The following is a 54,146-nucleotide window of genomic DNA, read 5'->3' as shown; positions in this document are numbered from 1 at the left end:
CCAGGCGGGCAGGGCGACCGGGGCCGAGATCTGCGGCAATTGTTCCACGATGTCCGCCGCCGCCGAGCGCGCGTAGACGAAACACTCCAGCAACGAGTTGCTGGCCATGCGGTTGGCACCGTGCAGGCCGGTGAAGCTGGTTTCGCCGATCGCGTACAGCCCTGGCACGTCGGTGCGACCTTGCTGGTCGACCATCACGCCGCCACAGGTGTAGTGCGCCGCCGGCACCACCGGGATCGGCTGTTTGGTGATGTCGATGGAAAACTCGAGGCAGCGTTCGTATACCGTGGGGAAGTGCGTCTTGATGAAGTCTTCGGATTTGTGGCTGATGTCCAGATAGACACAGTCGATGCCAAGCCGCTTCATCTCATGGTCGATGGCCCGGGCGACGATGTCCCGTGGTGCCAGTTCGGCCCTGGGGTCGAAGCGCGGCATGAAGCGTTCGCCATTGGGCAGCTTGAGGTGCGCACCCTCGCCGCGCAGGGCTTCGGTGACCAGGAAGCTCTTGGCTTGCGGGTGGTACAGGCAGGTGGGGTGGAATTGGTTGAATTCCAGGTTCGCCACCCGACAGCCCGAGCGCCAGGCCATGGCGATGCCATCACCGCAGGCGCCGTCGGGGTTGCTGGTATAGAGGTAGACCTTGGCGGCACCGCCGGAGGCGAGGATCACGAAACGGGCGCCGTAGGTGTCGACTTCACCGGTGCCACGGTTGAGCACGTAGGCACCCAGGCAGCGATCGCCTTCAAGGCCCAGGCGCTTTTCGGTAATCAGGTCGACTGCGACCCGCTGTTCCAGCAATTCGATGTTCGGCCGTTGCTGGGCCTGGGTGAGCAGCGTCCGGAAAATCGCCGCGCCGGTGGCATCGGCGGCATGGATGATGCGCCGATGGCTGTGTCCGCCCTCACGGGTCAGGTGGAACTCGAATCCGCCATCTTCGGTGCCGGACTGTTCATCGCGGGTAAACGGCACGCCCTGGTCGATCAGCCATTGAATGGCCTCTCTGCTGTGCTCGACGGTAAAGCGCACGGCATCTTCGTGACATAGCCCGCCACCGGCGTTGAGGGTGTCATCGACGTGAGACTCGACAGTGTCGGTGTCATCCAGTACGGCGGCGACCCCTCCCTGGGCCCAGAACGTCGAGCCATTGGCGAGGTCGCCTTTGCTCAATACGGCGATGCGCAAATGACCGGGCAAGGTCAGCGCAAGGCTCAAGCCGGCAGCACCGCTGCCGATTACCAGGACATCGTGTTGAAACTGTTGGCTCATTTCAGGATTCCGCTCAAAGCGACCCGGGTCGGGGTAGGTGCCAGACATCTGGACAGGCATGCCCGGCAGCCGCACAGCCCACTAGTATATAGAGGGGGGGAGCGGCACAATAGCCGAGCCGATATGGCATTGTGAAACTACTGTGACCGAAAACGGCCGACGCTTCGTCGGATGTTTTTTCCACCGGTTCGGCGACAAGCGAACTGTATCGTGGATTTAACACTCTTTTTCGCTTCAGGGTTGCACAATGTCGATTTCGGGCAGCTATATTTTTTGGAACTTTTGCCAAAGGCCCAAGATCAATAGACGGTTGCCTGAATCAAGGGACAGTGTCGGTTTCATCGCAGGATGGCGGTTGGAATCCTTGCCGGCGAAACCGATGACAAGATTATTCGCGCAGCCGGGGAATCTCGCGCTGCGTTTTTCGTGCGTGCCGAATCAGAGCCCGCAGGAAACTTGCCTGGAGGGGGAGAACTTTTGCGAAAAGCCCGAGTCTATGTTTGCAAGCCCGGTCGTTTAGTAATGCAAGCCTCCTCCGAGCTTATCGAGGAGTGTTCATGCTAACCCAGGAAGAGGATCAGCAGCTGGTCGAACGCGTTCAGCGCGGCGACAAGCGTGCATTCGATCTGCTAGTGCTGAAATACCAGCACAAAATTCTCGGGTTGATCGTGCGTTTTGTGCACGACACCCATGAAGCCCAGGATGTAGCGCAGGAAGCCTTTATCAAGGCCTATCGTGCACTTGGTAATTTTCGCGGAGACAGCGCGTTTTATACGTGGCTTTACCGCATCGCCATCAACACGGCGAAGAACTATCTGGTTTCACGCGGCCGTCGGCCGCCGGATAGCGATGTCAGTTCCGAGGATGCAGAGTTCTACGATGGCGATCATGGCCTCAAGGATCTCGAGTCGCCAGAACGGGCTTTGCTGCGGGATGAGATCGAAGGCACCGTCCATCGAACCATTCAGCAACTGCCAGAAGATTTGCGTACGGCTTTAACTTTACGCGAATTCGATGGTCTGAGTTACGAGGACATTGCGAGCGTCATGCAATGTCCGGTGGGTACCGTGCGCTCCCGGATCTTCCGCGCCCGGGAGGCCATCGATAAAGCCCTGCAGCCGTTGTTGCAGGAAAACTAAAGACAGCGGCGACAGCCAAGAGAGGAACGCCATGAGTCGTGAAGCCCTGCAGGAATCGCTGTCCGCAGTGATGGATAACGAAGCGGACGAATTGGAATTGCGTCGGGTACTGAGTGCCTGTGACGATGTTGAAACCCGTGAAACCTGGGCTCGTTATCAGATCGCTCGGGCAGTGATGCACAAAGACCTGCTGCTTCCACGCCTGGATATTGCCGCGGCTGTTTCTGCTGCATTGGCTGACGAAGCCGTACCGGCAAAAGCCACCCGTGGTCCATGGCGCAGCCTGGGTCGCCTGGCCGTTGCCGCTTCGGTGACCCTGGCGGTATTGGCAGGTGTTCGCCTGTACAACCAGGACGAGATCGCTGGCGTCGAACTGGCGCAGCAATCCACCCAACCTGGCCTGGCAGTTCCACAAGTCAAGGGCCCGGCTGTTCTGGCAGGCTACAATGAGAGTTCGGAAGCCACTGGTCCGATGGCCAATGGTGTATTGCAAGGTCAACCAGGCTGGAATGATCAACGTCTGCCTGGCTACTTGCGCCAACACGCTCAACAGGCTGCACTGAAAGGTACCGAGAGCGCTCTGCCTTACGCTCGTGCAGCAAGCCTGGAAAACCGTTAAGGAGGATCATGCGCGCCATACCTCTACTTACGCTTTTGCTCGGTGGCTGGTTCATTGTTCCAGCCCACGCCGATCAGGCTCAAGACTGGTTGACCCGTCTGAGCCAGGCCGAGCAGCAGCAAAGCTTTCAAGGTACTTTTGTCTACGAGCGTAACGGTAGTTTTTCTACCCACAACATCTGGCACCGCGTCCAGGATGGCAAAGTCCGCGAGCGTTTGATCCAGCTCGACGGTTCCGCTCAGGAAGTCGTGCGCATTGATGGACGTACTCAATGCGTAAGCGGCAACCTGATGGCAGGGCTGGGGGATACCTCCAACTCGCCAGCTCGTTCACTTGATCCACAAAAGCTCAAGAATTGGTATGACCTTGCTGTCATTGGCAAGTCGCGCGTGGCCGGGCGTCCGGCAGTGATTGTCTCGCTGACACCCCGTGACCAGCACCGCTACGGTTTTGAACTGCATCTGGACCAGGAAACCGGCCTGCCCCTGAAGTCATTGCTGCTGGATGATAAAGGACGGCTGCTGGAGCGCTTCCAGTTCACCCGACTCGATCCCTCTACGGTTCCCACCGACAGCGACCTGCAGGCAGGCACCGAGTGCAAGCCGGTCAAGCTCGACAGCGACAAGGCGTCGGCGGTCAAGGAGGCGCGGGTCTGGCATTCCGACTGGGTGCCACCGGGTTTCGAATTGACCAGCAGTACAGTACGCAAGAACCCCGAGACCAAGGCCCAGGTCAGCAGCCTGATGTATGACGATGGCCTCGCGCGCTTCTCGGTATTCCTGGAGCCTTTGAGCGGTTCAGGTGTCACCGACACCCGTACGCAACTGGGCCCGACCGTTGCCGTCTCCCGGCGCTTGAGCACGCCGCAAGGCGAGATGGTGGTGACGGTAGTGGGTGAGATCCCGATCGGCACCGCTGAACGGATAGCCTTGTCCATGCGCACCGACGCCGCTGCAACCCAGCAGTGACGTTAAATCGAAATGTTTAGTGAGCATTTCAATTTGCAAATCCCTCCAATATTTTTTATAGGTCAGAGCCCCTCGGCTCTGGCCTTGTTTGTTGTTCCCGGAACAAAAATACCGGCGTATCGTTCCCGGTGTTCCTTGCTCCATATCGCTTAACCATGCTCGTCGTAACGGGAGCCGTATGTCGATACCACGCTTGAAGTCTTACCTCTCCATTTTTGCCACCGTGCTGGTGCTCGGTCAGGCGGTCGCTGTTCAGGCGGTCGAATTACCTGATTTCACGCAACTGGTTGAGCAGGCGTCGCCTGCGGTGGTAAACATCAGTACTACGCAAAAACTGCCTGAGCGCAGAGTGAACCAGCAGATGCCCGACCTCGAAGGCTTGCCGCCGATGCTGCGCGAGTTTTTCGAGCGCGGCATGCCGCCGGAGCCTCGGTCCCCCCGTGGTGATCGCCAGCGCGAAGCGCAATCGTTGGGTTCGGGCTTCATCATTTCGCCTGACGGCTACATCCTGACCAACAATCATGTGATTGCCGATGCCGACGAAATCCTCGTGCGTCTGTCCGACCGCAGTGAAATGAAGGCCAAGCTGATCGGCACCGATCCTCGCTCCGACGTGGCGCTGCTGAAAATCGAAGCCAAGGATCTTCCGGTCCTGAAACTGGGCAAGTCCCAGGATCTGAAGGCCGGGCAATGGGTCGTGGCAATCGGCTCGCCGTTCGGTTTCGACCATACCGTGACCCAGGGTATCGTCAGTGCCGTCGGACGTAGCCTGCCCAATGAAAACTACGTGCCGTTCATCCAGACTGACGTGCCTATCAACCCGGGTAACTCGGGTGGGCCGCTGTTCAACCTCAATGGTGAAGTGGTCGGGATCAACTCGCAGATCTACACCCGTTCCGGCGGCTTCATGGGTGTATCGTTCGCGATCCCTATCGATGTGGCCATGGACGTGTCCAATCAGCTGAAAAGCGGCGGCAAGGTAAGCCGTGGCTGGCTGGGTGTGGTGATTCAGGAAGTGAACAAGGACCTGGCGGAATCGTTCGGCCTGGATAAACCGGCCGGTGCACTGGTCGCTCAGATCCAGGATGACGGCCCGGCTGCCAAGGGCGGTTTGCAGGTAGGCGATGTGATCCTGACCATGAATGGCCAGCCGATCGTCATGTCCGCCGATCTGCCACATCTGGTGGGCGCATTGAAGGCGGGCTCCAAGGCCAATCTGGAAGTGATCCGTGAAGGCAAGCGCAAGAATGTCGAGCTGACTGTTGGCGCAATCCCGGAAGAAGGCAAGGAGCTGGACGACCTGCCGCAGTCGAGCATCGAGCGCAGCAGCAACCGCCTTGGCGTCGCTGTGGCCGAGCTGACGGACGAACAGAAGAAAACCTACGACCTCAAGGGTGGCGTGGTGATCAAGGAAGTCCAGGACGGTCCTGCGTCGATGATCGGCCTGCAGCCAGGCGATATCATCACTCACCTGAACAATCAGGCGATCGGTTCGGCCAAGGAGTTCACGGACATTGCCAAGGCGTTGCCGAAGAATCGTTCGGTGTCGATGCGCGTACTGCGCCAGAACCGTGCGAGCTTCATCACCTTCAAGCTGGCTGAATAATCTGCTGGTTGGCTGAATGAAAAAACCGCCTCGAAAGAGGCGGTTTTTTTTTGCGGGTGCGCAAACTTGTCAGCCCATCATGTCCTTGATCATGCGTTCCTGCTCCATCAGCTCGCGCTGGCGGGCATCGATGCGCGAGGACAGAGGGAAGTTCGTGCCGGCTTTGCGTTTGGCAAAGTCCAGCTGCTGGATGGCCTGGCGATAGTCGCCCACCAGCGCGAAATACTCGGCGCGCGCCTGGTGCAGGCCAATGATATTGCCTGACAGTCCGCGTGTTTCGGCGACCTGATACCACACATCCGGATCGTCCGGACGCGATTTGAGCAGGCCTTCGAGGGCCTTTTCGGCATCGGCGGCGCGGTTCTGTTTCAGCAACAGGTCGACGCGAACCTGGTTCAGCGGATAATTGCCTGGGTACTGCGCCAGCATCCGGTCCACCCGGGACTGTGCATTCGGCAGGCGATTGTTGGTGATGTCCAGATCGACCTGGGCGAGGTTGTAGATGATCTCGTTCGGCGCCTTGGCCAGCAGCAACTTGAGGTTTTCCCGTGCTTCGTTCAGCTGGCCACCCTTGATCTGGGCGATCGCAAGACCGTAGCGCGCCACATCGCTTTTCGGGTTTTCATCCAGCAGGGCGCGGAAACGCTTGGCGCCCAGGCCCGGGGTTTCTTCATAGATCAGCTGCACCCGTGCGCGAATCAACTGATAGCGCAGGGTGTCTTCGATGCCGCCTTGCGGGGCCTGCTCGGCACGGTTGCGGGTGTCAGCGATACGCGATTCGGTCACCGGGTGAGTCAGCAGGAATTCCGGTGGCTTGGCGTCGAAGCGGTACTGACGCCCCAGGCGTTCGAACATGGTGGGCATGGAGCGCGGGTCGTAGCCGGCCTTTTCCAGATTGACGATGCCGATGCGATCGGCTTCCTGTTCGTTTTGCCGAGAGAATCGCCGCTGCTCCTGGATAGCCGCCGCCTGCGTCCCTGCAATCGCCGCAATACCGGCATCGCCGCCACCGGCCGCCGCGATCACGATACCGGCCAGCAACGCGGCCATCATCGGTACTTGCATGCGTTGCTGGGCCTCGACGCCACGGGCAAAGTGGCGCTGCGACAAGTGAGCCAATTCGTGAGCCAGTACCGAGGCATATTCGCCTTCGGTCTGCGCATTGAGGAACAGGCCGCCGTTGACCCCGACAATTCCGCCGGGTGCCGCGAACGCGTTGAGTTGCGGGCTGTTGATCAGGATGAACTCCAGGCGCCGGTCATTGACCTGGCTGGTCTCCACCAGGCGGTAGACGCTGGACTCGACGTAGTCCTTGAGCTGCGGGTCGTTGAGCTGCGCCACCTGGCTGCGCAACAGGGCAAGCCAGGCGCGGCCCAATTGGTATTCCTGTTGCGGCGAGACAATGGCAGAACTGGCGTCGCCGAGTGACGGCAGGTCGTCGGCGAAGCCCGGTGAGGCGAGCAGGCAAGCGAGCGTCAGCAGGGTAGGGCGCAAAAAAGTCATGCACAGAGCCTTAGTCGACAAAGAGCTTACTGTAGCCGGACACCAGCCTTGCGACCAGATATTCTAGGTAACTCAACCACCTGACCCGGAGTGATGCAATGATCGACGCTGTAGCCCATGATGTTGAGCTCGACGCCAGTGGCCTCAATTGCCCCTTGCCGTTGCTCAAGGCCAAGATGGAACTCAACCGGATGGCCAGTGGCGCGGTGCTCAAGGTCATTGCCACCGATGCGGGTTCGCAGCGTGATTTCCGCACCTTTGCCCGATTGGCCGGTCATACGCTGCTTCGTGAAGAAGATGAAGCGGGCATTTACCGTTACTGGTTGAAAAAAGCCTGAAACCTGCTGCGTTCGTTCTTAAGGATTATTGATGTTCAAAGTGTTGCGCGACTGGATTCAGCGCTATTTCTCCGACGAAGAAGCCGTGGTTCTGGCGGTCCTGTTGTTCCTGGCATTCACCGCCGTGCTGACCTTGGGCGGAATGCTCGCGCCGGTGCTGGCGGGGATGGTACTGGCCTACCTGATGCAGGGCCTGGTGGTGAGCCTCGAGCGCTTGCGGGTGCCGGGTGGCGTCGCGGTGGGGCTGGTCTTCGCGCTATTCATGGGGCTGCTGCTGGTGTTCATGGTGGTCGTGGTGCCGTTGCTCTGGCATCAACTGATCACTCTTTTCAACGAATTGCCTGGCATGCTCGCCAAGTGGCAGACGCTGTTGCTGTTGCTGCCGGAGCGCTACCCGCACCTGGTGTCCGACGAGCAGGTGCTGCAGGCCATCGAAGTGGCGCGGGGCGAGATCGGCAAGTTTGGCCAGTGGGCGCTGACGTTTTCGCTGTCCAGCCTGCCCCTGCTGGTCAACATCATGATCTACCTGGTGCTGGTGCCGATCCTGGTGTTTTTCTTTCTCAAGGACCGGGAGATGATCGGCCAGTGGGTGCGCGGCTACCTGCCCCGCGAGCGGGCGCTGATCACCCGCGTCGCCCGTGAGATGAACCGACAGATCGCCAACTACATTCGTGGCAAAGTCATCGAGATCTTCATTTGTGGTGGGGTGACCTACGTCGCCTTTGTCGTCCTGGACCTCAACTACGCGGCGCTGCTGGCCTTGCTGGTGGGCATCTCGGTGGTCGTGCCCTACGTGGGGGCGGTGGTGGTCACCGTGCCAGTGTTCCTGATTGCGCTGTTCCAGTGGGGCTGGAGCGATCAGTTCATTTATCTGATGGCGGTGTACGGGATTATCCAGACGCTGGACGGTAACGTGCTGGTGCCGTTGCTGTTCTCGGAAGCGGTAAACCTGCATCCGGTGGCGATCATCTGCGCGGTGTTGTTGTTTGGCGGGCTATGGGGCTTCTGGGGGGTGTTCTTTGCGATTCCCCTGGCGACGCTGTTCAAGGCCGTGCTGGATGCGTGGCCGCGCAAGGAGCCGGTGGTGGCGCCGCTCCTTTGAATACTGGCTTTGAGGGCCTCTTCGCTGGCAAGCCAGCTCCTACAAGGTACGCGCGACCATTGTAGGAGCTGGCTTGCCAGCGAAGGCGTCAGAACAGACACCCAATTAATCAGGCTTGGTTAAGGGCCTGTGCCGCCGCCAACACCGCATCCACATGCCCCGGCACCTTCACACCACGCCATTCCTGACGCAGCACACCGTCCTTGTCGATCAGGAACGTGCTGCGATCCACGCCCATGTATTCCTTGCCATAGAGCTTTTTCAGCTTGATCACATCAAACAGCTGGCAGAGCGCTTCTTCCTTGTCACTGATCAGCTCGAAGGTAAAGGCCTGCTTGGCCTTGAAGTTCTCATGGGACTTGAGGCTGTCGCGGGACACACCGAACACTTCGGTGTTGGCCGCCTTGAAGGCGTCCAGCTGATCGCGAAAGCCCTGGCCCTGGGTGGTGCAGCCCGGCGTGCTGTCCTTGGGGTAGAAGTAGATGACTACCTGCTTGCCCTTGAGGTCGGCGAGGCGCACGGTTTGCCCGCTGGTGGCGGGTGCTTCGAAGTCGGCAACCGGTTGGTCGAGTGCAACGGCCATGAATGCTTCCTTACATTGGGTTCTGTGGACGCCATGGTTCGATCAGGGCGTCGAGGTTCAGTGCATCGGCGAAGTCGAGGAACTGGTCGCGCAACCAGCTGATTTGCACACCGGCCGGCAAGGTCACGGTAAACGTGGCGTTGAGCATGGTGCCGCCGGTCTGAGGCGCCTGATAGGTGTCACAGGTCAGGTTTTCCAGCTCGACGTTGTGATCCATGAAGAACTGGCACAGCTCGTTGATGATGTCCGAGCGGTAGGCCGAGCTGACATAGGCCACGTAGGGCAACGCCTGGGGACGGTTCTCCAGGGCCGCGCTGCGGACCACATTGACGGTGAAGGCGTGCCGCTTTGCCAGGGTCGGCAGGCTGCCTTCCAGGCGAGCCAGGGCGTCCCAGCTGCCAGAGATTTCGAGGACCAGCGCACTGCACTCGCCATGACGGGTCAGGCGGGAGGTGACCACGGCGCAGCGATTTTCATGGCTGGCGCGGCACAGGACGTTAGTCAGCTCCATGGGGTTGGCGCCGAGGGCACTGATGACAAGGAATTGTTCGCGAACTGTGGGGGTGGACATGCAGCATTCCTAAAGCGATGAGCGGTCGGTACTTCTATCGGCGGGTTTTGCCGGGAGCGAGCCTGCGCATGCGAATTCGCAAAGCCTCGGGCACAAGGTCGCAACGTGGCTCCAGAGCGGCAGGAGCGGGGGTGGCAACCCTGGATCGGGGGCTTGTGATGTCGAAAATGGAGGCGCAAACCCGAAATACGAGCTTAGCAGTATCGATCAAAGTCTGAAGGGTAGCGAAAAGCAGCGCCAAGGGGAATGGCGGCAGCGCAGTACTTCGCTTGTACAAGCATCTTGGCGCCAGTACCATTACGGCTCTCTTTTTCCGGCAGGAGCGGTTGCATGATTGCGGGCAGTATGGTGGCACTGGTCACACCCATGGATGCACAAGGTCGTCTCGACTGGGACAGCTTGAGCAAACTGGTGGACTTTCACCTGCAAAACGGCACCCACGCCATCGTGGCGGTCGGCACTACAGGTGAATCGGCCACCCTTGATGTGAGCGAACACATCGAAGTGATCCGTCGCGTAGTCAAGCAGGTCAACGGCCGCATTCCGGTCATCGCCGGTACCGGCGCCAACTCGACTCGCGAGGCGATCGAGCTGACCACCAATGCGAAGAACGCTGGCGCCGATGCTTGCCTGCTGGTCACGCCGTACTACAACAAGCCGACCCAGGAAGGCCTGTACCAGCACTTCAAGGCGATCGCCGAAGCCGTCGACATCCCGCAGATCCTCTACAACGTGCCAGGCCGCACCGCTTGCGACATGCTGGCCGAGACCGTGATCCGCCTGTCGACCGTCAAGAACATCATCGGTATCAAGGAAGCCACCGGCGACCTGCAGCGCGCCAAGGCCATCATCGACGGCGTCGACAGCAACTTCCTGGTGATCTCCGGTGACGACGCCACCGCTGTCGAACTGATCCTGCTGGGCGGTAAAGGCAACATTTCGGTGACGGCCAACGTCGCCCCGCGTGACATGGCCGACCTGTGCATTGCTGCACTGAACGGCGAAGCCGAGAAGGCCCGCGCCATTCACCAAAAACTGATGCCACTCAATAAAACCCTGTTTATCGAGTCCAATCCAATTCCCGTGAAATGGGCGCTGCATGAAATGGGCCTGATGCCTGACGGAATCCGTCTGCCGCTCACCTGGCTCAGCGCCGAATGTCACGAACCGCTGCGGCAGGCCATGCGCCAGTCCGGCGTCCTGGTTTAATTGAGGAAGTACAACGCATGAAGCGAATGGCCGGACTTTCCGCGCTTGCCTTGATCATCTCCAGCACCAGTGGCTGTGGATGGCTCTGGGGCCCGGATGGTTATTTCCGTGACCGTGGTAGCGACTACCTGGAAGCGCAACAGACTGCACCGATGCAATTGCCACCGGATATCACCACCGCCAAGCGCCTGGATCCGCTGTTGCCGATTCCGCGCAACGTCGCCGATGACACCGCCAAGGGCGAATACGTCGTACCGCGGCCTCAGCCATTGACGGCCGCCGCCGACGCCAGCGCCTACTCGCTGCAAAAGAGCGGCGATACGCGCTCGATCCTGGCGCAGAACCCGCCAGCGGAAGCCTGGCCCGTGGCCGTACAGTTCTTTCAGGACAACGGTTTCCGCCTGGACGAACAGCGTCCGCAAACCGGCGAGTTCACCACCACCTGGCAGCATTCCGACGAACTGTCCGCCGCAATGGCCAAGCGCCTGAGCGCAGCCGGCGTCGCTTCTGACAGCGAAATCCGTGCCCGGGTACGTATCGAGCCGGGTGTACAGCGCAATACCAGTGAAATCTACGTGGTTACCGCCGAGCGTCCTGCCGGCAGCACTGCCGATGTCGCCTTTACCAACCGTTCGGTCAACACTGGCCTGGATGCGGCACTGGTCGACGACATGCTGGCGAGCATGAGCCGTATCTCCGAGAAGGGCGGTTCGGTGTCCATGCTGGCGTCCCGTGACTTTGACGCGCCAAGCCGCATCAGCCTGAGCGAAGATGGTAGCGGCAACCCGGTGCTGAACGTCGGTACCGACCTGGATCGTGCCTGGTCGAGCGTCGGTCGTGCGCTGGAGCAAGGCGAATGGCGGGTTGAAGACATCAACCGCAGCCTTGGCCTGTACTACATCAACCTCGCTGAAAAAGCCGAGAAGAAAGACGACAAGCCCGGGTTCTTCAGCGGCCTGTTCGGCAGCGCACCGAGCAAGGAAGAAGTCGAGTCCCGTGCCGAGCGCTATCAGGTTCGCCTGAGCAAGGTCGGCGAGAACGTCCAGGTCACCGTCGAGAAAAACATCAACACCGTGGCGCCGGCTGACGTGGCGCGCAAAGTGTTGAGCGTGATTCAGGACAATTTGGGCTGATCACATGCGTTTTGCCGTTCTCGGCAGCGGTAGCCAAGGGAATGGCACGCTGATAGCCAGCGCTGATACGTATGTGCTGGTGGATTGTGGTTTCTCCCTGCGGGAAACCGAAAAACGCTTGCTGCGCCTGGGTGTAGACCCTGCGCAGTTGAGCGCGATACTCGTGACCCACGAACATGCCGACCACGTGCATGGCGTGGGTTTGCTGTCTCGGCGCTACAATCTGCCTGTCTACCTCAGTCGCGGCACCCTGCGCGGGATGCGCAAGCCGGTCGAGCCCGCGGGCTTCCTGGCCGGTGGCGAACAACTGCAGATCGGCAGCTTGAGCATTGGTGTCATTGCCGTGGCCCACGATGCGCAGGAGCCGACGCAATACGTGTTCAGTGACGGTGAGCGGCGCTTCGGCCTGTTGACCGACCTGGGCTCATATTGCGACAAGGTGCTGGAAGGCTACCGCGACCTCGATGCATTGATGATCGAGGCCAACCATTGCCGGGACATGCTGGCCCGCGGTCATTACCCGTACTTTCTCAAGCAACGGGTGGGCGGTGAGCTGGGACATTTGAACAACCATCAGGCGGCATTCCTGGTGTCCGAGTTGGGCTGGAAAGACCTGCAACACCTGGTCCTGGCCCATCTGAGCAGCAAGAACAACCTGCCGCGGCTGGCCCGGCAATGTTTTGTCGACACCCTTGGGTGCGACCCGGACTGGCTGCAACTGGCCGATCAAGATTCAGGGCTCGACTGGCGTCACATCGCCTAGCCCACCTACTTAGCAAGCGGAGCCCATCATGGAAAAACGTGAAGAACTCTACCGCGGCAAAGCCAAATCGGTTTACAAGACCGACGACGCTAACCGCTTGATCCTGCTGTTTCGCAACGACACTTCGGCGTTCGACGGCAAGCGCATCGAACAGCTGGACCGCAAAGGCATGGTGAACAACAAGTTCAACGCCTTCATCATGCAGAAACTCGAAGCCGCCGGCGTGCCGACCCAGTTCGACAAACTGCTGGGTGACAACGAGTGCCTGGTGAAGAAGCTCGACATGATCCCGGTCGAGTGCGTCGTGCGTAACTACGCCGCCGGCAGCCTGGTCAAGCGCCTGGGCGTCGAAGAAGGCATGAAGCTCAACCCTTACACCTTCGAACTGTTCCTGAAAGACGACGCCAAGGGCGACCCGTTCATCAACGAATCCCACGTCGTGGCGTTCGGTTGGGGCACTGCCGAGCAACTGGCGCGCATGAAGGAGCTGTCGCTCAAGGTCAACGAAGTCCTGAGCAAACTGTTCGACGACGCCGGCCTGCTGCTGGTCGACTTCAAACTGGAATTCGGCGTGTTCCACGACGGCTCCATCGTCCTGGGCGACGAATTCAGCCCGGACGGCTGCCGCCTGTGGGACAAGGCGACCAAGAAGAAAATGGACAAGGACCGCTTCCGCCAGGGCCTCGGTGACGTCATCGAAGCCTACGAAGAAGTCGCCAACCGTCTGGGCGTACCGCTTTAATCGACGCAAGCATCTGATAGCACAGAAAAAATTTGCGAAAGAGGGTTTGCTTTCGGCAAAAGTGTTGATATGATGCGCGCCGTTGGAGAGATGCCAGAGTGGCCGAATGGGACGGATTCGAAATCCGTTGTACCTTCACCGGTACCTAGGGTTCGAATCCCTATCTCTCCGCCATTACATAGAAAAAGCCCCGTAGCTGAAAAGTTACGGGGCTTTTTTGTTTGTGCAAAAAACTGTCAGGGATTTTAGCTGCGCGGGTACGCAGGGCGAATCAGTTACCCATGGTGGCGTGGGTGATGATTTCGTTCTCGACCAGCAGGTTGATCCGTGCGGGGTTGTAGTCCTTGGTCAAGATGAACCCGTTGCCCCTCGGTCGTACCGCCAGGCCGGTCTTGTTGGCGAGTTCTTCGCGAAGTTCCTCGGTGTATGGCCGGCCGATGTACTGATTGGCGGTGTCCAAGTGTTGTTTCAAGTCCATGGTCATTTATTGCTTCCTTGCGATAATTGAAATAAGTACGTGTGCTTCTATCATCCGGGTTGGATGACGCAGGGATATTCTGGAATAACCGAGCTTCTTTATCATCCGCTGGATTGTGTCGGGATGTTTGACTTCGTTGCTTGCAATGTGCGCATGTTTGTTGTTCTTGCGAAAGACCTTGTTTCAAAACTCTCAAGTAATCTGTGAGCGTGATATTCATAATTGATGGCTAGTGAGCAATCAGGTAATTGTTGCACGCTAATCTGAAGAATATTCCTACAGAATATCTGATACTAATTCCTGCAAGTCCAAGAGAGGTCAATATGCTCCGGAGCATTACCGCTGCCATGGTTTTCATTTCCGCGCCAGCCTGGGCTGCCCAGGCGTCGGCGTCCTTTACCGGTACGGATTATAGCGGGCGCTATGAATGTGTCGGCAAGGACAGTCATGCGGGTGATTATAAAGGTGTCGTCGAAATGAAGCTCAATGCAGAGCAAAGTGTCGGGAAGTTCGGGGCCTATGCCTTTGCACTGACGATGGAGGACAACTCCAGGTATGTCGGGTTCGCTGCCGCTACGTCCGATTCGCTGGCGGTGTCTTTTGCGCATACTGATCCGGCGTTGAAGGATTATGGGGTCGGTGTTGCGCAACTTGTTACAACGCCCGAGGGCAAAGTGTCTTTCACTAAATATTATTACGGTCCTGAATACAATGGTGGCGGGCACGGTATGGAATACTGCGTCAGAAGTTGAATTGCCCGAAGGCGCCAACGATAAAGCGTCTGTCCAGGAAATCCTCGATGTCAGCACAGAAGCTGCCTTGAGAGGCTGGACCAAATCGGAGGCGAAATAAAAATCCGCGTGTGAACCTGTTGGCATTAAACCAGGACCTCTCGCGGCATTCGCTAAGTCGCGTAGACACCGCTTGTTACACCTCCCTAAACTGTCGATAGTTTTTGAGCGCGGGGTCAATGGATGAATCGCAACGAACTACGCAAGGCCGACATCAACCTGATGGTGGTGTTTGAAACGCTGATGCTCGAACGCAACGTCACCAAGGTGGCGAAGAAGCTGTTTCTTGGTCAGCCGACCATCAGTTCGGCACTCAACCGCTTGCGTACCATGTTCAACGATCCGTTGTTCATCCGCGTCGGGCATCGCATGGAGCCGACGGCGCGGGCTGAAGAGATCTTTCGGCATTTGTCGCCGGCGCTGGATTCGTTGTCGGTGGCGTTGAGCCTGACCCATGATTTCGACCCGAGCAGCAGCACCATGACCTTTCGCATCGGGATGTCCGACGATGTCGAGTACGGCCTGTTGCCACCGTTGCTGCGGGCGTTGCGCCAGGAAGCGCCGAAGGTGGTATTCGTGGTGCAGAATGTCGATTACTGGCGCATTCCCGACTTGCTGGCGTCAGGAGACATCACGGTCGGAGTCAGCCAGACCCGCGGTCTGCCGGCCAACGCCAAACGCAAGTTGTTGCGGCACATCCAGCCCAGCGTTCTACGCGCCGATGCCAGTGATACACCGTTGACGCTCGATGAGTACTGCTCGCGCCCTCATGTGCTGGTATCCCATATTGCCAACGTCAGTGGCTTCGCGGACGAGTGGCTGTCGGCAATCGGCCGCACGCGCCAGGTGGTGCTCTCGGTGCCGCAATACAGTTCGTTGCCGGCCTTGCTCGCCGGGACCGATCTGCTGGCCAGCCTGCCGGATTACACGGCAGAGGCCATGGCGGCGTCCGGCCAGTTGTTCAAGGAGCCGTTTCCGTTCAAGACACCGACCCTGGAGCTGTCCATGGTCTGGCTCAGCCACGTCGACAGCGACCCCGCCGAGCGCTGGCTGCGCTCACGGCTCGAAGCCTTCATGGGCGAGCGCAATCTGTTGTCGCTGCCCCAGTGAGCAAGGCAGCGCCGTGTTATACCTATGAACTTTTCCACCGACCTAAGGGAGTTACGCCATGCCTCACCTGCACCTGGAATATACCGCCAACCTGCCTGAGCTGAACGCCGATGTGGCGTTGATGCGCCTGAACAACACGCTGGTGGGCTCCGGCCAGTTCGGTGCCGAACTCGACATCAAGAGTCGCGCGGTGAAGGTCCAGACGTTCAAGGTCGGCACGGCATTGGCCGAGCGGGCGTTCGTGCATGTGAAACTGGCAGTGCTGAGCGGTCGCTCTGCGGAGATCAAGAAGCAGCTGTCCGACAGCCTGCTGGCCGTGCTCAAGGATCTGTGTGAATGGCCGACGGGGGTGGAGGTGCAGTTGTGCGTGGAGATTCTCGACATCGATCGCGAGTCCTATGCCAAGACTACCGTCGGCGTCTGAGTTTCAGGCCGTGTCCAGTTCCGCGCAGGCCACGATCACCTGCTCGCGTAACCAGATGTTGGCGCTGTCCTGATCGGCGCCCTGGCTCCATTGCATGTCGAGGGTGAAACCCGGCAAGCCATTGGGTGCTTCGCAACGCTCGAAGGCGGTCTCGTCGGCCAGCAATTGCTGGATGCGCCGGGGCAGGGTGAGGAGGAAGTCGGTGCCGCCGATCATCTTCAGGGCCGCGCCGTAGCTGTTGGCCCGCGCGACGATCTGCCGTTGGCGGTTTTGCTGGGCCAACCAGCCGTCGACCATGTTGCTGGTGGAGGTCCAGGGGGTCGGGAACACGTGTCGGCGCTCGATGAAGGTTTGCAGGCTCAGGCGTGGTTGCGACGAAGCGCTGCGTTTGTCGAGGACGCAGACGAAATCGTCTTCCAGCAGCGTGCGTACATGGCAGTCAGCGTGGCTTCGATGAAAGTCGGGGCCAAAACCAATCGCCAGATCCAGGCTGCCCTCACGCAGCGCCTGGGCCGGGATGTCAGTCTCGAGTTTATGCACATTGACCACCACAGCAAGCTCGGCGAGCGCGAAGCGCTTGAGCAGGCGCGGTAGAACCAGCTGCTCGAAGTATTCCGGTGCGCAGAGGTTGAAAACCGTGGGTTGCAGGGTGGGATCGAATGCCGACGCACTGGCGTGACACAGGTTGATGCTGTCGAGGATCTTCAGCACGTGGGGGTACATGCTGTCGGCCTTGTAAGTGGGGCGCATCCCGGTGCGGGTGTTGATGAACAATTCGTCCTCAAACCCTGTACGCAGTTTTTTCAGGCAGTAACTCACGGTGGACTGGCTGACGCACAGCGTCTCGGAAACGCCGGAGACGCTGTTTTGCTCATACACGGCGACGAACACCATCAAGTCCTCCATGTCGAGCTTTCGTAGCACGTTGCTGTTCAGCATCCTTTCTGGCTCATGTGCAAACTTGAGCGACTGATCCTAGCTCAATGACGGCAACAGGAGAATGTCTGGTAGGCGTTCGGAGTCACCGCATGTGCCTGGCGTAATGGCGTGGATCGAAGCGCAAGGCCATCAGGATCATCAGGGCTACGACCCCCGTGAGCGACCACCAGGCCCATTCGAAACTGCCGAGTTGATCGCGGATCATCCCGGCCACCAGCGGCGAGACGCCCGCAATCAGATAGCCGATGCCTTGCACAAACGCCGTGAGCCCACCCGCTTGCCGGGGCTCGTCCAGATGATCCAGCGACACGATCAGGCTCATTGGGAACAGCCCGCCGATTCCAAGTCCCAGGAGGCATGGCCACAGGAGGCCGAAGTTATCCGGGCTGAGAATCAACCCGCAAAAACCAACCATGATCAGCGCCAGCAACACCACCAGCACCAGGCGCCGATCGCGGCTGCCGTTGGCGATGGCTGGAACCAGCAGGCCGGACAACACCTCCATCGCGGTGAGGAAGCCCAGCAACAACCCGGCGTCCTGTTCGCTCCAGCCCTTTTCCACGTAGTACGGCGCCAGCCAGGCCAGCACGCAGGTATAGGACGCCGTGCCAAGGCCGAAAAACACCGCGAGCAGCCAGGCGCGGGGGTGACTGAAGAACGAGCGGTGGCTGGTTGATCCCGGTGTCGGTGCCCCCACCCGTTGACCGCACCAGAACAGCAGCGCGAGCGCGGCCAGCACCGCCCAGATGGCCAGACCCAGGCACCAACTGCCTGTATGGACCATCACCAGTGGGGCGAAAGAGGCGGCAATGGCGGCGCCACCCATGATCGACGTGACGTAGAGCCCCATGCACAGGGCCACGTTGTCGCTGAAGCGGGCTTTGATCAGCGTCGGCATCAGTGCCTGGATCAGTGCGATACCGATGCCGGCCAGCATGGCACTAAGGATCAGTTCCAGCGCCGAATCGAGGAGCAACCGCGATGCAGTCGCCAGGCCGATGACCAGCAGCGACAGCACGACCGTGCGGCGCTCGCCGAGGCGTTGACTGATCGCCAGCCCAAAGAACATTGCCAGCCCCATGGTCATGACCGGCAGCAGGGTCAGCAGCGAGGCGAGGCTGAAACTCAGCGGGATATCGCCACGAATCGCCGACAGCAAGGGACCGACCGCAGCCATGGAAGGCCGCAGGTTAAGGGCGACCAGCATGATGCTGAACATCAGCCACAGGGCAGGGCGGGAGGTAACGCGAATGTTTTCCATGATCGGACCTTGATAAGTCAGGGGCCGATTAGGCGCGATGGGTTCGCAGCCGGCAAATCAGAAAGTCACGGGCACTATCGGGAAATTAATTAATGCTGCGGTGAGTGATCTTGCTGAACCAGGGCTGAACCATTCTCAAATAACCTAAAAGTTTCATCAAGTGCCGGTGGGGCCACTAATCGTTGGCTTCTTTTTCACGAAAAATTGATGGTTGGCTGCCTAGAGTTAGTGCTGTCTTGATAAATGAAATTTTCACACTTGTCCAAGGCACTTCTATTCAGGAATAGCCGATCACCATGTTGAAGATTAAAGCCGTGCGCCCGGAGTGGGTGACACTGATTGCCAGCGCCTTTTTATTGACTGCCTGCAATTTCGTCTTGTGGCAACACCTCTTCGATATTACCTCGTCTGACGGTAAAGGCATCGTCATGCGCGTGGCATTTGGGGTGATGATTCTCGCGGCGTTCAACATTATCCTGACCTTGCTGGCGTTCCGCCCGGTGCTGAAGCCGGTGCTGACCCTGCTGTTCATGATCAGCGCGGGTGTCGCTTATTTCATGAGCCAATATGGCGTCCTGATTGACGTTGGCATGTTGCGAAACTTCGCGCAAACCAATGCCACGGAAGTACGGGACTTACTGTCGTTAAAGTTGCTTGCTTATATTGTTTTCCTCGGTGTACTTCCGTCCTGGTTGTTGTGGAAAACGCCGGTTGAATATCGCCGCTGGCATCGAGCGTTATTAAGCAAGGCTCTCGTGACGTTTGCCTCGGCGGCGGTCATCGGTGGTGTCGCGCTGATCAACTATCAGGGACTTTCTTCGCTGTTTCGCAATCACCACGAACTGCGCTTGATGGTGGTGCCGAGCAACTACATAGGTGCCTCCGCCGGTTACTTGCGTGAGCAAATCGCGTCAGCGCGCCAGCCCTTTGTCAAAGTTGGTGAAGATGCCCAGCGCGATTCCGCCTGGCAAACCCATGGTCGCAAGTCCCTGACGGTTCTGGTGGTGGGTGAAAGTGCCCGGGCAGAGAACTTCGGCGTTCTGGGCTACAACCGCGACACCACGCCGAAACTGGAAAAGGAAGCCGGGTTGATCGCGTTCACCGACGTGAAATCTTGCGGCACTGAAACAGCCGTGTCGGTGCCCTGCATGTTCTCCAACATGGGGCGCAAGGATTACAACGCGAGCAAGGCCAAGAACGAAGAAGGCCTGCTGGATGTGCTCAAGCGTGCGGGCCTCGATGTGATCTGGCGTGACAACCAGTCTGGCTGCAAGGGGACCTGCGATCGCGTCACTCTTGACGACCTCAGCAACCTAAAAGACCCGGTGCTGTGCGCCAACAGTGAATGTCGCGATGAAATCCTGCTGCAAGGCCTGCAACACTTCATCGATACCCTGGATAAAGACACGGTACTGGTATTGCATCAGATGGGCAGTCACGGTCCGGAGTACTACAAGCGCTACCCGAAGGAATTCGAGCGCTTTACCCCGGTCTGCAAGAGCAATGCACTGAACAACTGCAGCCGCGAAAGCATCATCAACGGCTACGACAATACGCTGGTGTACACCGACCATGTGCTGTCGACCTTGATCGATCTGTTGCGCAGCAACCAGGACAAGGTTGATACCGCGATGCTTTATCTGTCGGACCACGGCGAATCCCTGGGCGAATACAACCTGTTCCTCCATGGCACGCCTTACATGCTGGCACCGGATCAACAGAAACACGTGGCGATGCTGGCCTGGTTCTCCGACAGCTATCAGAAGTCGTTCTCGGTAGACACCCATTGCCTGCAACTGAGTCGTGAAAAACCCTTGAGCCAGGACAACCTGTTCCATTCGATGCTGGGGCTGCTGGAGGTCGACAGCAAGGTTTATAACCAGGACCTGGATATGTTTGCCGGGTGCCGTAGAGCGGCGATCGATGGCGTATTGGCCAAAGATTGAGTGCTGCGACGTTCATTCACGCAACGGCCTGCGGTCGGCCAGTCTTCGCCAAGAGCCATAGCCCATGTCAGCCCAATCCCCCTCCGCCATCGAGCTCGAGTTCGCCCGGCAGTATGACCAGGAGCACGCCCGCGTCTGCCTGCAGCCGCAAGCGCAGGACCTGGGCGAGCGGCTGGCGTTCTGGCGTGACGAGCAACTGGTGCGCCGGGCGCTCAAGGTCGCTGGCGAGCCGGGCTTGATTCTCGATGTGGCTTGCGGCGTCGGGCGCTTCTGGTCGGTGCTGGGCGAGCGGGCGAACCGGATGATCCTGGCGATGGATCCGTCCCAGGGGATCCTTGAACATGCCCCAAGCCACCATTCGCATTGCCTGATGCAGCGAGTCAGGACCTTTCAAAGCTCAGCCTTCAACATTGGCTTGTCGGAAAATGCGGTTGACTGCATTTTTTGCATGCAGCTGTTTCAGTACATTGCCAGCCCCGAGCTTCGTTTAGCGATGTTGGGCGAGTTTTGCCGGGTCAGCCGAGATACGGTGATTGTGGCGGTGCGCATCGGTGGTCGTTTCAAGCGAAGGCGCACCGACGGGCAGGGGTCTGCCACTCAACCGCTGATCAGCAAGGTCCAGGTAGAAGCTGAATTCAAACAGGCAGGATTGCGCGTGATCGGCCATCAGGATTTTCTGCCCGGCTGCGCACCGAGGCGGGTTTACGTGCTGGGTAAGGTCGATTAGATCGTGTTTGTCGGACTTTTCTTGCCATCAGGCAGGCATTTTCGCTAAAGCTCTTGTTCAGTGGATGCGCGGAAATCGTCGAGGGCGATATATACTGCGCGCCATTCTTCAAGGGAGAGCCGTGTGGCCATCGATATTCACTGGATTCGCGACAACGATAGCCTCGGTCGGTTTTGCACCGAGTGGCAGCAACTGCCGTTCGTTGCCCTCGACACCGAATTCATGCGGGTCGACACCTTCTACCCGATCGCGGGCCTGCTGCAGGTCGGCGATGGCGAACGTGCCTACCTGATCGATCCTCTGACCATCGACAACTGGCAGCCCCTGGCCGCGTTGCTGGAAAATCCGGCCGTGATCAAGGTTGTCCATGCGTGCAGCGAAGACCTCGAAGTCCTGCTGCGCCTGACCGGTAGCCTGCCGGCACCGCTGTTCGACACGCAACTGGCCGCCGCTTACCTCAACCTGGGCTTCTCCATGGGCTATTCGCGGCTGGTGCAGGAAGTGCTGGGCATCGACCTGCCCAAGGGCGAAACCCGTTCCGACTGGCTGCAACGTCCGCTTTCCGAAACCCAGATCAGCTACGCCGCCGAAGACGCCGTGCACCTGGCGGAAGTCTTCGTCAAGTTGCGCCCGCAACTCTCGGACGAAAAATACGCCTGGGTCCTGGAAGACGGAGCGGAGTTGGTGGCCAACCTGCGCCGTGAAATCGACCCGTACGAGGTCTATCGCGACGCCAAGCTGGCCTGGAAGCTGTCCCGCGCGCAACTCGCCGTATTGCGTGAACTCTGCGCCTGGCGCGAGCAAGAGGCGCGAGCCCGTGACCTGCCGCGCAACCGCATCATCCGCGAGCATTCGCTGTGGCCGCTGGCGCGCACGCAGCCGGACAACCTCGGCGCATTGGCGAAAATCGAAGACATGCACCCGCGCACCGTGCGTCAGGACGGTGAGTTTCTGCTTGATCTGATCAAGCGCTCTGGCAGTGTGTCGCCCGAGCAATGGCCGCCCGCCGTGCCTGAGCCGTTGCCGGTGGACGCCGCCGCGCTGCTCAAGCGGCTCAAGGCCATCGGCCAGGCCGAGGCCGAGCGCCTGAACATCGCGCCGGAGGTGATGCTGCGCAAGAAAACCCTGGAAGCCTTGCTCAAGAGCGGCTTCCCCAATGGTCCCTACCAATTGCCTGATTCATTGCGTGGCTGGCGCCGCGAATTGATGGGCCAGGCGCTGCTCGACAGCCTGGCCACCGCCGGAGAACAGCCTTGAAACGTATTTGCTCCATCTACCGCAGTTCGAAGAAAAACGAGATGTACCTCTATGTGCTCAAGAGCGATGCCCTGGAGCGTGTACCGGAACCCTTGATGGCCGCCTTCGGCAAAGCTATCCACGCGTTCGACCTGGTATTGAGCCCCGAGCGCAAGCTGTCGCGCGAGGACATTACCGTGGTTCTTGAAAACCTCGAAAAGCAGGGTTATCACCTGCAAATGCCGCCAGCGGAAGAGGAATACATCGAACACTTGCCGGAAGAATTGTTGCGACGCAACGATCCCATGTGATCGACAGACAGGCTTTGTTCGAAGCCTCGATGGACACTTGAATGATTTTGGCGATGGCCGCAGCGACGGAGCAGGGCTCTGTCGGCGGCCGTCCGCACTGTTTTTCGAAAGGTTTGAAGCATGCGCGTCCTGATTGCTGAACACGATCACCCGGTGTACGCCCGACTGTTGCAAGAGGCGGCGCCTGAGGTGGAAGTCCTGACCAGCGGCGATTCCGCCGAACTGGCTCGTCTGGCCGCCGATTGCCCGGTCTGGCTTGGCCAACCCGACTTGCTGGCGACCCTGCTGCGTCAGGGCCATCAGCCGCAATGGCTGCAGTCCACCTGGGCGGGGATCACGCCGCTGCTGGCCGATGGCTTGCCCAGGCACTATCGCCTGACCCGCGCGGTGGGCATTTTCGGTCAGGTCATGGCTGAATACGTGCTTACCTACATGCTCGGCCACGAACGTGAAGTGCTGGCGCGGCTGGTCAGCCAGGTCGAGCGCAAATGGGACAGTCGTCACGGCCAGAGCCTGGCGGGGCGCAAGGTCTTGATCGTCGGCACCGGTGATATCGGGCAGACGGTGGCGCAGTTCCTCGTGCCTTTTGGTGTCCAGTTGTATGGCATCGCCAGTGAGGCCCGTGAGCAGTCACCCTTCATCGAAGTCGGTTCGCTGGCGGATCTGCCGCGCTTGGTCGGTGAAGCGGATTACGTGGTCAATCTGCTGCCAAATACCCCGAACACCCACGATATTTACGACGCGGCGTTGTTCAAGCAGTTCAAGCCGACCGGGTTGTTCATCAACGTCGGGCGCGGTGTTGCGGTGGTGGATGCGGATCTGGTGGAAGCCTTGAAGGAAGGGCATCTGGTGGGCGCCGTGATCGACGTCTGTCGCCAGGAGCCGCTGCCACAACGTCATCCATTCTGGACGGCTTTTGGCCTGCTGCTGACGGGCCACAGCTCGGCACCGACCTCGCCTTCGCTGATGGTGGATCTGTTTATCGAGAACCTGCGGGCGTATCAGGCGGGAGAGGCATTGCGCGGGGAAGTGGATTTCAATCGCGGATACTGAGTTGACGCTAAACCTGTAGGAGCCGAGCTTGCTCGCGAAGAGGCCATCACATTCAACATCATCGTTGACTGTGACACCGCTATCGCGAGCAAGCTCGGCTCCTACAGTAGATATGCGTTGTGGTTTAGAGGGTGAAGTCGCCTTCAGCCGCCAATTCGTTCAACGGACGCCGCGGGCTCGGCTCCTCACGGGCTTGCAGGTAGTCCGCCAGCGTTGCTTTATCCCCCAATTTACCCACTGCCACGGCCGCATGCAGGGCATAGCCCTCAGGGATGTTCAGCTCCTTGCGGGTCAGCTCCTGATCGAAACCGGCCATGCCGTGGGTGTGCCAGCCGCTGATGCTGGCTTGCAGCGCCAGGTGGCCCCAGGCGGAACCGGTGTCGAAGGTGTGCCACAGCGCCGGGGTTTCTTCGCTGGCGCCAGGCGCGGTGAAGGTGGTTTTCGAGATCACGATCACCAGTGCCGAGGCGTGTTGCGCCCAGCTGCGATTGAATTCGTTCAGCAGGCCCAGGTAACGCTCCCAGTTCGGCGTATCGCGACGCGCATAGAGAAATCGCCAAGGCTGCGAGTTGTAGGCCGACGGCGCCCAACGCGCGGCTTCGAAGAAGCTCAGCAGGGTCTCTTCAGGAATGCTTTCGCCGGTGAAGGCACGGGGCGACCAGCGATCGGTGAACTGAGGGTGAATGGCGTATTCGGCAATACGGGGATTTGCACTCATCAAGAGATTCCTTGCTACGTTTGAAAGTGGGAGCGACGCAAAACCCTACTTGGCGACGCAATAACTGACAAGCCCGTTCTACCGGCAGTCGCCAATGCTTGGCCCGCGGGGCTGCGGGCACTAGACTGGCGGCCTTTTCACCACCTGATGTCGATGCTCGAACCATGGCCGCCAAAGTAGAACCGTTCTGGATACGAAAAACCCTCGATCAACTCGATCAGCAGGAATGGGAATCGCTGTGCGACGGCTGTGGCCTGTGTTGCCTGCAAAAGCTCGAGGACGAAGACGACAACAGCGTCTATTACACACGCATTGCCTGCAAACTGCTGGACCTGAAAACCTGCCAGTGCAGCGACTACCCCAACCGTCGCGCCTCGGTGCCGGACTGCATCCAGCTCACACCGGGCAAGGCCGACGAGTTCAAATGGTTGCCACCGACCTGCGGCTATCGCCTGGTCAGCGAGGGCAAGGACCTGCCGCTGTGGCATCACCTGGTGTGCGGTGATCGCGATGCGGTGCACCACGAACGTATTTCCCAGTCCGGGCGCATGCTCGCCGAAGGCAGCGTGGCGGAAGAGGACTGGGAAGACCATCTGATTTTCCGCGCAGGTTAAAGCGCAGCGCAGGTCAAGGTTCCACCAAGGAGTGTGTATGGCTGTGGGATGGCGGCAGGCGCTGGTCATTGGGTTGTGCGCCCTGAGCTTGCCCGTGTGGGCGGCGAAGAAAGTCGATCTGGATTACCACGTGCGCCTGTTGCCGCAAAGCGACCAGGCTGAGGTGCGCCTGACCCTGGCCCAGGGCGCGGCGGTGCGCAGCCTGGATTTCGACCTCGGCGACGGCAGCCAATACAGCGATTTCAAGGCCGACGGCCAATGGCAGCTGACCGCAGGCAAGGCGGCCCGCGGGGTATGGCGCCCGACGGCCGAGAAGGCCAGCCTGACCTATCGGGTGAAGATCAGTCACGGGCGCAAGAACGGCAGCTTCGACACGCGCATGACTCCGACCTGGGCGTTGATGCGCGGTGACGATCTGGTGCCGCCGGCCAGGCTCGATCAGCAGGACGGCACCGAGTTGGTTTCACGCCTTGAATTCGAGTTGCCCAATGGTTGGCAAAGCGTCGAAACCGCCTGGCCGCGCATCGGCAAGCATAAATTTCGTATCGACAGCGTTTCCCGGCTGTTCGACCGACCCACGGGCTGGATGCTCGCCGGGCACCTGGGCAGTCGACGAACGCGCTTGGGCGAAACCGAAGTCACCGTCGCCTCGCCGCGCGGGCAAGGCATGCGGCGCATGGATGTGCTGACGCTGCTGACGTTTGTCTGGCCCCAGGTGCAGGCCGTGTTTCCTCGTCACCCGACCAAGTTGCTGATTGTCGGCGCCAACGATCCCATGTGGCGTGGCAGCCTGTCGGCGCACGAATCGATTTATCTGAATAGCCGCCTGCCGCTGGTCGGTGAAAATGGCAGGAGCCCGTTGGTTCGAGAGTTGGCCCAGGTGTTCGGGCGGATCAACGATCAGCAGCGCAGCGACTGGATCAGTGAAGGTTTCGCCGAGTACTACGCCATCGAACTGGTGCGCCGGGCCGGCGGCATGAGCGATGAGCGTTATGAGGATCTGCACGGGAAGCTGGTCAAGGACAGCCAGAAAGTCACCAGTTTGCGGGGCGAGCAGATCAACCCTGCGCAGGTCGCGAAGGCGGTGGTGTTGCTACAGGAACTGGATCGCGAGATTCGCCTGAAGACACGCAACAAGCGCTCGCTGGATGATGTGCTGCGCGGGGCGATGCACCTGGGGAGCATTGATACCAAGCAATTCGTACAGCTCAGTGAGAGCGTGCTTGGCGAGTCTTCCAAGGTATTGGATAGCGGGTTGCTTCGGTAATACCGCCCTCGCCAGCAGGCTAGCTCCCACAGGGGGCTTCTTTGTCGTGTGATAGCGAAGATCACTGTGGGAGCCAGCCTGCTGGCGATGAGGCCATAAGCCCTGGCGCAAACTCCGGATCAAACCCCGGTTTTAGGCGACTTCAGGGAATCATTGCCGGTAACGGTCGCGGTTTTGGTCGCCGCCTCGGCATTGGCTTTCAACCGATTCAACTCTTCACCTGCGCGCTGAATTTTCGCCCGCACGTTATTCATGTCCTGTCGGCTTTTTTCCAGCAGGCTTTTAGCCGAGCTGTGGCCGGTGATGCCACGGGCCAGGGCCACGCCGCCGATCGCCACTTGAATCAAGCCGAACAGGCCGCCGCGACGCAAACCTTTGCCGACCATGACCACGCCGCCAGCCAGTGAGCCGATGCGTTCCCAGCCATGCACATTCTGTTCGGAGGGGGTCTGGAATGGGGTGGATTCGATGCGCTCTACGCGTTTGAGTTCGCTCATGATCTGACTCCAGGCTTGAGTAATGGATAGATAAGCTGACTGCGGGTGCAGGCCACTTGTTCCATCGGATGTGCGCCGCTTCAGCGGAATTTTGGCCCCGAACGGGTGTTGAGGCCCTTGGCCATGCGGTCGTAGAGCACGACGTTGACCGTGGCGGCCAGGTTCATGCAGCCGGTGGTCGGGATGTAGACCACGTCTTCGCACCAGTCACGGATCTCTTTATCCAGCGAGCCGTCCTCCGGGCCGAAGATGTACAGCGCACGGTCCGGGTGAGTGTACTCCGGCAACGGGCGGGCGCCATCGACCAGTTCCACGGCAACGGGAACACAGTTGAGGGGCAGGATTTTCTTCAGGTCGTCGATGCCGATCAGCGGAATATCGTAGTGGACGCGCTTGGTATCGGTGACGAAGTCGGCGGCGCGTTCATAACGCTTGCCGGTGTAGAACACCGATGCCACGCCATAACAGCCAGCGGCGCGCATCACCGAACCGACATTCTCCGGTGATTTGGGGTTATACAAACCTATGCAGCTGTACCGTTTATCTGCCACGAGCGGGGTGCCTTTGGGAAAAAAGCGCGATTATACGGGGATTGGGTGGCAGCGGTCAGGTCACAGATTGGCGGTGCCTGGGCAATCGGTTTCGCGAGCAGGCTCGCTCCCACAGGGGATTTCCAGTGCAACAGAGATCCAATGTGGGAGCGAGCCTGCTCGCGAAGGGGCCAGTCTAGGCGCTGAAGATTCAGTCGTCCTTCTTCATCAACCCTGCCAACGCCGCAAACGGGTTGTGCGTCGCCTTGGCGATCTTCGGCGTGCTCAGCGAGCCTTCGCCGAAATACTGCTGGTCGGTATAACGCGAGTGTTCGTTATCGTGGCAGTACAGGCACAGCAATTCCCAGTTCGAACCGTCCTGGGGGTTGTTGTCGTGGTTGTGGTCGCGGTGGTGCACGGTCAGCTCGCTCAGGCGCTTGCCGGAGAATTCACGGGCGCAGCGGCCGCACACGTGCGGGTACATCTTCAGGGCCTTGTCGCGGTAGCCCATTTCCTTGTCGCGCTGGTTGTCGGCCAGGATGCGGTCCAGCTTCGAGGTGTTGGTCGGGGTGGACGAACTCATGGGTTCACCTTTGTTGAATGACTAATGACGGTATAAGCGCAGTTTAGCTCAGCCCTTGAGCTTCTCGGCAATCCAGATGGTGTGGCGGGTGCCCTTGTTGCCGTGGGCGAAGACCTGCACTTCCTCGGCCTTGAAACCGGCTTTTTTCAGTTTGTCGGAAAACTGCCGGTCTGCGCTGGCCGACCAGACCGCCAGCACGCCGTTTGGTCGCAGGGCCTTGGCGCAGGCGCTCAGGCCGCCGGCGGAGTAGAGCCAGCTGTTGGCCCGCTGGGTCAGGCCTTCGGGGCCGTTGTCGACATCGAGCATGATTGCGTCGAAACCTTGCGGCTCTGCCTGCAGGACCTTGGCCACGTCTTCCAGGCGGATCACGGTGCGCGGGTCTTGCAGGGGGTTGCCGGCTTTTTCGCCCAGCGGCCCACGGTTCCACTCTACGACGCCGGGCACCAGTTCGGCGACCACCACTTCAGCGGACTTGCCCAGGTGCTTGAGCGCGGAGGCGAGGGTGAAGCCCATGCCCAGGCCACCGATCAATACCCGCGAGTTCGGCCGTCCCGCGACCTTGCGGCAGGGGATCTCGGCCAAGGCATCCTCGGAGCCGTGCATGCGCGTATTCATCAGTTGTCCGCCGTCACCGCCCTGGATCTTGATGACGAAATCCTCGCCATACTCGAACAGGCACAGGGCCCCACCGTTCTCGGGAATAGGGGCGGTATCGAGTAGAACAAAACGTTTCATGAGGCTCACTTGAGGAAAATGGCAGCACAGGGGAAGGCAAAAGGGCGCAGTTGGGAGTAGCCTGCAAAAGACCACAAGGCCAACGGAGCCATTGATGAAGCGCACCATTCTAACGGCCATTGCCCTGACCGCGCTCTCGATAACTGCAGTGCAGGCCCAGCAACTGCAGACAACGCCGATCAGTCCCGCGCCAATGCCCGGTTCGCCAGGCACCGCAACGCCCACGCCGTATCCGCAGATCAGCCCTGCACCCCAGCCTAAAGTGGGTCCAGGCAGTAGCGGCCCACCCTTGGTGCCGATCGAGATGCCGAGCCCCCCGACCAAGGACCAGCCAGTGCCGGGGATCGAGCAGAACCCGCCGAAGGTCAAGCCGCCCGGCGGTTAAACCTGTTGCGCCAGCAGTTGCCCGTCGGCCATGCGCAAGCGTTTGGAGAGTGAGACGGCGAGGGCGCGGATGATTTTGGCAGCGATTTTCGGAGCCTCATTGAGCATCTTTTCCAGCGAATCCTTGCCCAGGTTGAGCAACTGGCAGTTGCTCGCGGCCACGCAACTGGCCGAACGGCGTTCGCCGTCGAGTACGGCCATTTCGCCGAACGAGCGACCGCTGCGCAGCGTCGCGATGGTCACCTGCTGGCCGTCGCTGGTGGTCTTCTGCACCGCCACCTGGCCGGTATGGATGATGCACATGAAGCTGCCGGCATCGCCCTCGTGGAAGATTTCTTCGCCTTGGGCAATGGTGCTGAGGCTGAAATAACCCGAGGCCGCGGCGAACTCCGCCGGCAGCAGCTGATTGAACAGGCCGCAGTCCATCAGCCAGTTGCGAATTTCGTTGTTCAGTAAGGTGGGTTCTGACATGTCGTGCGGTCCGGTAACCCTGTGGAAGCGGGCTTGCTGGCGAAGAGGCCAAAATACTCAACACAGAGGTTGACTGAAAAATCGCCTTCGCGAGCAAGCCCGCTCCCACAGGTGGGTCAGTGTTGTATCGGCTTGCGTTGTGCGCGATTAAGACCCGCGCACCCAGCCAAGTTCCTCAGGCAACCCCCAACACCTTGAACAAAAATGCATATTCGAGCGCTACGTCACGCAATCCCTGGTATCGACCGCTCATCCCGCCATGGCCGGCGCCCAGTTCGGTCTTGAGCAGCAATGGATTGTTATCGGTCTTGGTGGCGCGCAATTTCGCCACCCATTTGGCCGCTTCCCAATACTGCACGCGACTGTCGTTGTAGCCAGCGATCACCAGAGTCGGCGGATAGGCTTGCGCGGTGACGTTTTCGTAAGGCGCATAAGCCTTGATCCGATCATGCACGTGCGGCTCTTCAGGATTGCCCCACTCGTCGTATTCGGTAACGGTCAAGGGCAGCTCCGGGTCGAGCATGGTGTTGAGTACATCGACGAACGGCACTTCGGCGATCGCCGCGCCAAACAGCTGCGGCCGCTGATTAAGCACTGCCCCGATCAGCAGGCCGCCGGCGCTGCCCCCGCTGATCGCCAGTTGCGGCGCGGTGGTCAGGCCATTGGCGATCAGGTGTTCGGCGCAGGCAATGAAGTCGCTGAAGGTATTCTGCTTGTGCTCCTGCTTGCCGGCGCGATACCAGGCTTCGCCCAGTTCACCGCCGCCGCGAACGTGAGCGATGGCGAACGCCATGCCGCGATCGAGCAGGCTCAGGCGCGCGTGGGAGAACCACGGGTCGAGGCTTTCGCCATAGGCGCCGTAGCCGTACAGGTAAAGCGGAACCGGCTTGCCGAGTGCTTCGCGCTTGACCACCAGGCTGATCGGCACTTGCGTGCCATCGGGCGCCGTTGCCCACAAGCGCTGGCTGACGTAGGCGTCGGCGTCGAACGGGCCCAGCACCGGGGTTTGCTTGAGCACTTTCTGCTCGCCGCTGACCAGTTCCAGCTGGCGGATTTGCGCCGGACGGTTCAACGCTTCGTAGCGCAGGCGTATCCGCTCGCTGACGAATTCCAGGCTGTTCTGCACGTGCAGGCTGTAGGCTGCGTCCGGCAGTTGCACCCGATAGCTCGGCAGGTCCTGCGGGTGAACCTCGATCACCGGCAAACCGCCGACCCGCAGGCTCAGGGTCATGGCGCCCGCGTTCAGGCTCATGCCATCGATCATCACCGTGTCGCTATGGGGAATCAGGTTCTGCCAATCGGCTTCGGTCGGCGCCACGCCGGTATCGACGGCGGTGTACAAGGCAAAGTTGATGCCGTCGCGATTGGTCCGGATGAACCAGGTCCATTGGCCGTCGAGCGCGCCGTGGTCAACATCGTACTCATGGTTTTCCTGGCGGGGCGCCACGCAGGTAAAGGGCAGGTGCGGGAGGTTGGCGTCGAGCACCCAGGCTTCGCTGGTGGTCTTGCTGCCCACGGACAGCAGCAATTGCTGTTCGGAGCTCGAACGGTAGCAATGCATGAAGAAGCGGCCGTCCGTTTCATGGAACACTTCTTCGGCCGCCGTGCCATCCAGGCGGTACCGCAACAGCTTGTGCGGGCGGTGAGTGTCGTCCAGTTCGCCGAAAAACAGGGTCAGGCTGTCGTTGGCCCAGGTCATGCTGCCGTCGCAGTCCTGGAATTCCAGTTCACTGACGCGCCCGTCGGACAATTCCTTGACGAACAGCGTGTAGATCTCATCGCCAGTGGAATCGACGCTGTAGGCCAGGCGTTGATGATCGGGGCTGATGCTGAACGCGCCGAGGGAAAAGAAACCGCCTTTGGCCAGTTCGTTAGGGTCCAGCAGCAGTTGCTCCCGGCTTTCGTCGAGGACCAGGCTGTCGTCGACCGGGCGCGGGCAGCGGTAGTGACGGGCATACTCGTCGCCGGCCGTGGTGCGCGTGTAATACAGGTACGGTCCCCACGGCGAGGGCAGGGACAGGTCGGTTTCGAGAATCCGGCCCTTGATCTCCTCGAACAGGGTTTCACGCAACCCGGCCTGATCGGCGGTTTGCGCTTCCTGATAGCGGTTTTCAGCCTTGAGATAGTCGAGCACCGCTGCGCTGTCGCGCTCCTGCAGCCAGGCGTACGGGTCGGGTCCTTCGGCCTTGCGGGCGATCGGGGCGTCGGAAACGTTGGCGGATAGGGGCATGAAAGTCTCTCGAACAGTTTACTGAATAGGGGTTCACAACCTGTGGGAGCGGGCTTGCTCCGGGCGGCGCTCCGACGAAGGGGTCAGCAAATTCAACATCTCTGTTGACTGACACACCGCTTTCGCGAACAAGCCCGCTCCCACGGGGGTCGTGAGTTGCTGGCTGGATTTGGGCAGCCTGATGGACGAAAAGCCGTTATCATAAGCGCCTCTTTGCCTGCCTTGCCATGGACACCATGACCGAGAACGACTATCTGATCGCTTGGGGCCTCTACGCCTTTGCCGCCTTGGGCTGCCTGCTGGTGTGGATGCGCATCACCCGCTGGATGTGGCGCTGGCTGCGCGAACCCCTGCGTTTACTGGTGGCGGTGCTGCTGTTCAGCCCGACCATCATCGACCCGGTGAAGGAAAAAGTGGCCCCGGCCCTTGCCATCACCGCCCTTGACCTGTTGTTCAAGGTCGGCAACAACGCATGGCGGGCGATTTCCGACCTGTTGATGTACGCCATGATCGCTTTTGGTATCTACCTGGTGTTCGCGGGGGCGCGTTTCATGCTCGAACGCGGCGCCAAGGCCCGCCGGGAACAGGCCGCCGCGGCCCAGGCTGCTGCCCGCGCCGACGAGCCGGAAGAGGACCACCCTTTTGGCGGTGCCGGCGATGATCGCTACGGTCGTCCGCCTGTGCCGGGCAATCCCCAGCGGATGCGCGTCGAACCCCGTCTGTGACCGTGTCCCTGCCATGAAGCGAGAGTCCGAGCATGTGTGAGCTATTGGGCATGAGCGCCAATGTCCCGACCGATATCGTGTTCAGCTTCACCGGGCTGATGCAGCGCGGTGGGCGTACCGGTCCGCACCGTGACGGCTGGGGCATCGCTTTCTACGAAGGCCGGGGCTTGCGCCTGTTCCAGGACCCGGCGGCGAGCTGCGAGTCGGAAGTGGCTAACCTGGTGCAACGCTACCCGATCAAGAGCGAAGTGGTGATCGGGCATATCCGCCAGGCCAACGTCGGCAAGGTCTGCCTGTCCAATACCCATCCCTTCGTGCGCGAGTTGTGGGGCCGTAACTGGTGTTTTGCCCATAATGGCCAACTGGCGGATTTTCAGCCCACGGCCAGCTTCTACCGCCCCGTTGGCGATACCGACAGCGAAGCGGCGTTCTGTGACTTGCTCAACCGCGTGCGGGCGGCCTTTCCCGAGCCGGTGGAGGTTGAAGAACTGCTGCCGGACCTGGTCGCCGCCTGCGCCGAATACCGCAGCAGGGGCGTGTTCAATTGCCTGCTCAGCGATGGCGACTGGCTGTTCTGCTATTGCTCGACCAAGCTGGCGCAGATCACCCGTCGAGCCCCGTTCGGCCCGGCGCGCCTGAAGGACGTCGATGTGATCGTCGACTTCCAGGCCGAAACCACGCCCAATGACGTGGTCACGGTGATCGCCACCGAACCCTTGACCGAAAATGAAACCTGGACCCGCTACGAGCCAGGCCAATGGAGCCTGTGGCGACGCGGCGAATGCGTCAGCCAGGGCAGGACCGCATAAGGATCATCCCCATGTTGCTCAGTTATCTACGGCTGGTGTTGTTTGCGGCGGGCCTGTTGATCGGTGTCCAGGTGCCGGGGTTCATCAACGATTATGCCAAGCGGGTCGAAGCGCACCTGATTGAAGCGCAGTCCGGGTTGAGCGGGTTCCAGAACACGGCCAATCAGTTCTTCAAGGGCGACATGCAGGCCTTGGTCGCCCACTACCGCGCCAGTGAAGACCCGATCTTTCGCAGCGACGCCGACAGCCTGGGCAACCTGCTGACCCGCCAGGTGGCGCTGGACAAGCAGTTCCAGGCGATGCAGGGGCCGTGGTACATCCGCTTCCTGCAAGTGGTGCTGGCTGCGGACGCGGACATTCGCAAGGAAACCTGGAATGGCTACAGCTACCAGATCCTGCTGACCCCGGAGGCGATGATCTGGGGCATGAGCGGCGCGTTGCTGCTGTCGTTCGGGATCGAGTGCCTGTTCCGCCTGATCGACTGGGTGGTGTTGGGCGGCAAGCGTTTGCGTCAGAGCCGGCCGATCGAAGAGCGGGATTTGCGCGGTTTGTAGGAGCTGGCTTGCTAGCGAATCAAGCGATGCGGTGTGTCAGGCATTGCGCCTTCGCTGGCAAGCCAGCTCCTACAGGATCTTCAGCGATTCAAAACGATGTAGTCTTCACCCACCCGGCGCGCATACCCCTCCAGCACCTGCTGACACAACGCCACAATTTCCTCGACCCATTCCACGCCGACCCGCCACGACACCACCACTTGCAGGTCCGGTGGTCGCTGGTCGATGTCCAGCAAGGTCAATTCACCCCGCGCCAGTTCCTCGGCCACCAGTACCGGGGGCAATGCACCGATGCCGAAGCCGTCGCGCAGCAGGCGAGTGATCGCCGAGACCGAATTCACGCAGTTCAGCCGAGGCGCAATCACGCCATTGGCCTGCATCAGCGCGAGCACTTCCTGATGGGGATGGGAGTTTTTCGAGTAGGTAATGATCCGCTCATTGGCCAGGTCGGCGATGCCTGAGTAATCGCGGTTGTAGAGCGAGTTGCTGGCGACGATCCAGCCCATGGGGTGGCTGGCCAGTTCCAGGCTGCGCACGCTTTCCTGGCGCAGCAGGTCGGTTTGCAGGATCACATCGAGAAAGCCTTTTTGCAGCTGATCGCAGAGGTTCAGCGAGGTATCGGCCACCAGTTCGATTTCCACCAGCGGATAGTGATCGGTCATCTGCGCCACCAACGGGCTCAGCCAGGTGTGGATCACCGTGTCCATCACACCGATGCGCACGCGCCCGGCCTTGCAGGAACGGGTTTCGATCGACTGCTTGAGCGCTTGCATGGTGTCCATCATCTGCTCGGCGTATTCGAGCACTTTCAAGCCTTCGGGCGTCAGGCTCACACCCCGTGAATCGCGCAGGAACAGCTTTACCCCAAGCTCGCCTTCGAGCACGGCGATGCGGCTGGAAATCGACGCCTGGGTGGTGAAGAGCTTGTCGGCGGTGAGGCGGAAACTCTTGAGCCGGGCGACCCAGACGAAGGTCTCGAGAAACTTCAGGTTCATGTGATCAAGTTTTTCTTATGGCTAGGGCGGGTTTTTATTAGTTGGACGCAGAGCGCTGGCGCGTCCAAAAATCGGCACATCCGGTTCCCACGATAGGCGTCGTCGGGGCTCAGAACAATACCAATAAAATCAGCGCGGAGATTTGCCATGAGTGCGCCCGACACCACCGTCATTCCGAAAGCCACGGCTCGCCCGGGACCTTTCGACTGGTACCGCAACATCAATCAGCAGGAACGCCGCACCTTCTGGAGCTGCAAGATCGGCTATGGCCTGGATGGCATGGACACCCAGATGCTCAGCTTCGTGGTGCCGACCCTGATTGCCATGTGGGGCATCACCACTGGCCAGGCCGGGCTGATTCACACCAGCACGCTGATCGCTTCGGCCATCGGTGGCTGGGTGGCGGGAATTCTCTCCGACCGCATCGGTCGCGTGCGCACCTTGCAACTGACGGTGCTGTGGTTTGCCTTCTTCACCTTCCTTTGCGGTTTCGCCCAAAGCTACGAACAACTGCTGATTGCGCGGACCCTGATGGGCTTTGGTTTCGGCGGCGAGTGGACCGCCGGCGCTGTGCTGATCGGCGAAGTCATCCGCGCCCAGGACCGCGGCAAGGCCGTCGGCATGGTGCAATCGGGCTGGGCGCTGGGCTGGGGCCTGACCGCGATCCTGTATGCGCTGCTGTTCTCGATCATGCCGCCGGAAGACGCCTGGCGTGCGCTGTTCATTCTCGGCATCGTGCCGGCGATTTTCGTGATCTTCGTTCGCCGCCTGGTCAAGGACCCGGAAATCTACCGCGAAGCCAAGGCCAAACAGGAACCCAGCAACCCGTCGAAGTTCTACGAGATCTTCGCGCCCGGCATGCTCTTCACCACGATTCGCGCTTCGCTGCTGACCACCGGTGCGCTGGGTGGTTACTACGCCATCACCTCCTGGCTGCCGACCTTCCTGAAGAACGAACGCGGCTTGAGCGTACTCGGTACCGGCGGTTATCTGGCGATGGTGATCGTCGGTTCCTACGTTGGTTATGTCATCAGCGCTTATCTGACCGACATTCTCGGTCGCAAAAAGAACTTCATCCTGTTCGCTGTCGGTTCGTTCACCATTGTGCTGCTGTACACGCAAATGCCGGTCAGCAACGGTGTGATGCTGTGGCTGGGCTTTCCGCTGGGCTTCTTTGCCTCGGGCATCTTCAGTGGCATGGGTGCGTTCCTGACCGAGCTGTTCCCTACGCGCATTCGTGGTTCGGGCCAAGGCTTCTGCTACAACATCGGCCGGGCGCTGGCGGCGTTGTTCCCGCTGCTGATCGGCCTGCTCAGCCAGACGGTACCGCTGAGTGTCGGCATCGGTGCCTTTGCGGCGGTGTCCTACGGCGTGGTGATCCTCGCAGCCCTGAGCCTCCCGGAAACCCGTGGCAAGCAACTCGACGCCCAGTAACTGGTAACCTGCGGGGCGTGTCATACGGATATGTCCCACAGCTAAAAAGAATAATGCCTACAGGAGTGTTCAGCGTGAGCCGCCTGCTATTGAACTGCGACATTGGCGAAAGCTTTGGCAACTGGACCATGGGTCTGGACGCGGAAGTCATGCCCTTCATCGATTGCGCCAACATCGCCTGCGGCTTCCATGCCGGCGACCCGAGCATCATGCGTAAGACCGTCAGCCTGGCCCTCAGCCACGGTGTGCAGATCGGCGCCCACCCGGCCTATCAGGATCTGGTCGGTTTCGGCCGCCGTTCCATGGCCTATGCCACCCAGGAACTGCAGGACATCCTGCATTACCAGATCGGCGCCCTCGACGGCATCTGCCGGGCCCAGGGTGGGCGGGTCAGCTACGTCAAGCCCCATGGCGCGATGTACAACGACATGATGGCCAACCCGGCGCAACTACGCGCGGTGCTGCAGGCCGTGGCGTCCTATGACCGCAGCCTGCCGTTGATGCTGATGGCCACCCGTGATAACAGCGCCGCGCAGCAGTTGGGCGAGGAGTACGGTGTGACCCTGTGGTTCGAAGCCTTCGCCGACCGCGCCTACGATAGCGCCGGCAGGCTGGTGTCGCGGCAACTGCCAGGGGCAGTGCATCATGATCCGGAAACAATCATCGAGCAGGCGTTGATCATTGCCCGTGGCGACGACCTCACTGCCAGTGACGGCAGCGCCTTGCACCTGCAGGCCAATACCCTGTGCGTGCACGGCGACAACGCCAGTTCGGTGGCCGCCGTGCGACGCATTCGTGAAGCCCTGAATCAGCAGGGCGCGTCATGAAACTGCGGGTAGAAGTGGTCGCGCTCGATTGCCTGATGGTGCGTCTGTTCGATGAGATCGCCGAAGCCAACATGCCGTGGATGCTCGCAGCCAGCGAAAGTCTGCGAGCAGCGTTCGGTGAACAGCTGATCGACCTGGTGCCGTCCTACACGACCTTGATGGTGCATTACGACTTGACCCGCCTGAGCCCGGGCCAGGCCCGGGAATTGATTGCCGAAGCGTTGATCGACTTGTCGCCCAATGCGCGCACTCCCGGCAAGTGTCATGTGCTGCCGGTGTGGTATGACTTGAGTGTCGGGCCGGAATTGAGCTTGTTGTCGCAACGCAGTGGGTTGGCGGTCAAAGAGGTGATCCGCTGTCACAGCGCCCGCGAGTACCAGGTGTTCGCCCTGGGCTTCGCACCGGGGTTCGCGTTCATGGGCCTGGTGGAAGAAGTCCTCGCCGCCCCGCGCCTGGGCACGCCGCGCAAAAAAGTCGCCGCTGGCAGTGTCGGCATTGCTGAACGGCAGACGGCTGCCTATCCGGTGGTATCGCCAGGCGGCTGGAACCTGATCGGTCGCACCCCGGCCAAATTGTTCGACCGCAACCGCGATGGCTACAGCCTGATGCAACCGGGCGACACCGTGCGCTTCGAAGCGATCGGTCATGCCGAATTCATCAACCTGGGCGGTGACGACACGCCACTGGAGGCCCAGGCATGAGCCGACTGACGATTGAAGCAAGTACACCGCTGTGCCTGTTGCAAGACGCCGGTCGTTTTGGCGTGCGGCACCTGGGCGTGACCCAGGGGGGCGCGGCTGATTGGCGTTCGATGTCCTGGGCCAACTGGCTGCTGGGTAACGGGCTGGATGCGCCAGTGATCGAAATCACCCTCGGCGGGTTTACCGTAGTGGCCGAGGAAGAATGCGTGCTGGCCTTGGCCGGGGCGGATCTTGGCGCGCAGGTGGACGGCGAACCGCTGGCACCGTGGCGCAGCTTCAGGCTGCAAAAGGGGCAGCGTTTGCATTTCACCCAGCCATTGCTCGGTGCCCGTGCCTACCTGGCCGCGCCGGGAGGCTTCGATGCGCCGAAGGTGTTGGGCAGCAGCGCAACAGTGGTTCGTGAGGAGCTCGGCGGACTGGATGGCATGGGGCATGCGCTGGGCAAAGGGGCGAGCTTGAGCTATTCGGGCAACTCAGTGATGTTGTTGCGGGAGTTGACCGCAGACCAGCGGCCAAATCTGAATCTTGAGGCGCCGTTGGATCTGGTGCTCGGTGCGCAAATCGGTGAGTTCAGCGGGCAGAGTCTGTTCGATGCATTCAACAGCGCATGGAGCCTCGACAGTCGTGCTGATCGCATGGGCATTCGTCTGCTGGGCACGGCGTTGCAGTACCAGGGCAAGCCGATGATTTCCGAGGGCATTCCGTTGGGGGCGGTGCAGGTGCCGCCGGATGGACAGCCGATTGTGTTGCTCAATGATCGGCAGACCATTGGCGGTTATCCGCGATTGGGGGCGTTGACGCCGTTGGCGTTGGCGCGGTTGGCGCAGTGTCTGCCGGGGGCGCAGGTGCGGTTGCGGCCGGTGGTGCAGGAGGTGGCGCATCGCGAGCAGGTCGAGTATTTGCGCCGATTTACCCCACAATGATCGTTCCCACGCTCTGCGTGGGAATGCCGCCCGGGACGCTCCGCGTCCCTGTGACGCGGAGCGTCACTTGATGCATTCCCACGCAGAGCGTGGGAACGATCGGCGTCCTACTTGGACAAAAACCGCATCCCTTCCTCCAACCCCCGAAGAGTCAGCGGATACATCTGGTCCTCGATCAAATCCCGCACGATGTTGGTCGATGAGGTATAGCCCCAGGTGTCCTTTGGATACGGGTTGATCCAGATGAGTTTCTTGTACTTCTCCCTGAAACGCTGCATCCAGACATAACCGGCTTCTTCGTTCCAGTGCTCGACGCTGCCACCCGGCTGGGTGATTTCGTAAGGCGCCATGGCGGCGTCGCCGATGAAGATCACTTTGTAGTCGGCGCCGTACTTGTGCAGCAGGTCCATGGTCGAGGTGCGCTCTGAGGTGCGACGCATGTTGTTCTTCCACACCGATTCATAAATGAAGTTGTGGAAGTAGAAATACTCCAGATGCTTGAACTCGGTCTTGCAGGCCGAGAACAGCTCTTCGCAGATCTTCACGTGGGCGTCCATCGAGCCGCCGATATCGAACAGCAGCAACAATTTGACGGTGTTACGACGCTCCGGCCGCATCTGGATGTTCAGCAGTCCGGCATCCTTGGCGGTGTGGTCGATGGTGCCATCGATGTCCAGCTCCTCCGCCGCACCCTGGCGAGCAAACTTGCGCAAGCGGCGCAGGGCGACCTTGATGTTGCGCGTGCCCAGTTCGACTGAATCGTCGAGATTCTTGTACTCGCGCTGGTCCCAGACTTTCACCGCCTTGCCCTGGCGCTTGCCGGCATCGCCGACCCGAATGCCTTCCGGGTTGAAACCGCCGGAACCGAACGGGCTGGTACCACCGGTGCCGATCCACTTGTTGCCGCCGGCATGGCGTTCCTTCTGTTCTTCCAGGCGTTTCTTGAATTCTTCGATCAGCTTGTCGAGGCCGCCGAGGGACTGGATCGCCGCGCGCTCTTCATCGGTCAGCGAGCGCTCGAACTCCTTGCGCAGCCAGTCTTCCGGAATCAACGCCTGCAGGTGATCGTCGAGCTTTTCCAGGCCATTGAAGTAGGCCCCGAAGGCCCGGTCGAACTTGTCGAAATGCTTTTCGTCCTTCACCAGGATCGCCCGGGACAGGTAATAGAACTCATCCATGTCGGCGAAGGTCACGCGCTGTTTCAGTGCGTTGATCAGGTCCAGCAGCTCGCGCACCGAGACCGGTACCTTGGCTGCGCGCATTTCATTGAACAGGTTGAGCAGCATGGCATCAGCCTCTTAGCGGGTGCCGCGACGGCTCATGAACGCCAGACGCTCCAGCAGTTGCACGTCCTGTTCGTTCTTCACCAAAGCGCCGGCCAGCGGCGGGATGGCCTTGGTCGGATCGCGTTCGCGCAGCACCGCTTCGCCGATATTGTCGGCCATCAGCAGCTTCAGCCAGTCCACCAGTTCGGAAGTCGAGGGTTTTTTCTTCAGGCCTGGCACCTTGCGCACGTCGAAGAACACATCCAGCGCTTCGCTGACCAGGTCTTTCTTGATGTCCGGGTAATGCACGTCGACGATCCGCTGCATCGTCGTGCGATCCGGGAAAGCGATGTAGTGGAAGAAGCAGCGGCGCAGGAAGGCATCCGGCAGCTCTTTCTCGTTGTTGGAGGTGATGATGATGATCGGGCGCTTCTTGGCCTTGATGGTCTCGTCGATCTCGTAGACGTAGAACTCCATCTTGTCGAGTTCTTGCAGCAGGTCGTTGGGGAACTCGATGTCGGCCTTGTCGATTTCGTCGATCAGCAGGATGACCCGCTCTTCCGATTCGAAGGCTTCCCAGAGCTTGCCCTTTTTCAGGTAGTTGCGAACGTCGTGGACCTTCTCTGTGCCGAGTTGCGAATCGCGCAGGCGGCTGACGGCGTCGTACTCATAGAGGCCCTGGTGCGCCTTGGTGGTGGACTTGATGTGCCAGGTGATCAGCTTGGCGCCAAAGGAGTCGGCCAGTTGCTCGGCGAGCATGGTCTTGCCGGTGCCTGGTTCGCCCTTGACCAGCAGTGGCCGCTCCAGGGTGATGGCGGCGTTGACCGCCAGCTTCAGGTCATCGGTGGCGACGTAGGCCTGGGTGCCTTCGAACTTCATCTGCTAATCCTCGAACGGTAACGCCGGCCTGAGCGAGGCAGGGCGCAAGGTGCAATAAAAGGTGCAATAAAATGGTCAGCCCCGACTATAACGCGCAGTCCGGTCGACTGTGAACGCAGACGGCTTATTCAGTCTCTGAATGGAGCGTCACATCTTGACCGAGTCTTGGCGGCTGGCCAGTATCGAGCTATCGCCATTTTGGCGATATGGATGCGCTCGCAGCCCGCAGCATCAGCCGAGGACACCGGGCGTTACATCGTCATGGGCAACGTTAACCGGCGTCCGGCTTGGGTCGTTCATACTGGGCATTGAATGCCTGAATGAAACCATTGCGTAAAATCTGCAAAAACGCCTCGAACGCGCTGATATTTTTTTGATGGACGTTGCCCCGGAGTTCGACGCGGGTCGCAAACTGATTCTTGCCCTGGTTTTTCAGCACGGTTTCCGAGCCGCCGACGATCGCCTCCCAAATGGAGCGAAAAATCCCCTTGTCCTTGTTTTCCACGTCCTGTTGCCAGTTGAACACGTCGACGTCCCTGAGCAGCGGTTTGATATAACCCGTCAATTTGGCTTTTTTCGCCTCGGCTTCGATGACCACATCACCATGGCCGGCATTGAAATCGAACTTTCCGTAGGCCGAAGCAAAGTCGTTCATGCGTTTGAGCTCAATGTCCCGGGCCCGCATGCGAAACTCGAAATCTTCGAAATTACTCAGCGGATCGAAGGTGGCCGTGGTTTCCAGAGGGGCGTGCCCCAACAGCAGCGCCTTGCCTTCGAAGCGGGCGGCGCGCCTGCCTTTGGAATCGACCACGTTGGTGAGGTTGTAAATACTCAGGTCGACCTTGGTGGCATTCATGTTCACCGGTGGTTTGGAATTGAAGTTGCGAAAGCTGATCTTGCCATCGTTGATCCGCACTTCATTCAGGGTGATTGGCAGCAATTTACCCAGTTGGGCACGCCAGTCGGTGCCTTCACCAGTTTGCGAGTTTTGCTTATTGGCTCCGCCGTCGACGAAGTTGACTTCGGGCTTCAAGAACATCACTTCGGCAACCACCGCGTGGTCGTACCACAGGGAATGCCAGCTGACCGAAAGGTCGATCAGTGGCGCGTTGACGAAGGGCACAGGCACCTTGCCCTCGACCTTGACGATTTTCAGGCCGTTGATCTTGTAGGCTCCGCGCCACAGCGCCAGGTCCACGTCGGTGATCTGGCCGCGGTAATCACCCATGTTCGCCAACCTGTCATTGAGGTAGTCGCGCACCAGGTAGGGCAGGGCGAAGTGCAGGGCAATCAACAGCACAAGGAGGCCGGCGAAGCTCCACAACGGCCAGCGGTATCGACGTTTCATGGTGGTAATTCTCTGGCGTTCTAAAGCCATTGACTGCGCTGCTGCCCGGACGTTCGACCTGACTGGACGCCCAAGGGCAAGAGGCTTACCTTGATGCCCTATTTCAATGCTGTCGTTAAGGACCCAGCCATGAGCCGTATCTACGCTGACAATGCCCATTCCATCGGCAACACGCCGTTGGTGCAGATCAACCGTATCGCGCCGCGCGGCGTCACCATCCTGGCCAAGATAGAGGGGCGCAACCCTGGTTATTCGGTCAAGTGCCGAATTGGCGCCAACATGATCTGGGACGCCGAAAGCACAGGCAAACTCAAGCCGGGCATGACCATCGTCGAGCCGACTTCCGGCAACACCGGTATCGGCCTGGCCTTCGTTGCCGCCGCCCGTGGTTACAAATTGATGCTGACCATGCCGGCATCCATGAGCATCGAACGCCGCAAGGTACTCAAGGCACTGGGGGCGGAACTGGTGCTGACCGAGCCGGCCAAGGGCATGAAAGGCGCGATCGAGAAGGCCGGTGAAATAGTGGCCAGTGATCCGGCCCGCTATTTCATGCCGGCGCAGTTCGACAATCCGGCCAACCCGGCCATTCACGAAAAAACCACAGGGCCGGAAATCTGGAACGATACCGACGGTGCCGTGGATGTCCTGGTGGCCGGTGTCGGAACAGGCGGAACCATTACCGGCGTTTCGCGGTATATCAAGAATACCCAGGGCAAACCTATCGTCTCGGTGGCGGTGGAGCCCGCCGTATCACCGGTGATTTCCCAGGCGTTGGCCGGTGAAGAAATCAAGCCGAGCCCGCACAAGATCCAGGGTATCGGCGCCGGTTTCGTGCCGAAAAACCTCGACCTGTCGATCGTCGACCGGGTGGAGCTGGTCACCGACGAGGAGTCCAAGGCCATGGCCCTGCGCTTGATGCAGGAAGAAGGCATCCTGTGCGGCATCTCTTGCGGCGCCGCGATGGCCGTGGCGGTACGCCTGGCGGAGACCCCGGAAATGCAGGGCAAGACCATTGTGGTGATCCTTCCGGATTCCGGTGAACGTTATTTGTCGAGCATGCTGTTCAGCGATCTGTTTACCGAGCAGGAGAACCAGCAGTAACAGGCGGGGAAGGCTGAGTGATGGAGAAGGGGAGCCCCTTCTCCACCGGGTGTAACTGACGCGCATCAGCAAGCGTTCAGCCACCTTATGTTAAGAAATGCTTTGTTACGCATTCCTTAATACTCTATGTCGGACAACACGGGTTTTTCCCGTGGTTGGTAGTGTTTATCATGCCAATGGCTGCGTCGGGGAATGGCGTAGCGTAGATGTCTATCGATCAAGGAGTTGTTGATGAGCGTTTCGGTTGCCGCGAAAGCGTCGTTGTTGCTGCTGTTTCTGGGCAGTACCCTCTATGTGCATTTGCGGGGGAAGGCGCGTTTGCCGGTCTTGCGTCAGTTCGTCAACCATTCAGCCCTGTTCGCGCCCTATAACGCCTTGATGTATCTGTTTTCCAGCGTGCCTTCAAAACCCTATCTGGACCGCACCCGGTTTCCCGAACTGGACGTGCTCAAGGACAATTGGCAAGTTATCCGCGACGAAGCGATGCACCTGTTTGACGAGGGTTACATCCGCGCTGCGGAAAAAAACAACGATGCCGGATTCGGTTCCTTTTTCAAGAAAGGCTGGAAGCGCTTCTACCTCAAGTGGTACGACGAACCCTTGCCCTCGGCCGAATTGCTGTGCCCGAAGACCGTGGCGCTGCTCAGCGCCATTCCCAATGTCAAGGGGGCGATGTTTGCCTTGCTGCCGGGTGGCAGTCATCTCAATCCGCACCGCGATCCATTCGCCGGCTCGTTGCGTTACCACCTGGGATTGTCGACGCCCAATTCCGACGCTTGCCGCATCTTCGTCGACGGTCAGGGCTACGCCTGGCGTGATGGTGAAGACGTGATGTTCGACGAAACCTATGTGCACTGGGTCAAGAACGAAACCGACAAGACCCGGGTCATCCTCTTTTGCGACATCGAGCGACCGCTCAGTAACCGTATGATCACCCGCATCAACCGCTGGATCAGCGGGCTGCTGGGGCACGCCACCGCGCCGCAGAATCTTGCGCACGAGCGGGTGGGCGGGATCAACCAGGCCTATGCCTGGAGCAAGCAGTTCAGCGACAGGTTCAGTGGAGCGATCAAGCAGTGCAAGCGCCGTCATCCCAAGGCATATCGGGTAATGAGGCCGGTCTTGGCGATTGGCGTGCTGGGGTTGCTGGGCCATTGGCTGTTGGGCTGAACACCATGGCGGGCAACGCCCGGGAAAAAGATCGCCATCAGGCGATCTTTTTTTTATTTTTGGGAGCTAAGCTATATTACGAATGTCGCCTGTAAATGCCGTTCAGGGCGTCAGGGGAGTCTATACAGAGCCGGTCGCAGAGCTGGCGTGCATTGTTGAATGTTCAAAACCTTATCCAAATCCTTGCGACAGCAGAGCATCCTTGGCAGTAACGCCATTGGGGGGCCGATCCTCGCAACCTTACTGAAAAAAAGGTCTGAATCAATGACCATCCTGGTAACTGGCGGTGCAGGCTTCATCGGGGCGAATTTCGTATTGGAATGGCTCGCTCATTCCGATGAAACCGTAGTCAATCTGGACAAGCTGACCTATGCCGGCAACCTGAATAACCTCAGCAGCCTGACGGGCAATTCGCAGCATGTATTCGTGCAGGGCGATATCGGTGACAGTGCCTTGGTCAAGCACTTGCTCGAAGAGCACCAACCCCGCGCCATTCTCAATTTTGCCGCCGAGTCCCATGTCGATCGCTCCATCCACGGCCCGCAACCATTCATCGACACCAATATCGTTGGCACTTTCCACTTGCTCGAAGCCGTGCGCGCCTACGCCAAAGCGCTGGCGCCCGATGCACTGCAGGCCTTGCGCTTTTTGCATGTGTCCACTGACGAGGTCTATGGTTCGCTGGCCAAAGACGAAGCGGCGTTCGATGAAAGCCACCCGTATGAGCCCAACAGCCCATACTCGGCGAGCAAAGCTGCCAGCGACCACCTGGTGCGCGCCTATCATCACACCTATGGCCTGCCCGTACTGACCACCAACTGCTCGAACAACTACGGGCCGTATCACTTTCCGGAAAAGCTCATTCCGTTGATGATCGTCAACGCGCTGTCCGGCCAGGCATTGCCGGTCTATGGCGATGGCCAGCAGATTCGCGACTGGTTGTATGTCAAGGACCACTGCAGCGCCATCCGCCGCGTATTGGAGGCCGGTAGCGTGGGTGAGGTCTACAACGTCGGTGGTTGGAACGAAAAAACCAATCTCGAGATCGTGCACACCGTCTGTGCGCTGCTCGATGAGCTGCGTCCGCGTGCCGACGGCCAGCCCTACCATGCACAAATCAGCTACGTCACCGATCGGCCCGGCCACGACCGACGTTATGCCATCGATGCCCGCAAGCTTGAACGTGAACTGGGCTGGAGGCCGGCAGAAACCTTCGAGACCGGCATCCGCAAAACCGTCCAGTGGTACCTGGATAACCAGGATTGGGTTCGCAATATCCAATCCGGCGCCTACCGCGAATGGGTCGAGAAAAATTATGCCGGGCGCAGTGCATGAAGCTGCTATTGCTCGGCAAGAACGGCCAGGTGGGTTGGGAGCTGCAACGCAGTCTTGCTCCGCTTGGCGAGTTGTTGGCGCTGGATTGCGCAAGCCAGGCGTACTGCGGCGATCTGAACGATTTGCCAGGCCTGGCCGCCACAGTGCAGCGCTTTGCGCCTGACGTTATCGTTAACGCAGCGGCCTACACCGCAGTCGACAAGGCCGAAAGCGAGTCGCAGCTGGCTCATCGGGTCAATGCCGATGCGCCAGCGGTGCTGGCTCGAGAGGCATTACGGCTGAAGGCTCTGCTGGTGCATTACTCCACCGACTATGTGTTCGCCGGGCAAGGCGATACACCCTGGCAGGAAAACGATCCGGTAGCGCCATTGAGTGTCTATGGGGCCAGTAAGCTGGCCGGTGAGCAGGCGATTGTCGCCAGCGGCTGTGCGCATCTGATCTTCCGAACAAGCTGGGTGTATGCCGCACGTGGCAACAACTTTGCCAGGACCATGCTGCGCCTGGCCCGGGAACGTGAAAGCCTGGCCGTGATCGATGATCAGTTCGGTGCACCAACCGGCGCCGAACTGCTGGCGGATGTGACCGCTCATGCCATCCGTAGTCTAATGACCGACCCGCAATTGGGCGGGATCTACCACCTTGCAGCTGCGGGCGAAACCACCTGGTGTCGCTATGCCCGTTTTGTACTCGAACATGCCGAGCGGTCAGGTATGAACCTCAAGGTTACCCCGGCAATGGTCGACGCGATCGGCACCCAGGCGTACCCGACGCCAGCCCGACGCCCAAACAATTCCCGACTCGATACTCGCAAACTGCAAAAGGCCTTTGCGCTGAGCTTGCCTGACTGGAAAGTTGGCGTGACACGGATGCTCGCAGAAATACTGGAGAAATAACTATGCTCAATCGTAAAGGAATCATCCTTGCCGGCGGCTCTGGTACTCGACTGCATCCGGCGACATTGTCCATTTCCAAGCAACTGCTGCCGGTTTACGACAAACCGATGATCTACTACCCATTGAGCACCCTGATGCTGGCGGGTATCCGCGATATCCTGATCATCTCCACGCCTCAGGACACGCCGCGTTTCGAGCAGCTGCTGGGGGATGGCGCCCGTTGGGGCCTGAACATTTCCTATGCCGTGCAGCCTTCGCCCGATGGCCTGGCGCAAGCCTTCATCATTGGCGAAGACTTCATCGGCAACGACCCCAGCGCCCTGGTCCTGGGTGACAACATCTATCACGGCCACGACTTCATCAATATTCTGCAAAGTGCCATGACCCGTCAGGCCGGGGCGAGTGTATTTGCCTATCACGTCAATGACCCGGAGCGTTACGGCGTGGTCGAGTTCGACAACCTGGGCAAGGCGATCAGTCTCGAAGAAAAGCCACTCAAGCCCAAGTCCAACTTTGCGGTCACCGGCCTGTATTTCTATGACCAGGACGTTGTCGAGATGGCCAAGAGCATCAAGCCATCGGCGCGGGGCGAGCTGGAGATTACCGATATCAACAGTCTCTACCTGGAACAGGGAAGACTGGCGGTAGAAATCATGGGCCGCGGCTACGCCTGGCTGGATACCGGGACCCACGACTCATTGCTCGATGCCAGTCAGTTCATTGCCACGCTCGAGCGGCGCCAGGGCCTTAAGGTCGCCTGTCCCGAAGAGATTGCCTTCCGGCAGAAATGGATCGATGCCGATCAGTTGCAGAAACTGGCGGCGCCCTTGGCAAAAAACGGGTATGGCCAGTACCTCAACCGTCTTTTGCAAGAGGGTTGATGCCTGCCACACCTGTGGTTATAGTCAGCACAAGCAGGTCTGAAGGACCTGCTTTTTCAACCTCTCGAAAAAGATCAGCCCAATGCCTGCATCCCTCATCAACGCGGTAGTCGATTCAGCGGTCAACGCTGGCGTCGTGCCGTGCGGGAACCAGCAGCCTGTGCAGATCAGTCATTACCCTCCACCTGTCAGTAGCACGTCGGTGTACGCAGTCGTATCACCGCCGGGTGTTGGCATTTCGGGCTGATCAGCGCTGTTCTGCTGTTCCTGTCTGAAAAAAGCACCCGCTTGAAAAAACTACTGGATTTCAGCTTCGGCTGAGTTGGCTTCTTGCCTGACTACAGGTGGTATTCATGTTTGTCCTTTCGAAAAAATCCGCGCTCGCGGCGGCTTCCACGAGCCTGTTCGTTCTGCTGTGGAGCAGCGGGGCGATCTTCTCCAAGTGGGGGCTGGCCCACGCATCACCCTTTGCCTTTCTGTTGATTCGTTTCGTCATCGCGTTGTGCGGCCTGGTGCTGCTGATGCCATTGCTGAAGTTGAAATTGCCCAAGGGCGGCAGGCCGATGCTGTATGCGATGGCCACCGGTGTGGTGTTGCTGGGGGCGTATCAGATTTTTTATCTGCTGGCGCTCGACCTCAAGGTTACGCCCGGTGTGATGGCGACCATCATGGGTGTGCAACCGATTCTCACTGTGGTGCTGATGGAGCGTCAGCGCTCGGCCAGCCGCCTGTTCGGCCTGTCGCTGGGCCTGACCGGGTTGATCATGGTGGTCTATCAGGGCATCGGCTTGGCCGGCATGTCGCTGGCCGGGATGCTCTTCGGCCTGCTGGCGCTGGCCAGCATGACCTTCGGTTCGATCATGCAGAAACGCATCACCGACAATCCCCTTGGCACGCTGCCGGTGCAGTACCTGGCCGGGTTGTTGCTCTGCGGTATTTTCGTGCCGTTCCAGCCGTTTCATTTCGAACTCGGCAGCGGTTTCATCGTGCCGGTGTTGTGGATGGGGCTGGTGGTGTCGGTGCTGGCGACCTTGTTGCTGTACCGCTTGATCGCCCGGGGCAACCTGGTGAATGTCACCAGCCTGTTCTATCTGGTGCCGGCCGTGACAGCCGTGATGGATTACCTGATTTTCGGCAATCGCCTGGCGCTGTTGAGCATCCTCGGCATGTTGCTGATTATCGTCGGATTGGTGTTCGTGTTCCGTAAAACCGCGTGAAGCAAGACAAGGCCCGAGGCAAACGCCTCGGGCCTTTTCATGTGCTCAGCACATGTTCGGCTCGCACCGAGTTCATGAACGCCTGCATCGCCGAGGATTGAATGCGATGGCGCCGGGTGATCAGCCCGTAGGGCGGCAGTCGTGCTTCGAATTTGATCGGCAACACCGCCAGCAGGTCACGACCGGGATAATCCTCGACCACCGACACCGGTGTGACCCCGAGCATGTCGGTCTGCTGGATCAACGAGAGCAGGGTCATGATCGAGGTGGTTTCGACGATGCTGCTGGGAATATCGACCCGCGCATTGTGGAACACCTGATTGATGATCGCGCGCATCGGGCTGGGCTGCTGTTGCAGCACCCAGGTCATGTTCTGCAATTCTGCCCACCCCAGTTGCTTCTCCTGCGCCAGCGGATTTTGCGCACCGGCAATCACACAGAGGGCTTCTTCACCCAGGCTGTCGAACAGCAGTTCTTCGGCCCGTGCGCCGGGCGGAATCCTGCCCAGGACGATGTCCAGTTGATCCTGCAACAGCGCCTGCACCAGCACATCGCTGGTGTCGACCTGGATGCTCATGGACAAGCGTGGATGGCTTTGCTTCAAGGTCGCGATGGTGCGGGTCAACAGTCCCGAGGCCAGCGCCGGAATCGCCCCAACGGCGACCCGCCCCAGGTTACCCGATTGCAGCGCCACCAGTTCTTCGCGCATACCGCTGAGTTCGGCGAAGACCATGCGTGCGTAGTAGATGACGGTTTCCCCGAACGGGGTCGAGCGCATGCCCCGGGGCAGGCGTTCAAACAGCTCGACGCCGAGCAGATCCTCGGCCTCGTGCAGCATCTTGGTCGCCGCCGGTTGAGTCATGCCGATGTGGTCGGCGGCGCGGCGCAGCGAGCCGAATTCCTCCAGCGCCAGCATCAGCCGCAGCTGGCGCAGACGCAGTCGACTTTGGATTACATTGGCATCAGGGATTCGCGACATGGGCCGTACTCGCAATAAAGACTGCGGCAAGCCTGACAACAAATGTCAGGCGTTGCCAGCATTGCTGTGTCACAGCACCGATTTTGGTTTGACGACCTGGGGTTTGCGCAGGCCCATCAGCGTTTGCAGCGCCTTGGAAATCAACGGCCAGAACAGCATCAGCAGCGCCGCCGTGGTCAGGCTGCCCACCAATGGGTTGGACCAGAAGATCCCCAGGTGCCCGTCAGAGAACAGCATCGACTGACGGAACGCATCTTCGGCCTTGTCGCCCAATACTGCCGCCAGTACCAGTGGCGCGATCGGGTAGCCGAGTTTCTTGAACAGATAACCCAACGCGCCGAATCCGAGCATCAGCACCACGTCGAAGAACGAGTTGTGCACCGAGTAGGCACCGATGGCGCAGACCATGATGATGATCGGCGCGATGATCGAGAACGGAATGCGCAGGATCGAGGCGAACAGCGGCACGGTGGCCAGCACCACGATCAGGCTCACCACGTTGCCCAGGTACATGCTGGCGATCAGGCCCCAGACAAAGTCATGCTGCTCGACGAACAGCGTTGGCCCCGGGTGCAGGCCCCAGATCATCAGGCCGCCGAGCATCACTGCTGCGGTGGCCGAACCGGGAATGCCCAGCGTCAGCATCGGCAGCAAGGCGCTGGTGCCGGCCGCGTGGTCCGCGGTTTCCGGGGCGATCACGCCTTCGAGTTCACCCTTGCCGAAGTTGTCGCGGTTCTTCGAGAAACGCCGCGCCAGGCTATAGCTCATGAACGATGCGGCGGTCGGCCCGCCCGGTGTGATGCCCATCCAGCAACCGACCAGGGTGCTGCGCACAATGGTCCACCAGTAGCGCGGCAGCTTGGCCCAGGTGCGCAGGATCACCATCGGTGTGATGCGCGCATGTTCGCCACGGAACACCAGGCCTTCCTCCACGGTGCAGAGGATTTCGCCGATACCGAACAGACCGATCACCGCCACTTCGAAACTGATACCGGTCATCAAAATCGGCTGATCGAACGTCAACCGCAGGTTGCCGGACACGGTGTCCATGCCGACGGCCGCCATGGCAAATCCGATCATCATCGCGACCACGGTTTTCAGCGGAGGGTTCTTGCTCATGCCGATGAAGGTACAGAAGGCCAACAGGTACACCGCGAAGAACTCCGGCGAGCTGAACGACATGGCGAACGCGGCGATTTTTGTCGACAGGAAGGTCAGCAGCAGCACGCCGGCCAATGCGCCAATCAGTGCGGAACTGAACGCCGCGGTCAGGGCTTCGGCGGCACGACCTTCGCGGGCCATCGGGTAGCCGTCGAACGTCGTCGCCACCGATGAGGGCTCACCGGGGATGTTGAACAGGATCGAGGTGATCGAGCCGCCAAACAGCGCCCCCCAATACATGCACGACAGCAGGATGATCGCCGACACCGGCGACATGGTGAAGGTCAGCGGCAGCAACAGTGCCACGCCATTGGGAGCGCCAAGGCCGGGCAAGACGCCAACCAGGATGCCCAGCAGCACGCCGATCACCATCAGGCCGATGTGGCCCGGGGTCAGGATCAGGTTCATGCCTTGCAACAGGGAATCGAATTCGCTCATTTGAAGTTTCTCCCGGCCAGGGCAATCCAGTCGCCCATCGGGCCGGCATCCAGCGGGACCTTGAACCACAGTGCGAAAATCAGGTAGCTGGCGAGTACCGCGCCGAGGGATACCGTGCCGATCATCAATTTGCCGTAGGGTTTTGCGCGAACCTTGTCACGCCACATGAACCAGGCGATGAAGCACGCCGAGGCGACGTAGATGCCGGTCAGTGGCATGGCCGCGACGAACAGCGCGATCGGGATGAACACCGACAGCACTTGCCTGAACGCACTGCGACTGACGAATGCAATGCTCAGCGCTTGCCAGCGCACCAGGGTCAACACGCCGTTGGCCACGCTCGCGGCGCTCAACATCAGGCCGATGTAGAAAGGGAAATAACCCGGCTCGGGGCCGGCATCGCCCCAGCCGATACCCTGTTCGACACTGCCGTACATCACCACCACGCCAATCAGCGCGGTGAAGACGGTCAGGCCGAGTTCGACCCAACGGGTACCGACCAGCGCGGGTGAATCCGAAGAATGGGACATGAAGACACCTCCAGCAGATAACGGCCGCCCGCAGGCGAGCGGCCGTGACAACGTCAGTTTTTCAGCCAGCCGGCTTCCTTGAAGACCGGGGTGACGCGGGCGGTGTCTTTTTCGATGTAGGCGGTCAATGGCTCGCCCTCGAGGAAGGTTGGCACCAGTGCGTTCTGCTTGACGTAGGCCTTGAACTCCGGCGTTTCAGTGACCTTGCGCATCAACTCGACATAGAACGCCCGCTGCTCGGAGGAAATGTCGCCGGGCATGAACACGGTACGCGGGAAGCGGTATTGATCGATGCCCAGGCCTTGTTCGTGGCAGGTCGGCACATCGGCCCAGGATTTGTCGCCGGCGACTTTTTCGGTATAGGCCATGCGCTCTTTACTGAACACGCAGAGCGGTTCGACCTGATCGCCGCGCCATTGACTGATGCTTTCGCTGGGGTTGTTGACGTTGGCGGCGATGTGCTTGCCCGCCAGTTGGGTCGCGGCTTCGCTGCCGCTCTTGAACGGGATGTACACCAGCTTGCTGTCGGTGGTCTGGTTTAACAGCAGGGTCAGGGTCTGGTCGACATCCTTGGACTGGCTGCCCCCCATGCGCAGGTTCGACGGGTCGGCCTTGACCGCTTCATAGAAACCTTTGGCGTCCTTCCACGGCGCGTCTTTGTAGCTCCAGAGAATGAAGTCATCCTCGGCCACGGCGGCAATCGGTGTCAGTTCCTGCCATTGGTAGCCGAGCTTGGACACCAGCGGCAACAGATAGATGTTGTTGGTGCCGATCACCAGTTTCTCGGCATCGCCCTTGTTCATTTTCATGTCGAGAAACGCTTCGGCGCCATTGCCGCCACCCTTGTTCAGGACGATGGTATTAACGTCGAGAAACTTGTGTGTGGTGATGATCGACTGGATCAGGCGACCGAGCTGGTCGGTACCGCCACCCGGGCCACCGGCGACGACGATTTCGACGTTCTTGTCCGGTTGCCAGGCGGCATTGGCAAGAGCGGGAAGGGCGCCGGCGGCGATCAGGGTGCAGCCAAGAAACAGACGGGAAGTGCGACGGACGAATGCATTTCGCATGATGGAAGAGCCTCGTTTTTGTAGTTGTTATGAGTGACTTGTTTGCGTTCGAAAGCTGCAAGCCTGGGTCGAGTGTGGGAAGACGCCGTCGCCGCGTCTAGTCAAAACAATACATACACCGATAGCCTGGGGTTATAGCTAACCCAATCAAGCCGATCTTCTGTAGGAGCTGGCTCGCCAGCGAAGGGCCCCGCCATCCCGATTCAAGATTCAAGACCGCCCTAGCCGGCAAGCTGGCTCCTACAGAAAAGAATGCGTTCAACATTGAAAGGTGGTTGAAAGCAGCGCATGCCATAACCCGAGGCTATCGCCTGATTTCAAGTTTTGATTAGACGGTTATCACCGGGCCTTCGATAGTGCTCACAACATCGCACAAGAATAATAAATCGAGGTACGCACCATGGCTCGTTCCAGTGCTTCCCTGCATCTGCCCGGCGCAGACGCCGCACCCGCAGTCGCGGCAATACCGCAAGTGACTGCCTTAAAAGCCAGCAACGTGCGCTGGCGGATCTTCGCGATCATCTTTGCATTGACAATGGTCAACCTGATCGATCGGGTGTCGCTGTCCATTGCCATGCCGACCATCGCCCATGAGTTTTCCCTTTCCCCAAGCCTCCAGGGGCTGATTCTCAGCAGCTTCTTCTGGGCCTATGCGCTGCTGCAGATTCCCGGCGGCTGGATGATCGATCGCTTCGGGCCGCATCGGGTCATCACGTGGTCCACCGGCTTGTGGGGTACGTTCCAGGTGCTGGCGGCGTTCGCCACTGGCGGCTTGTCATTGTTGTTTGCCCGCGTGGCGCTGGGGGCTTCGGAAGCGCCCTTGTTCCCGTCAGGCGGCAAGCTGATTTCCCTGTGGCTGGCGCCCGGCGAACGCAGTCGCGGGGCGGTGCTGATGGACAGCGGCAGCCCATTGGGCGTGGCGCTGGGCGGGTTGATCATTGCCTATCTGATTGCCTCGCTGGATTCGTGGCGCCTGGCGTTCGTGATCGCCGGCATCGCGACCCTGGTACTGGCCTGGGTGGCGTGGCGTTATCTGCGTGATGACCCGGCCAGTCACCCTC

The 54,146-nt window shown here is 59.9% G+C and carries 57 protein-coding genes and 1 tRNA gene (2 of these 58 cut by a window edge); 36 read left to right on the top strand and 22 right to left on the bottom strand.

What is annotated here, in order from left to right; all coding sequences use genetic code 11:
* Positions 1–1,266, bottom strand: the 5' portion of a protein-coding gene (nadB, locus tag BKX96_RS13505) for an L-aspartate oxidase (protein ID WP_046816753.1). It extends 351 nt beyond the left edge of the window; only the first 1,266 of its 1,617 coding nucleotides appear in the window; its start codon is at positions 1,264–1,266; its stop codon lies off the left edge, out of view.
* A gap of 557 nt (positions 1,267–1,823) precedes the next feature.
* Between nadB and rpoE the strand changes: the two genes are divergently transcribed.
* From rpoE to BKX96_RS13485, 4 genes are all read left to right on the top strand, one after another.
* On the top strand, positions 1,824–2,405 hold the full coding sequence (gene rpoE, locus BKX96_RS13500; protein ID WP_003172477.1) for an RNA polymerase sigma factor RpoE/AlgU: 582 nt from the start codon (positions 1,824–1,826) through the stop codon (positions 2,403–2,405).
* A 31-nt stretch (positions 2,406–2,436) separates the two neighbouring features.
* Entirely contained in the window at positions 2,437–3,024 is a 588-nt protein-coding gene (locus BKX96_RS13495; protein ID WP_077184187.1) for a sigma-E factor negative regulatory protein, read from the top strand.
* An 8-nt stretch (positions 3,025–3,032) separates the two neighbouring features.
* Positions 3,033–3,992, top strand: a complete 960-nt coding sequence (locus BKX96_RS13490) for a MucB/RseB C-terminal domain-containing protein (protein ID WP_046816755.1) — start codon at positions 3,033–3,035, stop codon at positions 3,990–3,992.
* Between the two features lie 178 nt (positions 3,993–4,170).
* The gene (locus tag BKX96_RS13485; RefSeq protein WP_046816756.1) at positions 4,171–5,598 is read left to right on the top strand and encodes a DegQ family serine endoprotease; all 1,428 of its coding nucleotides are present in this window, start codon (positions 4,171–4,173) and stop codon (positions 5,596–5,598) included.
* 69 nt (positions 5,599–5,667) lie between these two features.
* Here BKX96_RS13485 and BKX96_RS13480 read toward each other — a convergent pair whose 3' ends face one another.
* Positions 5,668–7,101, bottom strand: a complete 1,434-nt coding sequence (locus BKX96_RS13480) for a M48 family metalloprotease (protein WP_077184185.1) — start codon at positions 7,099–7,101, stop codon at positions 5,668–5,670.
* Positions 7,102–7,199: 98 nt separating this feature from the next.
* Between BKX96_RS13480 and BKX96_RS13475 the strand changes: the two genes are divergently transcribed.
* Complete coding sequence (locus tag BKX96_RS13475) at positions 7,200–7,439, top strand: sulfurtransferase TusA family protein (protein ID WP_020797803.1); 240 nt, start codon at positions 7,200–7,202, stop codon at positions 7,437–7,439.
* 31 nt (positions 7,440–7,470) lie between these two features.
* Positions 7,471–8,541, top strand: coding sequence for an AI-2E family transporter (locus BKX96_RS13470; RefSeq protein WP_046816758.1), 1,071 nt, complete (start codon positions 7,471–7,473; stop codon positions 8,539–8,541).
* Between the two features lie 109 nt (positions 8,542–8,650).
* On the opposite strand, the gene BKX96_RS13465 is transcribed toward BKX96_RS13470, so the two are convergent.
* Complete coding sequence (locus tag BKX96_RS13465) at positions 8,651–9,124, bottom strand: peroxiredoxin (protein WP_046816759.1); 474 nt, start codon at positions 9,122–9,124, stop codon at positions 8,651–8,653.
* Positions 9,125–9,134: 10 nt separating this feature from the next.
* Positions 9,135–9,695, bottom strand: coding sequence for a glycine cleavage system transcriptional repressor (locus tag BKX96_RS13460; RefSeq protein WP_008055980.1), 561 nt, complete (start codon positions 9,693–9,695; stop codon positions 9,135–9,137).
* 330 nt (positions 9,696–10,025) lie between these two features.
* Here BKX96_RS13460 and dapA point away from each other — a divergent pair, with 330 nt between their 5' ends.
* The 5 genes from dapA to BKX96_RS13430 all read left to right on the top strand — a co-directional run bounded on the left by dapA (position 10,026) and on the right by BKX96_RS13430 (position 13,716).
* Entirely contained in the window at positions 10,026–10,904 is an 879-nt protein-coding gene (gene dapA / locus BKX96_RS13450; protein ID WP_046816760.1) for a 4-hydroxy-tetrahydrodipicolinate synthase, read from the top strand.
* A 17-nt stretch (positions 10,905–10,921) separates the two neighbouring features.
* Positions 10,922–12,037 (top strand): NlpB/DapX family lipoprotein, encoded by a 1,116-nt coding sequence (bamC, locus tag BKX96_RS13445; RefSeq protein ID WP_046816761.1) that lies wholly within the window; start codon positions 10,922–10,924, stop codon positions 12,035–12,037.
* 4 nt (positions 12,038–12,041) lie between these two features.
* Positions 12,042–12,800, top strand: a complete 759-nt coding sequence (locus BKX96_RS13440; protein WP_077184183.1) for an MBL fold metallo-hydrolase — start codon at positions 12,042–12,044, stop codon at positions 12,798–12,800.
* A 28-nt stretch (positions 12,801–12,828) separates the two neighbouring features.
* Complete coding sequence (gene purC / locus BKX96_RS13435; RefSeq protein ID WP_046816763.1) at positions 12,829–13,542, top strand: phosphoribosylaminoimidazolesuccinocarboxamide synthase; 714 nt, start codon at positions 12,829–12,831, stop codon at positions 13,540–13,542.
* Between the two features lie 84 nt (positions 13,543–13,626).
* Positions 13,627–13,716, top strand: a tRNA-Ser gene (locus BKX96_RS13430).
* Between the two features lie 97 nt (positions 13,717–13,813).
* Here BKX96_RS13430 and BKX96_RS13425 read toward each other — a convergent pair.
* Positions 13,814–14,026, bottom strand: a complete 213-nt coding sequence (locus tag BKX96_RS13425; RefSeq protein ID WP_046816764.1) for a hypothetical protein — start codon at positions 14,024–14,026, stop codon at positions 13,814–13,816.
* 341 nt (positions 14,027–14,367) lie between these two features.
* Between BKX96_RS13425 and BKX96_RS13420 the strand changes: the two genes are divergently transcribed.
* The 3 genes from BKX96_RS13420 to BKX96_RS13410 all read left to right on the top strand — a co-directional run bounded on the left by BKX96_RS13420 (position 14,368) and on the right by BKX96_RS13410 (position 16,345).
* Positions 14,368–14,772 carry a hypothetical protein gene (locus tag BKX96_RS13420; RefSeq protein WP_256721544.1) on the top strand — a complete coding sequence of 135 codons (405 nt, stop codon included), beginning with the start codon at positions 14,368–14,370 and terminating at the stop codon, positions 14,770–14,772.
* A gap of 222 nt (positions 14,773–14,994) precedes the next feature.
* Entirely contained in the window at positions 14,995–15,921 is a 927-nt protein-coding gene (locus BKX96_RS13415) for a LysR family transcriptional regulator (RefSeq protein WP_046816766.1), read from the top strand.
* 58 nt (positions 15,922–15,979) lie between these two features.
* Entirely contained in the window at positions 15,980–16,345 is a 366-nt protein-coding gene (locus BKX96_RS13410; protein ID WP_077184180.1) for a 5-carboxymethyl-2-hydroxymuconate Delta-isomerase, read from the top strand.
* A 3-nt stretch (positions 16,346–16,348) separates the two neighbouring features.
* Here BKX96_RS13410 and BKX96_RS13405 read toward each other — a convergent pair whose 3' ends face one another.
* A complete protein-coding gene (locus tag BKX96_RS13405; RefSeq protein ID WP_077184178.1) occupies positions 16,349–17,284 on the bottom strand; it encodes a LysR family transcriptional regulator in 936 nt (311 codons plus the stop codon).
* Positions 17,285–17,366: 82 nt separating this feature from the next.
* A complete protein-coding gene (locus BKX96_RS13400) occupies positions 17,367–18,545 on the bottom strand; it encodes a cyanate transporter (RefSeq protein ID WP_077184176.1) in 1,179 nt (392 codons plus the stop codon).
* Positions 18,546–18,841: 296 nt separating this feature from the next.
* On the opposite strand from BKX96_RS13400, the gene BKX96_RS13395 reads away from it, so the two are divergent.
* From BKX96_RS13395 to BKX96_RS13375, 5 genes are all read left to right on the top strand, one after another.
* On the top strand, positions 18,842–20,491 hold the full coding sequence (locus BKX96_RS13395) for a phosphoethanolamine transferase (RefSeq protein WP_077184174.1): 1,650 nt from the start codon (positions 18,842–18,844) through the stop codon (positions 20,489–20,491).
* Positions 20,492–20,555: 64 nt separating this feature from the next.
* The gene (locus BKX96_RS13390; protein WP_077184173.1) at positions 20,556–21,218 is read left to right on the top strand and encodes a class I SAM-dependent methyltransferase; all 663 of its coding nucleotides are present in this window, start codon (positions 20,556–20,558) and stop codon (positions 21,216–21,218) included.
* Between the two features lie 123 nt (positions 21,219–21,341).
* Positions 21,342–22,475 carry a ribonuclease D gene (gene rnd / locus BKX96_RS13385; RefSeq protein WP_077184170.1) on the top strand — a complete coding sequence of 378 codons (1,134 nt, stop codon included), beginning with the start codon at positions 21,342–21,344 and terminating at the stop codon, positions 22,473–22,475.
* A complete protein-coding gene (locus BKX96_RS13380) occupies positions 22,472–22,765 on the top strand; it encodes a YcgL domain-containing protein (protein ID WP_077184168.1) in 294 nt (97 codons plus the stop codon). Before rnd ends, BKX96_RS13380 begins: the two co-directional genes overlap by 4 nt.
* Before the next feature lie 120 nt (positions 22,766–22,885).
* The gene (locus BKX96_RS13375; RefSeq protein ID WP_046816774.1) at positions 22,886–23,818 is read left to right on the top strand and encodes a D-2-hydroxyacid dehydrogenase; all 933 of its coding nucleotides are present in this window, start codon (positions 22,886–22,888) and stop codon (positions 23,816–23,818) included.
* A 124-nt stretch (positions 23,819–23,942) separates the two neighbouring features.
* On the opposite strand, the gene BKX96_RS13370 is transcribed toward BKX96_RS13375, so the two are convergent.
* Positions 23,943–24,536, bottom strand: coding sequence for a nitroreductase family protein (locus BKX96_RS13370; RefSeq protein WP_077184167.1), 594 nt, complete (start codon positions 24,534–24,536; stop codon positions 23,943–23,945).
* Between the two features lie 164 nt (positions 24,537–24,700).
* On the opposite strand from BKX96_RS13370, the gene BKX96_RS13365 reads away from it, so the two are divergent.
* On the top strand, positions 24,701–25,150 hold the full coding sequence (locus tag BKX96_RS13365) for a YcgN family cysteine cluster protein (protein ID WP_020797823.1): 450 nt from the start codon (positions 24,701–24,703) through the stop codon (positions 25,148–25,150).
* A 37-nt stretch (positions 25,151–25,187) separates the two neighbouring features.
* The gene (locus tag BKX96_RS13360) at positions 25,188–26,417 is read left to right on the top strand and encodes a hypothetical protein (RefSeq protein ID WP_077184165.1); all 1,230 of its coding nucleotides are present in this window, start codon (positions 25,188–25,190) and stop codon (positions 26,415–26,417) included.
* 119 nt (positions 26,418–26,536) lie between these two features.
* Here the strand turns inward: BKX96_RS13360 and BKX96_RS13355 are convergent, their stop codons facing one another.
* The 4 genes from BKX96_RS13355 to BKX96_RS13340 all read right to left on the bottom strand — a co-directional run bounded on the left by BKX96_RS13355 (position 26,537) and on the right by BKX96_RS13340 (position 28,762).
* Entirely contained in the window at positions 26,537–26,914 is a 378-nt protein-coding gene (locus tag BKX96_RS13355; RefSeq protein ID WP_046816777.1) for a YgaP family membrane protein, read from the bottom strand.
* 80 nt (positions 26,915–26,994) lie between these two features.
* Complete coding sequence (locus BKX96_RS13350) at positions 26,995–27,465, bottom strand: RNA methyltransferase (protein ID WP_046816778.1); 471 nt, start codon at positions 27,463–27,465, stop codon at positions 26,995–26,997.
* A gap of 190 nt (positions 27,466–27,655) precedes the next feature.
* Positions 27,656–28,027, bottom strand: a complete 372-nt coding sequence (locus BKX96_RS13345) for a YajD family HNH nuclease (protein WP_008034789.1) — start codon at positions 28,025–28,027, stop codon at positions 27,656–27,658.
* A gap of 48 nt (positions 28,028–28,075) precedes the next feature.
* The gene (locus tag BKX96_RS13340) at positions 28,076–28,762 is read right to left on the bottom strand and encodes a spermidine synthase (protein ID WP_077184163.1); all 687 of its coding nucleotides are present in this window, start codon (positions 28,760–28,762) and stop codon (positions 28,076–28,078) included.
* Positions 28,763–28,856: 94 nt separating this feature from the next.
* On the opposite strand from BKX96_RS13340, the gene BKX96_RS13335 reads away from it, so the two are divergent.
* The gene (locus tag BKX96_RS13335; protein ID WP_046816780.1) at positions 28,857–29,147 is read left to right on the top strand and encodes a hypothetical protein; all 291 of its coding nucleotides are present in this window, start codon (positions 28,857–28,859) and stop codon (positions 29,145–29,147) included.
* Here BKX96_RS13335 and BKX96_RS13330 read toward each other — a convergent pair.
* Both BKX96_RS13330 and BKX96_RS13325 read right to left on the bottom strand, forming a co-directional pair.
* Entirely contained in the window at positions 29,144–29,617 is a 474-nt protein-coding gene (locus BKX96_RS13330) for a cyclic nucleotide-binding domain-containing protein (RefSeq protein ID WP_077184161.1), read from the bottom strand. The two genes, BKX96_RS13335 and BKX96_RS13330, sit on opposite strands and share 4 nt — an antisense overlap.
* A 175-nt stretch (positions 29,618–29,792) precedes the next feature.
* Complete coding sequence (locus BKX96_RS13325) at positions 29,793–31,847, bottom strand: S9 family peptidase (protein WP_046816782.1); 2,055 nt, start codon at positions 31,845–31,847, stop codon at positions 29,793–29,795.
* Positions 31,848–32,074: 227 nt separating this feature from the next.
* Here BKX96_RS13325 and BKX96_RS13320 point away from each other — a divergent pair, with 227 nt between their 5' ends.
* Genes BKX96_RS13320 through BKX96_RS13310 form a run of 3 tightly spaced genes read left to right on the top strand, consistent with a single transcriptional unit; the run spans position 32,075 to position 33,935 of the window.
* Positions 32,075–32,572, top strand: coding sequence for a hypothetical protein (locus BKX96_RS13320; protein WP_046816783.1), 498 nt, complete (start codon positions 32,075–32,077; stop codon positions 32,570–32,572).
* A 32-nt stretch (positions 32,573–32,604) separates the two neighbouring features.
* Entirely contained in the window at positions 32,605–33,381 is a 777-nt protein-coding gene (locus tag BKX96_RS13315; RefSeq protein ID WP_077184159.1) for a class II glutamine amidotransferase, read from the top strand.
* Between the two features lie 11 nt (positions 33,382–33,392).
* Positions 33,393–33,935 (top strand): DUF2937 family protein, encoded by a 543-nt coding sequence (locus BKX96_RS13310; protein WP_077184157.1) that lies wholly within the window; start codon positions 33,393–33,395, stop codon positions 33,933–33,935.
* Between the two features lie 80 nt (positions 33,936–34,015).
* On the opposite strand, the gene BKX96_RS13305 is transcribed toward BKX96_RS13310, so the two are convergent.
* Entirely contained in the window at positions 34,016–34,930 is a 915-nt protein-coding gene (locus BKX96_RS13305; RefSeq protein ID WP_046816786.1) for a LysR family transcriptional regulator, read from the bottom strand.
* A 147-nt stretch (positions 34,931–35,077) separates the two neighbouring features.
* Between BKX96_RS13305 and BKX96_RS13300 the strand changes: the two genes are divergently transcribed.
* The 4 genes from BKX96_RS13300 to BKX96_RS13285 all read left to right on the top strand — a co-directional run bounded on the left by BKX96_RS13300 (position 35,078) and on the right by BKX96_RS13285 (position 38,815).
* Positions 35,078–36,364: an MFS transporter gene (locus tag BKX96_RS13300; RefSeq protein ID WP_077184155.1), complete on the top strand. Its 1,287-nt coding sequence runs from the start codon at positions 35,078–35,080 to the stop codon at positions 36,362–36,364.
* A gap of 74 nt (positions 36,365–36,438) precedes the next feature.
* Positions 36,439–37,191, top strand: coding sequence for a 5-oxoprolinase subunit PxpA (locus tag BKX96_RS13295; protein ID WP_046816788.1), 753 nt, complete (start codon positions 36,439–36,441; stop codon positions 37,189–37,191).
* Positions 37,188–37,892, top strand: coding sequence for a 5-oxoprolinase subunit B family protein (locus BKX96_RS13290; RefSeq protein WP_046816789.1), 705 nt, complete (start codon positions 37,188–37,190; stop codon positions 37,890–37,892). The genes BKX96_RS13295 and BKX96_RS13290 overlap by 4 nt, the downstream gene beginning before the upstream one ends.
* Positions 37,889–38,815 carry a 5-oxoprolinase subunit C family protein gene (locus tag BKX96_RS13285; RefSeq protein ID WP_077184152.1) on the top strand — a complete coding sequence of 309 codons (927 nt, stop codon included), beginning with the start codon at positions 37,889–37,891 and terminating at the stop codon, positions 38,813–38,815. The genes BKX96_RS13290 and BKX96_RS13285 overlap by 4 nt, the downstream gene beginning before the upstream one ends.
* 107 nt (positions 38,816–38,922) lie before the next feature.
* Here the strand turns inward: BKX96_RS13285 and BKX96_RS13280 are convergent, their stop codons facing one another.
* From BKX96_RS13280 to BKX96_RS13270, 3 genes are all read right to left on the bottom strand, one after another.
* Positions 38,923–40,101 (bottom strand): vWA domain-containing protein, encoded by a 1,179-nt coding sequence (locus BKX96_RS13280; protein WP_077184150.1) that lies wholly within the window; start codon positions 40,099–40,101, stop codon positions 38,923–38,925.
* A 12-nt stretch (positions 40,102–40,113) separates the two neighbouring features.
* Positions 40,114–40,959 (bottom strand): AAA family ATPase, encoded by an 846-nt coding sequence (locus tag BKX96_RS13275; protein WP_046816792.1) that lies wholly within the window; start codon positions 40,957–40,959, stop codon positions 40,114–40,116.
* 271 nt (positions 40,960–41,230) lie between these two features.
* Positions 41,231–42,337 carry a DUF748 domain-containing protein gene (locus BKX96_RS13270; RefSeq protein WP_508607232.1) on the bottom strand — a complete coding sequence of 369 codons (1,107 nt, stop codon included), beginning with the start codon at positions 42,335–42,337 and terminating at the stop codon, positions 41,231–41,233.
* A gap of 99 nt (positions 42,338–42,436) precedes the next feature.
* On the opposite strand from BKX96_RS13270, the gene cysK reads away from it, so the two are divergent.
* The 6 genes from cysK (at position 42,437) to BKX96_RS13240 (ending at position 48,907) form a co-directional block, all read left to right on the top strand.
* Positions 42,437–43,411 (top strand): cysteine synthase A, encoded by a 975-nt coding sequence (gene cysK, locus BKX96_RS13265; RefSeq protein WP_046816794.1) that lies wholly within the window; start codon positions 42,437–42,439, stop codon positions 43,409–43,411.
* 231 nt (positions 43,412–43,642) lie between these two features.
* Positions 43,643–44,581 (top strand): aspartyl/asparaginyl beta-hydroxylase domain-containing protein, encoded by a 939-nt coding sequence (locus tag BKX96_RS13260; RefSeq protein ID WP_077184146.1) that lies wholly within the window; start codon positions 43,643–43,645, stop codon positions 44,579–44,581.
* Positions 44,582–44,845: 264 nt separating this feature from the next.
* Positions 44,846–45,916: a dTDP-glucose 4,6-dehydratase gene (rfbB, locus tag BKX96_RS13255; RefSeq protein WP_077184144.1), complete on the top strand. Its 1,071-nt coding sequence runs from the start codon at positions 44,846–44,848 to the stop codon at positions 45,914–45,916.
* The gene (gene rfbD / locus BKX96_RS13250) at positions 45,913–46,809 is read left to right on the top strand and encodes a dTDP-4-dehydrorhamnose reductase (RefSeq protein ID WP_046816797.1); all 897 of its coding nucleotides are present in this window, start codon (positions 45,913–45,915) and stop codon (positions 46,807–46,809) included. Before rfbB ends, rfbD begins: the two co-directional genes overlap by 4 nt.
* A gap of 2 nt (positions 46,810–46,811) precedes the next feature.
* Positions 46,812–47,690 (top strand): glucose-1-phosphate thymidylyltransferase RfbA, encoded by an 879-nt coding sequence (gene rfbA, locus BKX96_RS13245; protein ID WP_077184139.1) that lies wholly within the window; start codon positions 46,812–46,814, stop codon positions 47,688–47,690.
* Positions 47,691–48,043: 353 nt separating this feature from the next.
* On the top strand, positions 48,044–48,907 hold the full coding sequence (locus BKX96_RS13240) for a DMT family transporter (protein ID WP_077184136.1): 864 nt from the start codon (positions 48,044–48,046) through the stop codon (positions 48,905–48,907).
* Between the two features lie 37 nt (positions 48,908–48,944).
* Here the strand turns inward: BKX96_RS13240 and BKX96_RS13235 are convergent, their stop codons facing one another.
* The 4 genes from BKX96_RS13235 to BKX96_RS13220 all read right to left on the bottom strand — a co-directional run bounded on the left by BKX96_RS13235 (position 48,945) and on the right by BKX96_RS13220 (position 53,085).
* On the bottom strand, positions 48,945–49,886 hold the full coding sequence (locus BKX96_RS13235; protein ID WP_077184134.1) for a LysR family transcriptional regulator: 942 nt from the start codon (positions 49,884–49,886) through the stop codon (positions 48,945–48,947).
* Between the two features lie 69 nt (positions 49,887–49,955).
* Positions 49,956–51,485, bottom strand: a complete 1,530-nt coding sequence (locus BKX96_RS13230; RefSeq protein WP_046816801.1) for a tripartite tricarboxylate transporter permease — start codon at positions 51,483–51,485, stop codon at positions 49,956–49,958.
* Positions 51,482–52,015 (bottom strand): tripartite tricarboxylate transporter TctB family protein, encoded by a 534-nt coding sequence (locus BKX96_RS13225; protein ID WP_046816802.1) that lies wholly within the window; start codon positions 52,013–52,015, stop codon positions 51,482–51,484. The genes BKX96_RS13230 and BKX96_RS13225 overlap by 4 nt, the downstream gene beginning before the upstream one ends.
* Positions 52,016–52,068: 53 nt before the next feature.
* Positions 52,069–53,085: a Bug family tripartite tricarboxylate transporter substrate binding protein gene (locus tag BKX96_RS13220; RefSeq protein ID WP_046816803.1), complete on the bottom strand. Its 1,017-nt coding sequence runs from the start codon at positions 53,083–53,085 to the stop codon at positions 52,069–52,071.
* Positions 53,086–53,485: 400 nt separating this feature from the next.
* On the opposite strand from BKX96_RS13220, the gene BKX96_RS13215 reads away from it, so the two are divergent.
* A protein-coding gene (locus BKX96_RS13215) for an MFS transporter (RefSeq protein ID WP_077184132.1) crosses the window boundary here: on the top strand, positions 53,486–54,146 show its 5' portion. The gene runs 680 nt beyond the window's last position; 661 of the gene's 1,341 nt are visible here — the first part of the coding sequence; the start codon lies at positions 53,486–53,488; its stop codon lies off the right edge, out of view.

The organism is Pseudomonas putida, from assembly GCF_001976065.1.
In the GTDB taxonomy this organism is placed as follows: domain Bacteria; phylum Pseudomonadota; class Gammaproteobacteria; order Pseudomonadales; family Pseudomonadaceae; genus Aquipseudomonas; species Aquipseudomonas serbica.
The sequence above is the reverse complement of the archived record's forward strand: the minus strand, read 5'-3'. Positions and strand labels throughout refer to the sequence as shown.

What these genes read in the sequence shown, in the direction of transcription:
- rpoE (WP_003172477.1), top strand. Translation starts at nt 1,824, where the DNA reads ATGCTAACCCAGGAAGAGGATCAGCAGCTGGTCGAACGCGTTCAGCGC.
- BKX96_RS13495 (WP_077184187.1), top strand. Translation starts at nt 2,437, where the DNA reads ATGAGTCGTGAAGCCCTGCAGGAATCGCTGTCCGCAGTGATGGATAAC.
- BKX96_RS13490 (WP_046816755.1), top strand. Translation starts at nt 3,033, where the DNA reads ATGCGCGCCATACCTCTACTTACGCTTTTGCTCGGTGGCTGGTTCATT.
- BKX96_RS13485 (WP_046816756.1), top strand. Translation starts at nt 4,171, where the DNA reads ATGTCGATACCACGCTTGAAGTCTTACCTCTCCATTTTTGCCACCGTG.
- BKX96_RS13480 (WP_077184185.1), bottom strand. Translation starts at nt 7,101, where the DNA reads ATGACTTTTTTGCGCCCTACCCTGCTGACGCTCGCTTGCCTGCTCGCC.
- BKX96_RS13475 (WP_020797803.1), top strand. Translation starts at nt 7,200, where the DNA reads ATGATCGACGCTGTAGCCCATGATGTTGAGCTCGACGCCAGTGGCCTC.
- BKX96_RS13470 (WP_046816758.1), top strand. Translation starts at nt 7,471, where the DNA reads ATGTTCAAAGTGTTGCGCGACTGGATTCAGCGCTATTTCTCCGACGAA.
- BKX96_RS13465 (WP_046816759.1), bottom strand. Translation starts at nt 9,124, where the DNA reads ATGGCCGTTGCACTCGACCAACCGGTTGCCGACTTCGAAGCACCCGCC.
- BKX96_RS13460 (WP_008055980.1), bottom strand. Translation starts at nt 9,695, where the DNA reads ATGTCCACCCCCACAGTTCGCGAACAATTCCTTGTCATCAGTGCCCTC.
- dapA (WP_046816760.1), top strand. Translation starts at nt 10,026, where the DNA reads ATGATTGCGGGCAGTATGGTGGCACTGGTCACACCCATGGATGCACAA.
- bamC (WP_046816761.1), top strand. Translation starts at nt 10,922, where the DNA reads ATGAAGCGAATGGCCGGACTTTCCGCGCTTGCCTTGATCATCTCCAGC.
- BKX96_RS13440 (WP_077184183.1), top strand. Translation starts at nt 12,042, where the DNA reads ATGCGTTTTGCCGTTCTCGGCAGCGGTAGCCAAGGGAATGGCACGCTG.
- purC (WP_046816763.1), top strand. Translation starts at nt 12,829, where the DNA reads ATGGAAAAACGTGAAGAACTCTACCGCGGCAAAGCCAAATCGGTTTAC.
- BKX96_RS13425 (WP_046816764.1), bottom strand. Translation starts at nt 14,026, where the DNA reads ATGACCATGGACTTGAAACAACACTTGGACACCGCCAATCAGTACATC.
- BKX96_RS13420 (WP_256721544.1), top strand. Translation starts at nt 14,368, where the DNA reads ATGGTTTTCATTTCCGCGCCAGCCTGGGCTGCCCAGGCGTCGGCGTCC.
- BKX96_RS13415 (WP_046816766.1), top strand. Translation starts at nt 14,995, where the DNA reads ATGAATCGCAACGAACTACGCAAGGCCGACATCAACCTGATGGTGGTG.
- BKX96_RS13410 (WP_077184180.1), top strand. Translation starts at nt 15,980, where the DNA reads ATGCCTCACCTGCACCTGGAATATACCGCCAACCTGCCTGAGCTGAAC.
- BKX96_RS13405 (WP_077184178.1), bottom strand. Translation starts at nt 17,284, where the DNA reads ATGCTGAACAGCAACGTGCTACGAAAGCTCGACATGGAGGACTTGATG.
- BKX96_RS13400 (WP_077184176.1), bottom strand. Translation starts at nt 18,545, where the DNA reads ATGGAAAACATTCGCGTTACCTCCCGCCCTGCCCTGTGGCTGATGTTC.
- BKX96_RS13395 (WP_077184174.1), top strand. Translation starts at nt 18,842, where the DNA reads ATGTTGAAGATTAAAGCCGTGCGCCCGGAGTGGGTGACACTGATTGCC.
- BKX96_RS13390 (WP_077184173.1), top strand. Translation starts at nt 20,556, where the DNA reads ATGTCAGCCCAATCCCCCTCCGCCATCGAGCTCGAGTTCGCCCGGCAG.
- BKX96_RS13375 (WP_046816774.1), top strand. Translation starts at nt 22,886, where the DNA reads ATGCGCGTCCTGATTGCTGAACACGATCACCCGGTGTACGCCCGACTG.
- BKX96_RS13370 (WP_077184167.1), bottom strand. Translation starts at nt 24,536, where the DNA reads ATGAGTGCAAATCCCCGTATTGCCGAATACGCCATTCACCCTCAGTTC.
- BKX96_RS13365 (WP_020797823.1), top strand. Translation starts at nt 24,701, where the DNA reads ATGGCCGCCAAAGTAGAACCGTTCTGGATACGAAAAACCCTCGATCAA.
- BKX96_RS13360 (WP_077184165.1), top strand. Translation starts at nt 25,188, where the DNA reads ATGGCTGTGGGATGGCGGCAGGCGCTGGTCATTGGGTTGTGCGCCCTG.
- BKX96_RS13355 (WP_046816777.1), bottom strand. Translation starts at nt 26,914, where the DNA reads ATGAGCGAACTCAAACGCGTAGAGCGCATCGAATCCACCCCATTCCAG.
- BKX96_RS13345 (WP_008034789.1), bottom strand. Translation starts at nt 28,027, where the DNA reads ATGAGTTCGTCCACCCCGACCAACACCTCGAAGCTGGACCGCATCCTG.
- BKX96_RS13340 (WP_077184163.1), bottom strand. Translation starts at nt 28,762, where the DNA reads ATGAAACGTTTTGTTCTACTCGATACCGCCCCTATTCCCGAGAACGGT.
- BKX96_RS13335 (WP_046816780.1), top strand. Translation starts at nt 28,857, where the DNA reads ATGAAGCGCACCATTCTAACGGCCATTGCCCTGACCGCGCTCTCGATA.
- BKX96_RS13330 (WP_077184161.1), bottom strand. Translation starts at nt 29,617, where the DNA reads ATGTCAGAACCCACCTTACTGAACAACGAAATTCGCAACTGGCTGATG.
- BKX96_RS13325 (WP_046816782.1), bottom strand. Translation starts at nt 31,847, where the DNA reads ATGCCCCTATCCGCCAACGTTTCCGACGCCCCGATCGCCCGCAAGGCC.
- BKX96_RS13320 (WP_046816783.1), top strand. Translation starts at nt 32,075, where the DNA reads ATGGACACCATGACCGAGAACGACTATCTGATCGCTTGGGGCCTCTAC.
- BKX96_RS13315 (WP_077184159.1), top strand. Translation starts at nt 32,605, where the DNA reads ATGTGTGAGCTATTGGGCATGAGCGCCAATGTCCCGACCGATATCGTG.
- BKX96_RS13310 (WP_077184157.1), top strand. Translation starts at nt 33,393, where the DNA reads ATGTTGCTCAGTTATCTACGGCTGGTGTTGTTTGCGGCGGGCCTGTTG.
- BKX96_RS13305 (WP_046816786.1), bottom strand. Translation starts at nt 34,930, where the DNA reads ATGAACCTGAAGTTTCTCGAGACCTTCGTCTGGGTCGCCCGGCTCAAG.
- BKX96_RS13300 (WP_077184155.1), top strand. Translation starts at nt 35,078, where the DNA reads ATGAGTGCGCCCGACACCACCGTCATTCCGAAAGCCACGGCTCGCCCG.
- BKX96_RS13290 (WP_046816789.1), top strand. Translation starts at nt 37,188, where the DNA reads ATGAAACTGCGGGTAGAAGTGGTCGCGCTCGATTGCCTGATGGTGCGT.
- BKX96_RS13285 (WP_077184152.1), top strand. Translation starts at nt 37,889, where the DNA reads ATGAGCCGACTGACGATTGAAGCAAGTACACCGCTGTGCCTGTTGCAA.
- BKX96_RS13280 (WP_077184150.1), bottom strand. Translation starts at nt 40,101, where the DNA reads ATGCTGCTCAACCTGTTCAATGAAATGCGCGCAGCCAAGGTACCGGTC.
- BKX96_RS13275 (WP_046816792.1), bottom strand. Translation starts at nt 40,959, where the DNA reads ATGAAGTTCGAAGGCACCCAGGCCTACGTCGCCACCGATGACCTGAAG.
- BKX96_RS13270 (WP_508607232.1), bottom strand. Translation starts at nt 42,337, where the DNA reads ATGGCTTTAGAACGCCAGAGAATTACCACCATGAAACGTCGATACCGC.
- cysK (WP_046816794.1), top strand. Translation starts at nt 42,437, where the DNA reads ATGAGCCGTATCTACGCTGACAATGCCCATTCCATCGGCAACACGCCG.
- BKX96_RS13260 (WP_077184146.1), top strand. Translation starts at nt 43,643, where the DNA reads ATGAGCGTTTCGGTTGCCGCGAAAGCGTCGTTGTTGCTGCTGTTTCTG.
- rfbB (WP_077184144.1), top strand. Translation starts at nt 44,846, where the DNA reads ATGACCATCCTGGTAACTGGCGGTGCAGGCTTCATCGGGGCGAATTTC.
- rfbD (WP_046816797.1), top strand. Translation starts at nt 45,913, where the DNA reads ATGAAGCTGCTATTGCTCGGCAAGAACGGCCAGGTGGGTTGGGAGCTG.
- rfbA (WP_077184139.1), top strand. Translation starts at nt 46,812, where the DNA reads ATGCTCAATCGTAAAGGAATCATCCTTGCCGGCGGCTCTGGTACTCGA.
- BKX96_RS13240 (WP_077184136.1), top strand. Translation starts at nt 48,044, where the DNA reads ATGTTTGTCCTTTCGAAAAAATCCGCGCTCGCGGCGGCTTCCACGAGC.
- BKX96_RS13235 (WP_077184134.1), bottom strand. Translation starts at nt 49,886, where the DNA reads ATGTCGCGAATCCCTGATGCCAATGTAATCCAAAGTCGACTGCGTCTG.
- BKX96_RS13230 (WP_046816801.1), bottom strand. Translation starts at nt 51,485, where the DNA reads ATGAGCGAATTCGATTCCCTGTTGCAAGGCATGAACCTGATCCTGACC.
- BKX96_RS13225 (WP_046816802.1), bottom strand. Translation starts at nt 52,015, where the DNA reads ATGTCCCATTCTTCGGATTCACCCGCGCTGGTCGGTACCCGTTGGGTC.
- BKX96_RS13220 (WP_046816803.1), bottom strand. Translation starts at nt 53,085, where the DNA reads ATGCGAAATGCATTCGTCCGTCGCACTTCCCGTCTGTTTCTTGGCTGC.